Here is a 57,016-nt window from a genome sequence, read left to right as displayed (position 1 = left end):
AAGCCGACGAGCGTGGACATTCGGGCACTCGCCTTGTCGCGGACTTGCAGCAAACTTTGTCCGAGCATCCCCCGTCAGACCACGATGTTTGTGGACATTGCGGAGGAGTGGACGGACATCCACATTTTTGACGACGAGATCTTGCGCTTTACCCGCAACGTGCCGATCCAGTTGGAAAACTATCGAATCGACCGGGAGCGTCAGAAGCCGCTGCATGTATTGGATATCTTGGAATACTTCGAGACCAACACCGACTTCCGCTCGTACACAAACGACCTTGCGTATGAAGTGGAACGCTCGATGAACTTCTACCGATATACCTTGAACAACCGCGATGCCACGTTGACCAACATCATCGTCTCCGGCGTTCTGCCGAAGACGGGGGTGCTGCAAGCGTATTTGCAAGAGCGTTTCGTGGACATCCATACGACCACGATGCCGCTCGACGCCCTGCAATGGACGGAGCAAGTGGAGCATCTCAAGGAGATCGTACACGAATACGCGATTCCGATCGGATTGGCTCTCAAGGAGGTGAAGTGACGTGGAAATCAACCTCCTGCCCAAAGAGTCACCCACTCGCAAATACCGCTTACTCGCCATTATCGCCGCTGTTGTGTTGCTCTTCGGCGGGGCGGGAACGTCTCTCTTCTATTATATTCACCTCTTGAATACGACGGACGACCTCACCGCAGAACTGCGTCGCGTCAAACAGGACAACGTCACCCTCACCGCAGAGCGAACAGTGGACTCGCAAACGAAAAAGTACAACCAGGTCAAGGGCGCGGTGGACAATCTGATCTCCGAACAAAATGACTACGGACAGATGTTGGACGGGCTGGCTTCCAAACTTTCCGATCGCACGCAAATCGAACAAGTGTCGGTAGATACAGCCAATGGGACGGTCCATCTCAACCTGCATACAGACGACGCCACACGCATCGAAGAGTATGCGGCCCTGCTTCGCAGCGAAGTATGGGTGGAGGAGATCTTGGTTGAAAACATTCAACAAATCGTCACCGATACGACGGCGACCGGAGGCGTACAGACGCCCGACAGCGGCGGTTTTTCGGCTAAACTTACCATCACGTTAAAGCCGCGCCGAGCACAAGAATCGTAGAGAGGGGCCTCCCTGCATGAACTTTAAAAAATGGAAAACGCGGCAGTGGGTCATTCTCTGCGTATGTTTGTTGGTTCTTGTCGGTTCATTGGTTGCATATTTTCTTTTCATACCGAAAATCTACGCCATTGACAGTTTGCAAAAACAGGTACAAAGTGCCAAAGCACAACGACAGATTCTGACATCCACCCCGAAGCCGGAAACTCCGAACGACTTCCAAAAAAAAGCGCTGGCTCTCCTGGTGCCGGCGCAACTTGAGCAAGAACGCTTTTTGCAAGAACTGCATGTCGGGGCCAAAAGTTCAGGCGCCAATTTGATCTCCATCGCGTTTTACGACCCGGCGTCCGAGGAAGGGAAAAAAGCGCCCGCAACCCAAGGGACGCAGACGCAACCGCCCGCGAAGCCGACCGCGAAAACGGGTGCAACTCAACTGCCGATGAAGACGTTCAGCGGAAAGTTGTCCCTGCAAGGGGATTACAAGCAAGTGCGAGAGTTCCTTGAACAATTCTCCACGATGTCCCGTCTGATCACGTACAACAACTGGACGCTCAAAGCGGAGAAGCAAGACATCACACCCGGGTTGAAAACATCGAACGGGTTGACCAACAGCACCGTAACGGGCGTTGGCGGCACGATCACGGGAACGACCGGAACGACAACTGTTTCTGCCGCCAACTCGACGGCGCAACGCGTCCAGACGCAACTTTCTGTAGCATCGCTTACACCTGACGAGATTCGCAAGCAACTCACGCCGGAGTTTGCGAACGACAAATTGTTGAACGATCTCACGCCGATTTTCACACAGACCGACTTCAACCGCTACGAAGAGAGTATCCGCGCGACCGTTCCAAAGCTGATGACGCAACAGGAGAAGGACGTGGCGAACCTGCGCATCCAGCAAGGGTTTAACCGACTCACCGCCGGACTTACGGGCAAGAAACAAGCAGAGTCGGTGTTCGACCAAGAGTTTGCGCAAGTTTTCATCCCCGGCACCAACGCCAAGATCCGCGAAGTGCTTGGGCTGAAAGCTCCTCAAACGGAGGGTCAAACCGGCAACCCGCAAGGAAATCAAACCGGTTCGCAAACACCGTCGGGGCCCGTTCCGCCTCCGTTGATCTTCGTCAATCTCCCGGATTTATCGATCCAGAGCAACCACATTTTCAAGACGGTTGTCTCGCTCGACATCGACTTTACCCTCTACTTCGCACCGAACGCACTCGATGTTTTGCCGGCCCAACCGCCGATCAAAACCTACGATCCGACATTCAGAACGAACCCTGTCGAATCGTTATAATTTTCTGAAAATGACAAAATCCCCCATTGCCAAGAAGGAAAAGTCGGGTTATACTGATTCCAACATTTGTCCAACAGGTAATGGGGGTCTTTTTTCCTAGGTCATAGGAATCATGAAAAAGTGAAAAGAGGTGGTTGAGTGCGCAAGGTCAACCGAAAGTCGATCTATTGCCTGTCTGCCGCAGCAGTTGCTTTGCTACTCGGAGGTTCGGCCACGGCCGCAACGGCCTACAAGACGATCTCCGTAGAAGTCGATGGCAAAACGCAAACTCTCCAAGGGTTCGAATTTGGAACAGTTGCGGACCTGCTGAAGAAACAAGGCGTACAGGTAGGGAAAGATGATCTGGTGCAACCTACAGTGACGAAGGAACTTACTGACGGCACCCAAATTCATGTAAAACACGCCAAACCAATCGTCGTACAAGATGGCACCCACGAACCAGTATCCGTCAACACGTTGGCCGACACCGTCGCCGACGTGCTCAAGGAACTTCAGATCAGTGTAAATGACGCCGATAAACTTAGTGTAGAATCCACGTCCTCGATTCAAAGCGGACAGACGATTGCGATCACCCGTCGCACACAGGAAGTCCAAGTTGCAGAAGAGGCAATACCTTTTCAGACCGAACGCCAGCCAGATGCCAACGAGTATACTGGTACAGAGAAAGTGCTGACGCCCGGTGTGGAAGGGAAGGTCCAGATTACTACGACCGTTTATTTTGAAAACGGTAATGCCGTGGACCGCAAGGAAGACCGCAAGACCACCGCAGAGGCTGTCAACCAAGTCGTTGGGTATGGCACCAAGCAACGCCCGATCGTCGTGGCAAGCCGCAGCGGTGAGAATTTAGAAGCTTCGAAATCTATGACCATGGCTGCTTCGGCCTACTCGATGCCGGGTTCGCGCACCGCAAGCGGTGGTTCGGCCGGTCAAGGGACAGTCGCAGTGGATCCATCTGTAATTCCGTTGGGTACTAGACTCTACATAGAGGGGTACGGATACGGGGTTGCAAGCGATGTGGGCGGAGCGATCAAGGGGAACCGAATCGACCTGCACTTTGATACCGAAGCACAAGCGCTGCAATTCGGTCGTCGGACCGTTCAAGTCTACATTCTGAACTAATGGAACTCCTTATACCTGTTAGACGATCATGACCGCCGTTTGGTTACAGACCAGACGGCGGTTTTTTTTCTTTTGTTTCTGTCATAGACTTCTCGTTGATCTCATAGATTCTAGTATCAGAGATAAGAGAAACGAAGGAGTCGATGATGACATGGACCAGCCCACCTTGAACACCCCGTCGAACCGTCAGATGTCAGATCGTGAACATAGCCGCCATCTGCGCGACCTCAAGCCCCGACAGGCGTTTTCCTTCCGCAAAAAAAGCGAGGGCGACACGCAGAAGCGCGCGTATTTGCTTCCCGCGCTGCTGGCCGTCGTAACCGGCGTCGTGCTCGGCGTTCTTTTGCTCGTGTTGTTCAAAGACCAAGCCGCCGAACCGACAGTCACCACGATTCCTGCGAAACCGGGTCAAACTTCGACCACCCCCACCGTGAAGGGAACCGCAACTCTACCTGCCCTCACGATGTACGCGTGGCAACTCGGCTCCTTCCCGGAGAAGGACAAAGCGGTGAAAGCACAGCAGGATCTCACCGCCAAGGGCATCGTCACGAGCCTTCGCGGAGAAGGGCCATACCAACTTTTTTCGGCCGTGGCGTCTGACAAAAAGTCCAACACGGCGTTTGAAGCGGAACTCAACCAGCGCAAGATCACGTTCTACGCCAAGGAATACAAAATCCCGGAGCGAGAGGGCTACATCGCCAACCTCAAAGATTCCGAAGCGCGCGTCGTCGTGCAAGAGTTGCAAAACGAAGTCAAACTGGCGCAAAACGCGATGGCTTTGCTCAACACCGCAAAGCCTGACGCGGACAAACTCGCGGCACTCAAATCTTCCCTGACCCAAGCAAGCGGTGATCAAAAAGCGGCGCGCGCGCTCTTGCTGCAAGCCGGCTTGCAAGATGTAGCTGCGCAATGGGACAACCTGCACAAGCAACTTCAAGGAGTTGTCGGTGCGCAATCGTTGCTGGACGGTCAAGCGAAGCTGACAGAGTTTTTTGTGAGTTATGAATCTCTCAGCAATCATCTGATTTCCGTCCAATAGCGAAAAATATGGTATACTTACGGCATGTAGTGGAACGAGTTCCCAAAGGAGATGTCCCTCTCATGACCGATGTACGAATGGAAAAAGACCTGCTCGGGACCAAGGAAGTCCCGAAAGCAGCTTATTATGGGATTCAAACGTTGCGCGCCGTTGAAAACTTCCCGATCACCGGCATTCCGCCGCATGTGGAGATGATCAAAGCGCTGGCCGCTGTCAAAAAAGCGGCAGCATTGGCGAACATGGAAGTCGGCGTTTTGAAAAAGGAAATCGGAGAAGCGATCGCCACCGCGGCTGACGAGATTCTCGACGGCAAATGGCATGATCAGTTTATCGTCGACTCGATTCAGGGCGGTGCGGGCACTTCGATGAACATGAACGCCAACGAAGTCATCGCCAACCGCGCGATTGAGTTCCTCGGCGGTGCGCGCGGGGAATACCTGCTTTGCTCGCCGAACACGCACGTCAACATGGCGCAGTCCACCAACGACGTGTTCCCGACCGCGATTCACATCGCATCGCTGAACTTGGCGAAGGGTGTGATCGAGCAACTCGAACTGCTCCGTGAAGCGTTTGCGATCAAGTCGGTCGAGTTCGACCAAGTGATCAAGATGGGCCGCACGCACTTGCAAGACGCCGTGCCGATTCGCATGGGTCAGGAGTTTGAAGCCTACTCCCGCGTGATCGGGCGCGATGTGGAGCGTGTGAAACGATCGCTTGAAAACCTCCGCGAAATCAACATGGGCGCGACGGCGGTCGGAACCGGACTCAACGCCGACCCGCGCTACATCACCAAAGTCACGGAGCACCTGCGCCAAATTACCGGTCTCGACCTGCTCCGCGCTGAACATCTCGTCGACGCGACGCAGAACACGGATGCGTATACAGAAGTTTCCGGCGCGTTGAAAATCTGTGCGGTAAACCTCTCGAAGATCTGCAACGACCTGCGACTGATGGCATCCGGCCCGCGTACCGGCTTGAACGAACTTGCTCTGCCGCCGCGTCAACCGGGTTCCTCGATCATGCCGGGCAAAGTGAATCCGGTTATGGCGGAAGTGGTCAATCAGGTCGCGTTCCAGATCATCGGCAACGATCACACGATTTCGTTGGCTTCGGAAGCGGGCCAGTTGGAATTGAACGTCATGGAGCCGGTGCTGGTGTTCAACCTCTTGCAATCGCTTTCGATCTTGCAAAATGCACTGGGTGTGTTCCGCAAGTTCCTCGTCGAAGGACTGGAAGCGAACGTTGAGCGTTGCCGTGAGCTGGTGGAGAAGAGCGTGGGCATCGTGACCGCGATCAATCCGCACGTCGGCTACGAAACGGCGACTTCGATCGCCAAGGAAGCTATTCAGACCGGACGCTCGGTGCGAGATATTTGCACGGAGCGCGGCGTGCTGACTCCGGAGGAACTCGATGTCATCCTCAACCCGTTTGAGATGACGTCCCCCGGAATCTCCGGCGCGAAACTGTTGTTCGGTGAATAAATGGAGACGAATCCGCCCTCATCGGGCGGATTTTTGTATCGTCTGGACAGGTGTACCAATTCTCGGTAGAATGAATCAGTATGTGCAGATAGTTTTTCCAAATTGAGGACAGACTACATAGAGCCAGATTTCCCAAAAATCGGAGGGTATCCAACATGCAGGAGCACCTGTTGATCTTGGCATCCGGTTCCCCGCGGCGTAAGGAATTGCTCGGGAGCCTTGGACTGACGTTTGACATTTTGGTCAGCGATGCGGACGAGTCGTTTACGCCCGGACAGCCGCCGGTGGAAATCGTGCAGGAGTTGGCGTACAGAAAAGCAAGCGCCGTCGCGAATACTTTGTCTGTTGGCATTGTATTAGGAGCTGACACGATCGTCGTCTGTGACGAGGAGATCCTCGGCAAGCCGACGGACGTGGAAGACGCGAAACGCATGCTGAAACGTTTATCCGGACGCTCGCACACCGTCTACACCGGCATTGCGCTGGTGGAAGCGGGGGGCACGGGACGAACGTTACGCGATGTGCGCGGGACAGAAGTGGTGATGAAGCCGCTGACGGACGCGCAGATTGACGCCTATGTCGCAACGGGAGAACCGATGGACAAAGCCGGGGCTTACGGAATTCAAGGCAAAGCCTCGCAGTTCATCACCGGCATCGACGGCGACTATTTTACCGTAGTCGGCTTGCCGGTCTCGCTGGTTGCAGATCGTCTGACCGAATGGGGTTTTGACGTCCTGCCGAAATCGGATCGGGAAGGACGGTGAGCCTGATGAACGAAGCGCTGCTCGAGGCTTCGTCGTCGGTTCTCGTCCGTGAAATTCCCGTGGAAGACCGCCCGCGTGAACGGTTGCGTCAAGTGGGTCCGGAGCAGATGAGCAACGCCGAACTGTTGGCGATTCTCCTGCGTACGGGCTCACGCGGCCGTTCGGCGGTCAACCTCGCCGAACAGGTCTTGAAGCGGTTTGGTTCCATTCGAGAACTGCTTGATGCGGACCTGCAAGAGCTGACCGAGATCCCCGGTGTCGGCCTCGCCAAAGCTGCGCAACTCAAAGCGGCCATCGAGGTTGGACGACGGATTGCCCGAAACTCAAACACAACACGCCCGCAGTTTTTGACTGCACGTGATGCGGCGGAGTACATGATGGACAGGTTGCAATTCCAGCTCAAGGAACACTTCGTAGCGCTGCATCTCGATGCCAAGCGCCGCCTGATCGGAGAGGAAATCGTCTCCGTCGGGTCGCTCGACAGCACCGTCGCCCACCCGCGGGAGATCTTCAAGACCGCGATCAAGCGCAGCGCCTCTGCGATCATCTGCCTGCACAATCATCCAAGCGGGGACCCGACCCCGAGTTACGAAGACCTCGAAGTTACCCGCCGCCTCATCGAGTGCGGACGGATCCTCGGCGTCGACGTGCTGGATCACATCGTGATCGGGTCGCATTCCTTCTGCAGCATGCGGGAAAAAGGCTGGTTGGACTAGGCATGGCAAGCAGCTTCCTGTATAATAGTCAAATGTTAACATAACAAGCCCTGTCACACGTCAGGAAGGAGTTAGCTAGATGTTCAAAGGATTCTCACGAGATATGGGCATTGACCTAGGTACGGCCAATACCCTCGTATATGTAAAAGGCAAAGGCATCATCATCCGCGAACCTTCCGTAGTCGCAACTCGCATTGATACAGGCGAGATCAAAGCCGTAGGGGAAGAAGCGAAACAAATGATCGGTCGTACGCCGGGCAACATCGTAGCCATTCGTCCGATGAAGGACGGCGTCATCGCTGACTTCGACACCACCGCGACGATGCTTCGCCACTTCATCCGCCAAGCAATCAAGCAAAAAGGCTTCTGGTTGCCGGCTCCGCGCGTTGTCGTCTGTGTGCCGTCCGGCATCACCGCCGTCGAGAAGCGTGCCGTCGAAGACGCAGCCCGTGAAGCGGGTGCCCGCGATCCGATGACGATCGAAGAACCGATGGCTGCTGCAATCGGCGCAGGTCTGCCGGTTGGCGAACCGACCGGTTCGATGGTCGTTGACATCGGCGGCGGTACCACCGAAGTTGCGATCATTTCGCTGGGCGGGATCGTTACGTCTCGTTCGATCCGTGTCGCGGGTGACGAGATGGACGAAGCGATCATCCAGTACATTAAGAAGGCGTACAACCTCATGATCGGGGAGCGCACCTCTGAAGAACTGAAACTCACCATCGGCTCGGCGATTCCGTCCGACAAGGAAGAGACGATGGACATTCGCGGTCGCGACCTCGTCACAGGCCTGCCGAAGACCTTGACGATTACGGCGCAGGAAATCGCAGAAGCTTTGGCTGACACGGTCAACTCCATCGTCGAAGCAGTCAAGATCACGTTGGAGAAGTCTCCGCCGGAATTGGCGGCCGACATCATGGATCGCGGAATCGTGTTGACGGGTGGCGGCGCACTCTTGCGCAACCTCGACCGTCTGTTGTCCCGTGAAACGGGCATGCCGGTTCTCGTCGCAGAGAACCCGCTGGACTGCGTGGCCATCGGCACGGGTAAGTCGTTGGATTACAGCCACCTGTTCAAGTCCAGTGACACAGGCAAAAAGCGACGTGTCCGCTAACACGGCGTTTTGACAAGCGGAATTGCAAAGGAAGTGGGTAACGGGTGACCCGATTTTTCACAAGCAAACGGTTGATGGTGTTGCTGGCCAGCTTCATTTTGCTCGCCGCTTTGGTCGGGGTGACCTTGCGTGAACGTGAAAACCCGACATGGCCGGAGAAGATGCTGATCGATGCGTTTGGCTGGGTGCAAGGGGTTGTGTATGCCCCGGTTCAGCAGGTAGCCGGATTCTTCGAGGACATGCAACACATCAAACAACTGTACGAAGAGAACGCCAAACTGAAATCGAACCTCAACGACTACTCGTCGATGCGCGTACGCATTCAGGGACTGGAGCAGGAGAACAAACGACTCAAAGAGGACTTAGGATTGAAGGATCTGAACATCAAAGACCTTCAACTGATCTCCGCCAACGTGATCGGCCGTTCGCCGTCGACTTGGAACTCGGAAATCACTCTCGACGTCGGCACCAATGACGGGGTGCAGAAGAACATGGCTGTTGTGACAGCCAACCGGGGCTTGGTCGGTCGTGTCTATGAAGTCACGCCGTACCATGCGAAAGTGCTGTTGATCACCGACAAGGGCAAGATGGGCATCTCGGCGAAAGTCACCTCCGACGAATTGGGCTACGGGATTATCTCCGGGGCCTCCGTCGATGTTTCGCAAAGCAGCAAGCCGATGCTGGAGATGACTGGTATCAAGCTTGGCGCGGACAAAGTCAAAGTAGGCGACTCTGTTGTCACCTCGAACGTGTCCGATATCTTCCCGGCCGGTTTGATCATCGGCACGATCACCTCCATCGAAAACGACAAGCTCGGCCTCACCAAGATCGCCCAAGTAGAACCGGCGGCGAACTTGAACAACATGGACTTCCTCTATGTGGTGAACCAGGCCAAGACGGGTCAATAAGGAGGAGCGCCGATGCATCCTGCGTGGATCGTGTTGACGATGATGGGTATGCTCGTCATCCAATCGACTCTTTTTCAAGTGCAGCCGTTCTCGTATGCTGAGCCAAATATCGTCCTCGTGATGCTCCTTTACGTAAGCCTTATGCGCGGGCCGATGCTCGCGCTCTACACGGGCTTGACGATTGGGCTCATCCAGGACGTCTTGTTTGGCACGTACCTTGGACCGCATGCTTTCACCTACGCGTTGATCTGTTATTTTGCCGGATCAACGTTCCGCTCGTATTGGGCGCGCCAGTTGATCATGGTCATCTTGATCGTGATCGGCTATACGTTCCTCCAGGAGATGACGCTCTACGGCTTGGCTCGCTTGTTCGGGTTCCAGCACGTCGACTTCATGCCTGCGCTCACGCATACTGTGAGCATCATGATCTGGAACGGCATCATGGCGTTGATTCTCTACGTGCCGTCGGTGCGGCTGCTGGCTTCCGAGCGTCGCGGTTTGGCGGATGAATCGCTCTAAGTTCCCTCTGAGATCTCCACTTCAGAAGGGAGTTGCGGTCTTTGCTGTACAACCAGAACTCGTTTGACGAAGAATTGAAAAAGGCCACGGGGAAACGGCTGAACTATTTGTTCGTGCTGGTCTTCGTGGCCTTAGCTGTACTCATCGTCCGTCTGAGTTTTGTCCAACTCGCCCAAGGCAGCCTCTACTTACAACGAGCAGAGACCAATCGCTACATCCAACAATCCGTTCCCGCCCCGCGCGGTCAAATCTACGACCGAGACCACAATCTGCTGGTTACGAACAAACCTTCCTTTGCCGTCCTCTATACGATCTTGAGCAAGGATGTGCAGGATCCACAGAAGATCTCCTCCATGCTGGCTCCCGTCCTGCACAAAACGTCTGATGAAATTCTCAACACGATGGATCTCAAAGGTCAGCATTACATGCTCTCGATGGCACGGCGGCTTTTCACAAACGCCGGAGATGAGCAGGTTGCCTACATCAAGGAACACCAAGCCGATCTGCCGGGCGTCAATGTCGTGGTGGAGCCCATCCGTCACTATGAGCGCAATTCCTTTGCCTGCCATGTTCTCGGCTATCTCAACAACATCCCCGGTGATTTCTGGGAACAACACAAAGACGAGTACCAACAGACCGATCTGATCGGCATGGCCGGCGTAGAGCGTGAGTACGAGAAATACTTGCGCGGCAAGGCCGGCAAATTGCAGGTGGAAGTGAACATCTACAACCAGCCGCTCCAAGACCAGCGCCTCGTCGAGCCGATCAAGGGCCATGATTTGGTGCTTACGCTCAACTCCAACTTGCAGGCGGCCACCGAGCAAGCGTTGGCGGAGCGCGTGCAGAACTTGAAACGCACCGTCCGCACGGTGCAAAACGGCGCCGCCATCGCAATGGACCCCAAGACGGGCGAAATCCTCGCGATGGCAAGCTATCCGAGCTATGATCCGAATATCTGGATCAAGGGTGTCACGGAGAAGGAATACCAAGAGCAGTTCGCGCCCGCCGAGATGAACCGCTCCCTCCAACAACTCTACCAGCCGGGCTCCACGGTCAAGATGGCAACCGAGTTGATCGGGTTCAAAGAAGGCGTGATCAAACCGGGTTCCGTCATCTACGACCCGGGCCGCATCCAGGTCGGTTATCTCCCCAACGGCAAACCGAACTATATCAAATCATGGAAGACGATCGGCTACGCAGATTCCTACCGGGCTCTGGCCGAATCGTCGAACGTCTACATGATTCGCTCGTTCTTGAACCTCGCCGGGTATCGCGAAGACATGCCGACGGCGCAAGTGAACGACTTCCTCAAAAACCGCTTGCCAAACACCATGGACAAGATCGAAAACTACCACAAGGAATTTGGCATGGGTCCGACCACGACCGACGTTGACCTGCCTTATGAAGCAGAGGGGCAGATCACGCGAGAAGGGTACGTGTCAGACCTCGCGTTTTCGGCCATTGGGCAGACGGAGAACTACACGGTGATGCAACTGGCCCAGTATGTCTCCACGATCGCCAACGACGGCAAGCGGATGAAGCCGCATGTGGTCAAGGAAATCGTCCCGCCGGGCGGTACGTCGGAGTCGATTCCCGTGGTGCAACAAGGTCAATTGAGCTTCGCACCGGAACACTTGCGCGCTGTGCAACGGGGGATGTATGACGTCACCAACAAGACCTACGGCACTTTCTACTCCGTGTTTGGCAACTACCCGGTGAAGATCGCGGGCAAGACCGGCACGGCCGAGACGGGGCGCGGCACGGAGAACTCGCTGTTCGTCGGCTACGCACCGGCCGATAACCCGCAAATTGCTGTCGCGATCCTCATCCCGGACAATACGCCGGACGGCCATTCCTCCGACACGCTCGGACCTTTGGCGCGGGCGATGTTCGACGCGTACTTCCACGTGCAAAGCAAACCGACCGTGCAAGCCAAAAAGAAACCGACTCGTCACTGAGTCGGTTTTTCTTCATATTTTTCTAGTTCCAAGGAGGAGGAATCCCACCGTCAAAAAACGAAGTACAGTTTGATAACGAATACAGTGGAGTAGGGTAGAGAGAGGAGAACCGAAAGTGACCAACCTGGAGCGGGAGAAACACTCGGTCACGGGGAAGCGGATGAACCTGTTGTTTTTGGTCATCTTCATTTCCTTGGCCGTTTTAATTTTTCGCCTGAGCTTCCTTCAATTGTCGCAAGGTCAAGAGTTGTTGAAGACCGCAGAGAGCAACCGCTACATCACACAGTCTATCCCGGCCCCGCGCGGCCTGATCTACGACCGGAACAAGGAGGAATTGGTGCGCAACAAACCGGCGTTCACCATCACCTTCCAACGGCTGAGTGACGATGTGCAGAATCCTTTGATGTTGGATGCGACGCTTTATGATCTGTTTGGCATGCGTCCGGAGGAACTCTGGAACGCCATGGACCCCTACGGCGAGAAATATTCGCTGGGCATGGCGCGCAAAGTCGTCAAGAACGCCAACGACAAGCAAGTTGCGTACGTGCGTGAACACGCTGACGAACTGCCGGGCTTCAATGTCGTCGTCGAACCGATCCGCGACTACGTGGATCACAATACAGCTTCCCATGTCATCGGCTATTTGAACAACATTCCGATGGACTTCTGGAAGGATCACAAAGACGAGTACCAACAGACCGACATGATCGGGACAGCAGGTGTAGAGAAGCAATACGAGGACCTGCTGCACGGCAAAGACGGCACGCTGAAAGTCGAAGTCAACATCAACTACCAACCGCTCAAAGACAAGCGGACCGAAGACCCGATCAAAGGGCATGACTTGGTGCTGACGATTGACAAGCACATTCAAGAAGCAACCGACAAAGCGCTGGCTTCCACCGTACAAGATCTTCACAAAAAGATCTCGACGGTCAAGGAGGGGGCGGCCGTTGCGATGAATCCGAAAACGGGTGAAATCCTCGCGATGTCCTCCTACCCGAGTTTTGACCCGACGTGGTGGATTGACGGGATGACCGATAAGAAATACCTCGAAGATTTCGCACCTGCGGAAAAAAACCGCGCCCTCACGGAGCTGTACTACCCCGGTTCGACGGTCAAGATGGCAACGGAGTTGATCGGGATGAAGGAAGGCGTCATTCGTGACCCGAACACGTCCATTCTCGACCCGGGCTCCATCACGATCGGGGACCGAACCATTACGTCGTGGGCTCCGAACCTCGGCTATGTCAACGCCTACAGCGCGTTGGCGAAGTCGTCAAACGTCTACATGATCAAGACCTTCCAACAACTCTCCGGCTGGCGTCCGGGCATGACGTGGAGCCAACTCGATGACTACTACCAGAATGTCATGCCGGGCGTTGTCAACAAGATCATGGACTATCACAAGACGTTCGGACTTGGTGAGCAGACGACCGGTTTGGACCTGCCGTTTGAAAACGCGGGGGAACTGGACCGTGTCGGGGACATCAACGACTGGGCGGCGGCTTCCTTTGGTCAGAACGAAAAATACAACTTGATGCAGTTGGCGAACTATGTCTCAACGGTCGCCAACAACGGCACGCGGATGCAACCGTATCTCGTCAAGCAAATCATCGCGGCGGATAACTCCGTTCAGAATATCGAGCCCAAAGAAGTGAACAAAATTCCGTTCACGCAAGATCAAATCAAAGTCGTGCAACGCGGGATGTATGACGTGACCCACGCTTCCTACGGAACGTTTAACCTGCTCGCCGATTATAAGCCGGCAGTTGCCGGGAAGTCCGGTACGTCCGAGACCGGACGCGGTACGGAGAACTCGTTGTTTGTCGGTTATGCACCGTTTGACGACCCGACGTTCGCCATTGCGATCATCATTCCGGACAATGAGCACAACGGTCACTCCGGTTCGACGCTCGGTCCGATCGCAAAAGCGATGCTGGACGCGTACTTCGGCTACGACAAGAAGCCGGACGACAAAAAGCAGGAAAAATCCACAACTTCCGCGAATTAGGTACTGATGCAAGTGATGGAACAGGAGGACTGGTATGGGACATCAAACAGGATGCGAGCTCAACCGAACCAGAACGCCCGTAACGATCAAGGGCATCCGTGATGGACTGGTCTTCATCCTACATGATCAGTGCTCCTTCGAAGAGATTGTGGAAGATCTTGAGGATAAATTGAACGGATCTCATCGCCAACTGCTGACAGGCCCGCTCGTGCGGGTTACCCTGCAGAGCGGCATGCGGATGTTGACGGAGCAGGAGCAAGAGACAATTCGCGATGCGCTCGCGAGCCACGGCAATCTGATCATTCAGGAATTTCAATCGACAGCTGAACAGCTGTTGAAGTCATCGGCGGTGAAGCCTCCGCTTCTCTACCACGGCACGGTGCGCTCCGGTCAGATCATCGAGCATGAGGGCGACATCGTGATCATTGGGGATATCAATCCCGGCGGGCAAGTGCTCGCATCCGGGGACATCTATGTGATGGGGACGTTGCGCGGACTCGCTCATGCGGGGTGTCGCGGCAACGAGCGGGCGATCATCGCCGCCGTATTCTTCCAACCGACGCAACTGCGCATCTGTGACGTCATTTCGCGGTCTCCGGACCTGACCCGCGAACAACAGCGGGAGTTGACGGGCACGGAGATGGAATTTGCGTATCTGCGCGACGGTCAGATGGCGGTGGACAAGATGAACCATCTCTACAGCATCCGACCCCGCGAGAACGAACGCGCGTGAATTACGAGGAGGGAATGTACAAGTGGGAGAGGCTATCGTCATCACTTCCGGCAAGGGCGGCGTCGGCAAAACGACCACCAGCGCCAACATTGGCACTGCGCTGGCCCTGACCGGCAAGAAAGTCTGCCTGGTCGATACAGACATCGGGTTGCGCAACTTGGACGTGGTGATGGGACTGGAAAACCGCATCATCTATGATTTGGTCGATGTGGTGACCGAACAGTGCCGTCTGGAACAGGCGCTGATCAAGGACAAACGGTTCGATCATCTGTACCTGCTGCCCGCGTCGCAAACCAAGGACAAATCGGCGCTGACACCGGAAGCGTTCAAGCCGATCGTCGAGAAGCTCAAGCAACAGTTTGACTTCGTGCTTCTCGACTGTCCGGCGGGCATTGAACTTGGGTTCCGACTGGCGATCACCGGCGCTGACCGTGCGATCATCGTCACCAACCCGGAGGCGGCAGCGGTACGCGACGCCGACCGCGTCATCGGATTGCTGGAAGCCGCCAAGATTCACCAACCGAAGCTGATCGTCAACCGCATCCGTCAGCATATGGTCAACGACGGCACGATGCTCGACATCGACGAGATCGTTTCGATCTTGGCCATCGACCTGCTGGGCGTGGTACCGGATGATGAGGGTGTCATCGCCGGCAGCAACAGCGGCGAACCTGTCGCCCTGAACCCGAATGCCAAAGCCGGCATGGCGTATCGCAACATCGCCCGCCGCATTCTCGGCGATTCTGTGCCGCTGATGATCCTCAGCGAGCGCAGCGGGTTTTTCTCGAAAATGAAGAAAATGATCGGTCTCTAAGATTCAATTCCGGTTACGAAAAAGGCGAGCTGTCCGCATCTGCGGACAGCTCGCTTTTTTCATAAACTCGTCCAACCAAACATAGAAATGGAATCAGAAACAGGAGGGACGAGGAGGAACATGATCATGGCAAAGTTTGAATTCTGGAAAAGCAAACGCAAAGAGGAAGAGCCGCCGGAGTCGGAGTCGTGGAACTACGACCGCTTCCAAGCGGACACGACGCGCTCCTCGCTGTTCAGTTCGGAGGAGGAGTGGGATGTCACACGCTCCAATCCCGTATTTACTTCGGCACCTCCGGGCAGTCTCGCCCGCCCGCGCAGCTATGAAGATTTCCTGCGAGCACGCGGCGGCGGCTACGGCTCGAGTGGACAAGGTGGTCGCTACAGCGACTCCGCGTACGGCAGCGGGCGGCGTTTTTATGAAGAGGACGAGGGGTCGTCAGGTCTACCGGTACACCGTTTGATGCAAGTGCTGGGCGCGGTCGCGATGATCGGAATTTTCTATTTCACGTTCCGAAGCGAAGCACCGTCGGCTGTGAACGTACAAGCGTATGTGAAGCAACACCTCACCAACGACACCAACCTCTCCGGACTCACCGCTTGGTGGCAATCAAACGTCAGTGACAAAGCAGCCCTGCCCGCGATGAGCACGCCGTCCGACACCTCGACGACGACCGGTACGGGCACCCCGGCGGCGCAAGAAGCGAAGTTTTCGTTCACCCAACCGGTCCAAGGCGCGAAAGTGAAGACGCCGTACGACGGCAAAGATCAACAGGGCATCTCCTTCACCGCCGCATTGGGAGCGGACGTGCATGCCGCAGCCAAAGGCACTGTGGAGAAAATCGAAAAAGGCGAAGGCGAAGACTATTCCGTGACGATCAACCACGGGGGGACAAACGGCCGCACCATCTACAGCCACTTGGCTTCCGTCAACGTCGCGGCGAACGACACGGTAACGTCCGACCAGAAGATCGGGACGCTTACCAAAAAGGGCACGACGGCCTCGTTCTTTTTTGCCTATCAAAAAGACGGTGCCTACGTCAATCCGTCCGACCTGCTGAACGCGTCGACCGATACCGAGGCACCTAAGCAAACGAAAGCTCCGGGGGCGTGATCGGACCGATGTCCAAGCGCTCGTTTTGGCCGACCGGCATGAAAGTCCGCGTGCATCCCCTGTTCCTGCTCTTGCTCTTGGCGAGCCTCGGGGCGGGGATGATCGTGGAGACCTTGGTGCTGTTCACCATCGTCATCGTTCACGAACTCGGTCACATCTTCGTCGCCACTTCCTACGGGTACAAAATCCGCGAGATGCAGATCTTGCCCTACGGCGGTGTCGCCAAGCTCGAACACGGTGCGATGGGCTGGAATCCGCGGCATGAAGTCGCGATTGCCATCGCCGGACCGCTGAACAACTTGCTGATGATTCTCGTCGCCGTGTTGTTGCATATGGCGGGCTGGTGGTCGGACGGGTTGACGCAGTTTTTTATCAAGGGCAATCTCATGATCGGGTTTTTCAACTTGCTGCCGGCCCTGCCGCTGGACGGAGGCCGCATCTTGCGCGCGGCGACGTCCGGTACGCGGGGCTTTCGGGCGGCGACGGAGGTGTCGATACGCATGTCGTTTGGGATCGCGGTACTCTTGATCCTGTTTGGGCTGCTCTCGCTGTGGGCGGGGTATCTCAACCTCGCGTTCCTCATGCTCGGGTCGTTCCTGCTGTTCTCGGCCTGGGAGTTGCGCAAGACCATGCGAGTCGATGTCATCCGCTTCCTCGATGCCAAGCGACGGGGGAAAAACCGCAAGGCGCAGGAGGTGCGAACGCTTGCGGTACCGGAAGGAATGCAGGTGCGCGAAGTGATCGAGCAGTTCTCCCCGGACGCTTATCACATGATCTATGTTTTGGATGAAGGAAAAAAAGTGCAAACTGTGCTAGAGGAAGAAGATCTGGTGCACTGTGTCTTCGAAGAGAACGGGATGCGCTTGACGCTCCGGCAAGTGCTGGAGAGGTCGAGAAAAGGAAATAACAACCGCTTGTCGAAGATGTGATAGATTCGATAGTGCAGAAAGGGGAAGGTGACAAGTGCGCAAACAGATCTTGGTAAGTCAGGACCGACGGGAATTGCGCGCGGCCATCCTCGAGGACGGTCGCACGGTGGAATACTACACGGAACGACAAGCGACGGCGACCCTGCCGCACGTCGGCAACGTTTACAAAGGGCGCGTCGCGAACATTTTGCCGGGCATGCAGGCGGCGTTTGTGGACATCGGGTCGGAGAAAAACGCATTTCTCTACCTCGACGACGCGCTTCCGCTCTACACCGGCACGCTGAACCCGGACCGCAAACCGCAGATCAGCGAAGTGCTCAAGGAAGGTCAAGAAGTTTTGGTGCAGGTGACCAAGGAACCGGTCGGCACCAAGGGAGCCCGGGTGACGGCGAACATCTCGCTGCCGGGGCGGCACATCGTGCTGATGCCAAACTCTCCCTACGTGGGGGTCTCCCGCCGCATCGAGCAAGAGGCGGAGCGTGAGCGCATCCGTCAAGCGGCCGAGCGCGTGCGCGACCCGGAAGTCGGCGTGATCGTGCGCACGGCGGCGGTCGGCGTGGCAGACAATCTGCTGGAACAAGACTATCACTTCTTGCACGGAACATGGCAGCGGATCAAGCGGCAGGCCAAGGGAGCCAAAGTTCCCGAGCTCGTCTACCGCGATCTCGATCTGTTTTCGCGTTCGGTGCGGGACTTTTTTACCGAAGATGTCGAGGAGCTTTGGATTGACGATCTGGAAGCGTTCGAAGCGGCGCGAGACCTGTTGCGCCACTCTTCTCCGGGATTGTTCGACCGCGTCAAACTCTATAGAGGACGCGAGAATTTGTTCGCTGCCCATCGCATCGATCAAGACTTGGAAAAAGCGCTGAAGCGCAAAGTCTGGTTGAAGTCAGGCGGGTACCTCGTGATCGACCAGACGGAAGCTTTGACGGTGATCGACGTCAACACGGGCAAGTTCGTCGGCACGTCGTCGCTTGAAGAGACGGTGTTCAAGACCAACGTCGAAGCGACCCGTGAGATCACGCGCCAACTGCGCCTGCGCGACATCGGCGGCATCATCATCATCGACTTCATCGACATGCGCGATGCCGGCCACAAAGAACAGATCGTCCAAGAGTTGGAAAAAGCGTTGCGCCGAGACCGCACGCGCTCCCACGTGCTTGGGATGACCCAGTTGGGCCTCATCGAAATGACGCGCAAAAAAGTCAGGCAGTCGCTTGACGAAGTGTTGCACCGTCCTTGCCCGACTTGTGACGGCAAAGGCAAAGTGCTCTCGGAAGAGACGACGGCGGCACGCATCGAGCGCGAATTAGCCGATTATCTGCGCGGCAATGACCATGAAGCTGTGCTAGTTGAGTGTCACCCGGCTGTAGCCGCTCTGCTCATCGGACAAGGCGGGCAGAACTTGCGCGCGATGGAAGAGGAATGGCGCTTAAAAGTTTACATAAAAGGAAAAGACTCGTTGCACCTGGCGGAACACCGCATCTCGTGGGCCGGGACCGTGGAGGAAGTGGAGCTGCGGGCTCTGCCCGTCCAAGTCGGGCAAGTGCTCGCCATCAAGATCGACGAGCCGCACGCGCACAACCCGCGCGACGGCATCGCCCGTCTGGAAGGGTATGTGCTGGACGTCCAGAACGGCGGAAGCTATGTCGGGCGCGAGGTCTTGGTCAAAATCTCGCATGTCAACCGCACGTATGGCAAGGGTGTTGTTCTAGAGGAAAATGTTTGACATCATCCTCCTAGACATGATAAAGTAGCTTAGTAAGCGTCCTGTGTTCACGCACATGTCGTTACCACGTAGCCCGGGTTGGAAACTCTTCGGAGTACCTAGGGATAGTGAGTCTTTTACTGAGGAGGTGCACACATGTACGCAATCGTTCAAACCGGTGGTAAGCAGTACAAAGTGGCAGAAGGTGATGTTCTGTTCATCGAAAAGCTCGAAGCTGAAGATGGCGCAGTAGTTACCCTTGACCACGTCTTGCTCGTTTCGAAGGAAAACGGCGTCGTAGTCGGTTCCCCGACTGTTGCAGGCGCAACCGTTTCCGCGAAAGTCCTGAAGCACGGCAAAGCCAAGAAGATCTTGGTCTTCAAGTACAAGTCCAAGAAGAACTACCGTCGCAAGCAAGGTCATCGCCAACCGTACACCCAAGTACAAATCGAAAAAATCAACGCGTAGTTTCTGCGCATGATTCGATCGATCATCTGGCGGGACAAGCAAGGACGGGTGGGTCGATTCTCACTCCAAGGGCATGCCGATGCGGCTGAGTACGGACAAGACATTGTCTGTGCCGCTGTCTCGATGCTGGTCATCAACACCGTCAACTCCGCAGAGCAACTGCTCGGCGTCGTGTTGGCTACCGATGATACCACAGCACCCGGCGATGTGAAGTGTTCGATTCCAGTCTTGGCTGATCAGACGGCTGACGACAAACTTCAATTGCTTCTCGAAGCAATGGTCTTAGGCCTGCACTCAGTTCGGGATGAATATCCCGACTTCGTGAAGGTCAATATGAAAAATCTGTAGGAGGTGAAACTCCAATGATGAAACTTAACCTTCAACTGTTCGCGTCCAAGAAGGGGGTAGGTTCCTCCAAGAACGGTCGTGACTCCATCTCGAAGCGTCTGGGCGTTAAGCGTGCAGACGGTCAAGTGGTATCCGCAGGTTCGATCCTGGTTCGCCAACGCGGCACCAAGATCTACCCGGGCCTGAACGTAGGCAAGGGCGGCGATGACACCCTGTTTGCAAAAGTTGAGGGCCGTGTTGCTTTCGAGCGCATGGGCCGCGACAAAAAACGTGTCAGCGTATATCCGGTTGTACAAGCTGAAGCTCTCGAAGCGTAAGCTGAGACGACAAGACGGCTCTCTGCGGAGGGCCGTCTTTTTTACATAAGGAGGAGAACGGGCATGAACGGACACCTACGAACTCGCGCGACGGACATTCGCTCGATGATGGAGGATAGCTTAGAAGTTCTGCGCATCTATCGCCATGATCTCATGAATCAGGTGCAATTGCTGCAGGCATACTCTCAGTTAAAAAAATACGACCGGCTGCATGAACCGATCCAATCGTTGGTGCAGGAAGCCGGGCGCCATACGGAATGGTCGTCCATGCCGAGTTCGATGGTGTCCTATGTGGTGCTCTCCCGCGACATCAAGTACCAGATGCTGCAACTGCACGTCTCCTATGATCAACAGGAGGAACCGACGGAAGCGGCAGAATTTTTAGCCGCCCGCTTGTTGTCCAGCCTGCTCGACACCTTGGGCGAACAGTCCAAAACGTTGCTCGAACCATTGGCTTTGGATGTATGGATTGTCTCATTCCGTCAAGGCTATGAGATAAGTTGGTTCGCCGATCTGCCGCATGACTGGGCAGCATGGGCGACTGCGTATGCGGTTGAGGGTGTGGAATTCGTCCAAGAGACGGGCGAAGACGGCACCGAATACCGCGTGCGTTTCCAGTTGCAAGAATAGAGGTGAAGGCACAATGTTTGTAGATACAGCGAGAGTTTACGTCAAAGGTGGCGACGGTGGCAACGGGATCGTGTCGTTCCGCCGTGAGAAGTACATTCCGGAGGGCGGTCCGGCCGGCGGTGACGGCGGCAAGGGCGGCGATATCATCCTCGTCGTCGATGAAGGTCTGCGCACCCTGCTTGACTTCAAGTACAAGCGCCACTTCAAAGCAGAGCGCGGTGAGTACGGCAAGACCTCCAACAAGCACGGAGCGAACGCGGACAGCATGTACATCAAAGTTCCGCCGGGCACCGTCATCACCGATGCAGACTCCTTGGAGTTCCTCGGTGACCTGACCGAGCACGGTCAGAAATTGGTCGTCGCTCGCGGCGGTCGCGGCGGTCGCGGCAACTCGCGTTTCGCTTCGATGAGCAACAAAGCTCCGGAGATCGCGGAAAAAGGCGAACCCGGCCAAGAGCGCAACATCCAGTTGGAGTTGAAAGTGCTGGCAGACGTCGGTCTCGTCGGCTTCCCGTCTGTTGGGAAATCCACGTTGCTCGCTACCGTTTCGGCAGCGAAACCGAAGATTGCAGCGTATCATTTTACGACGATCACCCCGAACTTGGGCGTCGTCGGCGTGCCGGACGGACGCAGTTTTGTCATGGCAGACTTGCCGGGTCTGATCGAGGGCGCATCGGAAGGTCAAGGCTTGGGTCATCAGTTCCTGCGCCACATCGAGCGTACTCGCGTCATCGTTCATGTTCTTGACATGGCGGGGACGGAGGGACGCGATCCGTACGAAGACTTCCTCAAAATCAACGAAGAAGTGCGCCTCTACAACTACCGTCTCGAGGAGCGCCCGATGGTTGTCGTCGCGAACAAAATGGACCTCCCGGAAGCGGAAGAGAACTTGAAGAAGTTTATCGAGCAGACCGAAGGCAAGTACGCGGTCTATCCGGTGTCCGGCGTTACGCATCAAGGTGTCGACGAATTGCTCTATGCGATCGCCGATGCGTTGGAAACGGCGCCTGACTTCACGACCATCGACCTCGAAGAAGTGGAAGAGACCGAAGAGCGCAAAGTCTACCGCCTTGAGGAAGATGAAGACCGTTTCTGGATCACCCGCAACAACGAAGCGTACGTGGTCAACGGCGCTTGGATCGAGAAGCTCTGCAAGATGACCAACTTCGAGCAGTACGATTCGGTCAAGCGCTTCCAACGGATCATGAAGCAAAAAGGGGTCGACTCCGCTCTGCGCAAACAGGGTGCCCAAGAGGGCGACACCATCGAGATCGGGGAATACAGCTTCGACTTCGTGGAGTAAGTTTTCATGTTGCATGTTGTGGATTCTGTCCTGCACCAAACCTTCTCCGACTTGAGTCGGGTGCTCCCGGAAGAGGGAGTCGGGTTGTGGAGCGGACACGGACAGGACGTCAGGACATGGACGTTTTTGCCGAATGCGGCAGAGGCGAGAGAGCGGAGGGTGCGGTTTGCTGTGCATCCACAGGATTGGATCGACGCCTTGCGAGGAGTTTCCGAGCGGGGCGAAGTACCACTCGCTTTGGTACACAGCCATCCGACAGCCCCGGCGGTTCCGTCTGCGTATGACCGCAAGAATTGGTTTACCCCGGAACTTTGGTGTGTGATCGTCTCGTTTGCAGACAGCACACCAAAGTGGAACCTCTACCGTCTCTAATTGAATACACACAGGCATACAAAAGAAAAACAGGACGATCACAATCGTCCTGTTTTTTTCTGTTCTGAATCGAGGTATGCTCAGCGTATCTATTTTGTAATCAGGCGCAGAGCCACCACGATCAGCAACGCAGACAAGATGCGCAAGATCAACTGTGCCGGAAGCTTTGCCGCCACTCGCGCGCCGAGCTGTCCGCCGATGAACGCACCCGGTGCGAGGAACAGCACCAACCACCACTCGATGTCTCCGCGAATCCAATAGGTGGACGTCGAAACGATCGCCGTGAGGAAGATCGTGAACATCGACGTGGCCGTCGCGATGTGCGGGGGGAACAAGAGCAGAAGCGTCATCGTCGGGACCAGCAGGGAACCGCCGCCGATTCCGAGCAGCGAAGCCAAAAATCCTACGAGGAAGGAGATGACGACCCCCAGCCACAAGTTGTACTCATACTCGAATTTCGTGCCGACCGCGTCGACAAACGAGCGACGGACGGTGATGGGCAGTCCCAGTTTCAACGGGTTCTTGGGTTTGAAGACCAGGAAAAGGGCGATGAAGATCAAGAAACAACCGAACCCGACGAAAAATCCTTTGCCGCTCATGTGCTCCGCCGCCAACGCTCCGATGATCGAACCGGGGACGGACGCCGTTGCAAATGAGACGCCCGCTTTGAAGTCGATCCGCTTCTGTCGGCTGTACGCGAGCGTACTGGAAATCGAGTTGAACAGCAACACCGCCATCGAAGTCGCCGTGATGTGCGCCGGTACCAACTCAGGGCGCAAAAAAGCCAGCGCCGGCACAACGATGAAGCCGCCGCCAAGACCGACGATGGAACCGGAAAACCCGGCCACGATGCCGATCAACAACAGAAGGAGTGAATTCATCATGAGTGTAAGAAAGCACCTCCCAGTCTTTGCAGTCGTACCTATGTCGAATCTTCTGAAGTCTGAAAGTATGTACGTTTCCTTCTATTGTACCGCACGCGGTGCGTTTTTCCCATTGCGCGTGTAGACCTTTGTGAGAAATTGAGAGGAGGCTTTTTTCCCATGCGTCCCACAATGCGTCCCAACTGGTTCAGTTCGGCGCTGGAAAGACGGAATTTTGCCGGTTTGACGACCGACGGTGCCTTGTACTTTGTTGCTTTAACCTTCCTCGACGCCACGATCTTAATCCCCTTGTTCCTCCAACACGTCAGCGGTTCCCCTCTGCTCATCGGACTCGCCACCGCGATCCGCCAACTCTGTTTCGTCCTGCCCCAAGTCTTTATCGCCAAGTGGATGCACCGCATTCCACGACTCAGCCGTTTTGTGTTCCGCACCTATTTGATCTGCCGCTTTGGATTCTTGCTCGTCATCGGGATGTTGCTCTACAACTCGCAATCCCCGTGGGTGTTGCTTTGCTTTTTCATCGGGCATACGATGTTCTGCCTCGGAGAAGGACTGATCCAAGTCCCGTGGATGGAACTGACGGGGCGCAGCATACGTCCTCAGAACCACGGCAAACTGTTCGGGATGATGCAGACGTTGGGAGCGGCCGGTTCCTTTGCAGCCGGACTTCTGATCCAACGCGTCGTCTCTCAACCGGACCAATTTCCCTATCCGTTGAACTTCCTGATCGTGTTCTCCACGGCGTTTCTGTTGTTGTTCTGCTCTTCACTGTCCTTTCTATATGTCAAGGAAGTCCCGCGTAGAATGGAGATTCCCTCTGACGGGGAAAAAAAGCGTCCCGAACCTGCGCGTTCGCTTGCGGGGACACTTCGCAAAAACTTGCCGTTCCGACGCTTGATGTCGATTCAGATGTTGTGTGGCTTGCATCAGTTGGCGATGCCGTTTTACATCTTATATGTACAGACGATGCCGGGGATCGGGATGGATGTGATCGGAGAGCTCGTGATCGCGCAGATTGTCGGAGGTCTCGCCGGCGGAGTGCTGTTCGGGACCCTCAGTGAGAAGATCGGCAACCGTGCGACCGTTCGATGGGCGGTGCTGTGCAATGTGCTGGTGCCGGTGTTGATCTTGTTTGCCGGGCAGCAAGAGACGGGGAGCGGGCGGCAAACGTTGGTGCTGACGGCGTTTGGGCTCTTGGGTGTCGTGAGCAGCGGATGGATCGGTTTCACCAATTACCTCCTGGAAATTTCGAACGACCAGACGCGTGGACGGCTGGTGGCGTACCTCAATCTCTGCATGGCTCCGTTATCTGTGTTGCCGATCTTCAGCGGCACGCTGCTGGAAGCGGTGTCGTACGAGACCGTTTTTGTGATCGTGCTGATCCTCTTGCTCGTTGCTTTGTATCTGTCATGGCATCTGCCGCTTACCACCATTCGTCATCGTCGGGGTGAGCGGGCGGTTCGGTCGGATCGGCAAACCAACGCCGCTCCACGGTGACACAAGCGAACAGGACGATCAACACGATCCACCCGAATTGAAGATGAGAAAGCACGTCCCACATGGGTGGCGACACCCCCTTTGTTGTCCTAGTGTTCGTCGAAACAGCGCTTTTTTTGCAAGAATTTGATTGTCATGTGATAAAGTATCCAGCCGTACACTTCACCATGAATCAACCATTCATGGGGAGGGTTTCGATTGGCATCTTACCTGAGAAAAATGGCTTTGATCTTGGCTTCCGGTGCAGTCACCACGACGTTCGTCGGGTTCGCGTCTGCAGGGAATGTGGTGCACGCAGCAGACAATCGTTTGAGCGTACAGATGGTGGAGGACTGTCAGACGGTTGGCGCCGGCGGCGAGATCGGCTATCACATTCTCTATCACAACGTGGAAAACAAAAACAACTCCCAAGTTCAACTGAAAGTCAAAGTGCCGGAAGGACTGGATGTGGACGAAAGCGACGACGGGGGCGCGACGTGGGATGCCTCGACCCGCTTCTTGACGTGGAACTTGAAGGACGTCGAGAACAACGGGGCGCGCGTGACGCACTTTAACTTGAAAGTCAAAGGTGATGTGGCGATCGACACCAACTACGAACTCTCTTGTGTGGTGGAAGAGGACGGCAAGTGGAAAATGGAGACGCCCAAGATCAAATTCAAAACAGGTACGTCCATCGATCAGCCTTTCTTTGTCGGGTACCCGGACGGCAAGTTCCATCCTGACGCTTCGATCACCCGAGCGGAAGCGGCGGCCGTGGTGGCACGGGTCGCAGGTCTTGCAGACGGCACAGCCCTTGCAAAACCGTATGGCGACGTTCCGAGCAACCACTGGGCGGCCAGCTACATCAACAAAGTCAGCCATGCAGGATACATGAGCGGATATGGCGACGGCACGTTCCATCCGGACGCTCCGATCACGCGCGCCGAACTGGTTCGTTTGATGCTGACGATGCGCGGGGTGCAAGAAGCACCGTTTGTGGCGTTTGATGATTCGTCCGATTCTTGGGCGAAGGAGTACATCGGGACAGCCAAAGCTTTGAATTGGTTGGACGGCGATGGCAACGGCAAGTTCCGCCCGAACGACGCAACCGACCGTGAATCGGCGGCGAAACTGTTCGACATCGCCCTGTTCCGCGGCCCGTTGAAAGACGGTACGATTCCCGTCAAACAGCACTTCCCGGATGTCTCACCGAAGAGCTGGTCGTTTGGCTGGGTCGAAGAGGCTTCGACAGTTGCACATGAATCGGTACACCGTGGGCGCGGGATAGAGCAATTGATCCGCTACCTGCCGGAGCAGACGAAACCGATGTAAGGCAAGAGGAGCAGCACCCGGAGTTTGTGCCGGGTGCTTTTTCTATTTACATCCACATAAGGTGGGGAGGGGAATTGAATTCATACATATCGGGGTGAGGGTTGATGGGAGATCAAGAAATCGTAAAGTGTGTGATCTATCCCGGCATTGGGATCGCGCGTGTCGGGAATTCTCCGGACGAATTTTTTATCGGTCCGGAAGTACCGGGAGTGTTTCCCTTTCCAAATGGCGGGTACAAGGACGGACAGGGGCGGATCAAGCGGCAAGTTGCGAAGTTTCGACTTTACGGGCTGAACTGCGCCGGAGAGATCTTGCGCGAAGTGTCGGCGAAGGATGCGGACGTGGATGAGATCGCGTGGACGGTGCATCTCGCGAACAAAAAAGCGGCATGGTATGACTTCGATATCGCGTTGGACATTCCGGAAGCCGCCGATCAGGAGAGCACGAGACGCAATGCCAAGTATGAAGCCCGCGACCAACTGGTGATCGACGGAGGGCCGAGCACGATCAGCGGAACTCAACAAAGACTGCACCTGCCTGCCGGAAACTTCATGGGTGTCGCGGTTGAACTTGGCGAGATTCGCACCGATGACGAGGGGAACTTGCTGGTATTTGGGGGCATGGGGCACTCTGCATCGCCGTTGCAACTACCCTGTACGACGTTTGCCAACAACGAGTATTGGTATGACGATACGTCGGACGGTTCTGTCAGCGCACAGGTTGTGATCAACGGGCAACCAGTAGACGTGGAACCCGCTTGGGTCGTCGTGGCACCGCCCGACTTTGCGCCGGGAGTTCTGGGCGTGGTCACGCTGTACGATGTGATGTTTCAGACGGCACTGGAACTCGACCCGAGCCTTGCGCCGACGAACGTGTCGTTTACGGAGCAAATCTACCCGATCTTCGAGCGATTCGTACAAACGCAATGGGTGAATGAAGGGTTTTACTTGGAATGGGGCTTTGCGTCGCCAAACGATTTACTTGCACCGGAGAACTTATGCCGCTTGGCGGATAACAGCGTAGATGAGCGACCGTTCCGGGAGCAGATCTTCAAGCAATTCCGCAACCCTCACGCGCAGACGATGCGCTATGACGCACTGCCGCCGATGTACGGAGATTCGATGTCGATTCCGGCAAACACCGTGAATGCATGGTTGTCTGTGACAGCGGTGCAATACGAATGGTTGGAGCGCTGGATGAAAGGCGAATTCGAGTCCGACTGGGATCCGGATCGACCACTGGGTCCTCAGACGTTGGAGGAATTGCCGGTGGAGTTTCGTCCGCAAGCGCTGGATCGGGCGGCACTGGAATCATGTTTGGGTGGGGCGTTCCATCCGGGTTGTGAGATGACGTGGCCGATGCGTCATGCGTCGATGTACAGCGCGCCGTTCCGGATCATGCACCGTCCGTCGGATCTGCCGGAGCCTGATTATGGGGATGTGCTGACACAGCAGATCGTGTTGAGTCCGACGGGGCCGTTGAACGGGGGCAGTCGTCCGGGAGATCTCAACCGTTGGATGGCAGTGCCGTGGCAAGCGGACACGTCGAGCTGTCGTTCCGGGTATGAGCCGGCGATCAACCCGTATTTGCCGACATTCTGGCCGGCACGGGTGCCCAATCATGTGTTGGCGAAGAGTTCCTATGAGCAGGTGATGAATCCAACGTTGAACGTGGGGCAGCGTCTGAAATATTTCAACCTGCGCCATGATTGGTTGCAAGACTTCCCGAACGGTCAGAAAGGGATCAATTCCTTTGTTCAGAATTGGAGCAAGATCGGCATCATCGTCGCCCAACCGGGGCCTGATGAGGCCGGCGTGTTCCCGCCGGTCGTGCATGTGGAACTCGGAAACTCGCTGGATGAGGAGTGAGATTCACACGCAAGTCTGCGTGCTGGGGGGAGGTCCCGCCGGGGCGTCAGTGGCATGTTTGCTTTCCAAGGCAGGGGTAAGGAACGTGCTGGTGGATGACGGTGCAGGCCGTGCAGTTTTGTGGAAAGTGGGAGAAGGTCTGCCTCCCTCCTCTCGTCGGGTGTTGCAGATGCTTGGTGTCTGGGAGGAGTTCCTGTCAGATGGACATCTCGCGAGTTTTGGCAATCGCTCGATTTGGGGCAGTTCTGTGGCGGTGGAGCATGACTTTTTGCTCGATCCGCACGGCAATGGCTGGCACTTGGATCGGGTGAAGTTTGATCACATGATGCGCACGGCGGCTTGCGAGGCAGGAAGTCTGTGCTTGTCAGGAAGTCGTGTGAAGACTTTTCAAAAAAACGAATCCACGTGGCAGTTGGAAACAGACACGGACTCAATCCGTGCAGATGTGGTCGTGGATGCGACTGGACGAACAGCATGGTGGGCACGGCAGATGGGTGTAGAACGGGCGGCACAAGATCAGTTGGTGGGGATTGCAACGGTGGTGGAATCGGAGGAAGCGAACGCGGATCGAGATTCTTTTACCGAGATTGAAGCGGTGGAAAACGGCTGGTGGTACACGGCGCAAGTTCCGGGTGGGAAGCGAGTGGTGGCATTTCTAAGCGACGGGGATTTGCCGCAGACCAAGGCGGCGCGTGAGGCGGATGTGTGGAGGTCGGGGCTGGCGCGGACGACGCGAATCGGCAAACTCATTCAGAGGTACAGCTATCAACTCACCGAAGCTCCGCGTATCTTCATCGCGAACTCCTCCCATTTGCAACAGGTGCAGGGGGCGGGGTGGCTTGCGGTCGGCGATGCAGCGGCGGCCTACGACCCGCTGTCCTCGCAAGGCATCCTCATGGCGATTGGCACCGCCATTGAAGCATCTCACGCGATTCAAGAGGGAACTCCGGCATCGTTTGCGGCCTACGAAGAGTTTGTACACCGCACCTACCGCCACTACTTGGACGCACGCAGCCATTTTTACGCGATGGAACAACGTTGGCGTACACATTCGTTTTGGGCGCGGCGGATTCCTGCTGAGGGTAAGGGGTAAAAAATAATTTTTTCTCGGAAGTCCTGCGCATCGTGCGTGGGATTTCCTTTTTTCTGGATTAAATGACGCGGCCGGTGGGGGCGAAAACAGCGTATTTTGCAACGACCGATACTTTTTTCTGAGCATGATTTTTTTAATTGATTTAATTTCTCGAATGAAGAATTTGTCTGCACTATAATGATAAAAATAGGCGACCGCGTCACGTGAGGTGTTCTCTCCGCTACCGAAAATCCACTTGTTAAACGGAATAAGAGAAAGGGTTGAATGAAATTTGTCACTTTACTTACTCTCGAAAAGCTGTTACATTCCGTATCAAGATGTAAAACTCAAAATTGATACAGGGAAAAAGGAGCACAAACAACATGAAAGTAGCAGACAACGGAATGATCGACCCCATCGAGGGTTTGATTCGCCATGCGTATCAAAGCGGAGTGAGCGACATCCATATCGAACCGGGGGACGAGCGTCAGTACGCCATTCGAGTGCGGGTGAACGGAGGATTGCAGAGCTGGGAATCGGGTGAAGGAACGTTGGAACAGACGGTGTCGCGCGTCAAACTGATGGCACGTATGGACATTGCAGAACGACGTTTGCCGCAGGATGGGAGTTTCCGTTTGGGTTTGGGCGGAGAGGAATCTGTGGATGTACGCGTCTCGTCGTTGCCGACCGTTCATGGAGAAAAATTAGCCTTGCGCTTGTTGCCGAACCACGCCCGACACGAGTTGGGCGAATTGGGCTTCGACTTGAAACAATTGCGCTTGTTCCGGTCCTGGGTTGAGGCCAAGCACGGGTTGGTGCTGGTCACGGGGCCGACCGGTTCCGGAAAAACGACAACGCTCTACGCGACGCTTCTGCATCTGCAACATGCAGGTGTGAATATCTCGACGTTGGAGAATCCGGTGGAAGTGAAGTTGCCGGGGATCAACCAAGTGGAGATTCAGCCGCGTATGGGGTTGACGTTCGGCACGGCGTTGCGTTCGATTTTGCGGCAAGACCCAGATGTGCTCATGGTCGGAGAAGTCCGCGATGGGGAGACAGCGGAAGCGGCGTCTAGAGCGGCATTGACGGGGCATATGGTCATGACGTCCTTGCATAGCGAGAGTGCCGTGGGAGCCCTCTTGCGATTGATCGACCTCGGGGTCCCGTCGCAAGTAGTGGCTACTTCGGTGCGCGGGGTCGTTGGGCAACGGTTGGTCGAGACGGAGCAGGGAAGACGGGCGGTGTTTGAGTGCTTGCCGATGAGTGAGTCAATCCGTCAAGGGCTGTACCACCGAGCGGACGTGCATGAATTAACGTTGCGAGCAAGACGAGACGGGTGCCGACTCTTGCCCGATATCCTCAGCGAATGGCTGGACCACGGCTTGATCGACGATCAAACGTACGACCGCCATCTCGATCAGCGGGGACTCCGATGACGCGCAAACCACATGATGCTTCCGCCTGGCTGAAACAGGCGGAGCGTCTCCTCCGCAAAAAAATAGACCTCTTGCGCATTCGAGCACCCGCAGAAAGTAAGCGGACCCACGCCAGAAATCCAGTGAAAAACTTCTTCGTGCGATTAATTCCCCTGTTGCAAAAAACGATGCGTGCTTGCCTGCAAATGTTGCAACGCAACCGCAGGCTTGTCTCTTTAGCAAAACGGGTGCAAGGGAAGGTCAAGTCTCTGCGGCAGATGATCAAGGAACGCCATGATCGACTCCCGGAAGCGGCTTGGGGCAGATTTTCTGAGGAGTTGGCAAGGCTGTTGGAGGGAGGCGTGCCTTTGTTGGAGGCGCTTGCTTTTTTATCCAATCGGGGAAGGCAACGTCAACGCGACCTCTCGATGAAGCTGAGTCGGGATTTGCGGGAAGGGCAAACCCTGTCGGAGTCTATGCGTTTGGCTCAAGCTCCGTTGCTCGTCCTTGCTTTGGTACAAGCAGGCGAACACAATGGTGATTTGCCCGGCAATCTCACACGTGCGGCTGCATCTTGCGCTCAGCGAGAGGCATGGCGACGCGAACGACAACAAGCGATGGCGTACCCTGCAGTTCTCGGCGTGTTGCTTTTCTGTCTCATCGCTTTTTTGTTCGAAGTCGTCGTCCCCAGATTCGCGGATTTGTACGTGGGCATGGGGATTCCACTCGGTGGCGCCACACAGTTGATGTTCGCGCTGGCGAGACACGATTTCCTCGTTCTCTGCGCGGTGTTCCTCATCGCCTGCCTGACTTTCTTGACCCTTCGGCATGTTCAGGAACGCTTGCCGTTTTTGCGTCAGTACCACCTTCTCGACCGAACGCACCAATGGACCGTCACCCTCGGTGTGCTCATCGAGGGCGGACTGCCACTCCTTCAAGCACTTGAGATTCAATCCAACCTCGCGCTTCCTCCACTTTCCCTTTCCATCTCCCAACGAACACGCACCGCCATTCTCCAAGGACTCCCCCTCAGCACCGCACTTCTTCACGAACCCTTAGACGACACCTTGATTCTCTCCGTTCAAGTCGCAGAAGCAACCGGTGATCTCGGACGAGCTCTGCTGAATACAGGAGTAGCCCTTGCGACCCGCCGCAAGCAGCACATGGACCTGATGCTCAAACTGTTCGAACCGGTACTGTTGCTGATCGTAGGGGGAGTAGTGGGGCTCGTCGCTCTGTTCTTGTTCTGGCCCATGCTGGACTTGTTGCAATCCATCTGATTCAAGAGAGGAAGGAAACTCATGAAAAAAACGCTTCGCTTCCTACGGCGCGACCAACGCGGCTTCACGCTGATCGAACTGGCCGTCACGATCTTCGTCATCTCCATCTTGATTGCGATCACCTTGCCCAACTTGCGCGGCACAGGGGATCGGGCACAAAAAGTGACGTGTGAAGGCAACCAGCGCCTCATTCGCGCCCAATTGGAAACGTACTACCTCACAGAACACGGCTATCCCAACGGCCTGACCGATACGGATCGCCTCCAACAGTTGGTGACACAAGGCTACTTGCAAACATTGCCTTCTTGCCCCTTAGGCGGCACCTATCACATCACTCTCTCGCCAGACAAAAGCTCTGCGACTGTAGATTGCAGCAAACACGGAGCCCTCGGTCTATGACCTCCTCAAAGCCTGCCACGAACGACCTCTCCCAACAAGGCTTTACGATCCTCGAACTGCTCACCACGCTCGCCATCCTCTCGATTTTTTTCGCCATGACACTTCCAAGCCTCAAGCGATTGTTTCAGCATCATGAACTGGACAGTTCTGCCCGTCAATTTGTAAGCGAAGTTCGAAGCAACCAAATGGCGTCCTGGTCGCACGGAGATGTCCAAGAGATCTGGCTGTACCGTTTCAAACCGCAGTACCAATTGTCGATCAACGGCCAAGGAGCGGGGATCGTCAAACTGCCCGACAATATCAATTATCTCAACGGGTATCTCGAACCGTCCGTTTCGACTCTTCGTTTCGATCCAACCGGCACTTTGACCGGCGGAGGAGGGCAAGTGCGCCTCGTGAACAAACAGCGCGAGGGAGCGGACATCAACGTCATGCTCATGTCGGGGACGGTTGTCTACGAAGGTGTTCACCCATGATCTTGAAAAAGCAAAACGAGCAAGGCTTCGTCCTCCTCGAAACCTTGCTCGCCCTTTTTCTGCTCTCCTTGGCTCTCCTGCTCGCCGTCGAACTCTGGCAGGCTTCCGCTGCTCAGGAACGACGGGCGCAACTACACCTCGTCATCTCACGTCTTGCCCTTTCAACACTTGAACAAGCCCGTATTCAGAACCCTCTGCCAATCGGCACGTCGCTCCGCGATGTAACGAGTCAGCTTTCAACGGCCGTTCCAGTCACAGAGACGACCGTTGTCAGTTTTGACCCGACCAGCGGGTTGACGAAGATCAACTTGACGTACACCTGGCAAGAAGGAGGCCATCCCTTTGTCCAAAACTGGGCCGCTCTCTATCGGTAAAAAAATCTGGCAGGACAACCAAGGTCTCACGTTGCTCGAACTCCTTCTCGCGCTGACAATCTGGGGATTGTTGCTGCCGGTCATCGCGGGCGGATTGCTTTTCACGGTCCAAACCTACACGCGGGAAGTTGAACGTTTGGAGGCACGTGAACAGGCGCTGGCCGTTCTGCGCAAAGTGGAAGGAGAGGTGAGGGCGGGGCACAATTTTAGTGCCCTGAGTGACGGCTTGTCTTTTCAAGACGCACACGACCATTTGATCCAATACCAACTCAACCTGCGAACCAACCTCCTCCAACGCGTCGAGCAGGGCGTCGGCAGCACGATCATCGGAGCAAGGGTCACCAGATTTACGTGTACGCTCAGCCCCAACGCATCGTATCCGACCCTCGCACTCCAGCTTCGAACGCAAGCAGGTCGAACCTCGCTCGATATCAGTGAAGTTCTGATCGGGAGGGGGAGCTTGCCGTGAAAATTGCCCTCCCATTCGCCGTCCTCACCCTTGCACTCCTCTTGCTCGGTTCCTTGCTGACCTTGACCACCAAGGACCTGCGCATGACAGAAGACCTCATCACCTCGGAACAAGCAGACGCTCTCGCAGAAGCCGGGTTGCTACACGCCGAAATGCAACTGGCAAGCGACCCTTCGTGGCGCGGCTCTTTGCAAAACTTGCCGTGCGGTCCCGGTACATACTCCGTCACCCTCATCGACTTTGGCGGCGGCAACCTGTCCTTGGAAAGCATAGGGCGGGTGGGTCGATCGAAAAGAATATGGAAAAAGACCGTTAGTTTTCCTTCCAAACATTGACGAGCCATCATAAATATTGGATAGTTGAACTAACACTTTTATCTGTTTGAGGGGGCTTTAGGGAATGAGCGAAAATCTCAACAACGGAAAAGTCCTGAAAACGCGTATGGTACCGTTCCGATCTCTGGCCTTGTACATGATCATCTGGGGAGCAGGCGTGGTTCTGTTCCATGAAGTGACGCTGTGGATCTTGATTGGAGAAGAGACTTTCCTGTCAGGGTTGCATCTGATCCCGGAGATCATTTTTGGCTTGGGTTCCGGGCTGGTTGCATATGGCCTGCTTGCGCGGCAGACAGTGAAAATCGAACAACTGAAAGCCGCCCTGCAAGAAAGCGAGGAGAAGTTCAGCGAGTATATAGAAGACACGCAAGATGCGAGGGTGCGGGAACGCAATCTGACCAAGCGGATCTTCGATGAGAGTGAGCAACGCTATAGTTCTCTCTTTAACACGCACCCGGATCTCGTGTTCTCTTGCGACCTCAACGGCAATTTTATTGAAGCAAATGCGACCTGTGTCAGAGTTTCCGGATACTCGCTGGACGAAGCCCTGCACCAATCCTTCAACCAGTTTATCGCCCCCCAAGATCAACAACGCGTGCAAGACCATTTCAAACTTGCCGTTCAAGGTGAAGCTCAGAACTACCGTTGCTGGATTGTACATCGCGACGGACATCACATTCTGCTCGAAGTCACGAACATCCCGATTCTGGTCGATGACATGATTGTCGGCATCTATGGCATTGCAAAGGACATTACCGAGGAAGTGCATGTCCAAGAAGAGTTCGCCGAAACCAAAGAGCTGTTGCAATCGTTTTTCTCCAGCACCACCGATGCGATCTACCTAATCGACAACCAAGGGATCGTCCGCAAGGTGAACGGCGCCTTCGAGGAGATCTATGGGTGGTCGGCCGAAGAAATCGTCGGACAACCTTTCCAAAACCTCGTGCCGTCGGAGCGCAAGGACGAACTTGGCATGTTGAACCACCAACTCGATAAAGTCGGGCACCTCACCGACTATGAAACGGTGCGTATGCGCAAGGACGGCAGCGTGTTTGATGTTTCCATCACCGTCTCGGTGATCCGCGATGCACACGGCAATCGTGTGGCGTTGGCAGGTATTGGGCGCGACATCACCGAGCGCAAGCAAGCGGAAGCCACTCTCCGCGAGATCGAAGTTCGCTATCGACTGATCATGGACAACACGTCGGACATCATCGCACTCTATGACAGCGAGTTTATCATTCAGTACGTTTCGCCTCGCGTGAAGGGAATTTTCGGATTGACCGCGGAGGATTATGTAGGAATCAACAACTTCGATCACATCCACCCGGATGATTACGATACGATGATGGACAGTCTCGAAGAGCTCTACGCAACTCGAGAGCCGGTGCGCCGTGAATTCCGTCAACGTCATGCTTTGGGACATTACGTGTGGCTTGACGTGCAGATCATGCCGGTCATCGATGTCAAAAACGACGTCATCGGCCTCGTCGTCATCGCGCGCGACAACACCGAGCGTCGCCGCACGGAGGAACTTTTGCGCAAATCGGACAAGTTGGCAGTCGTTGGTCAACTCGCAGCCGGAGTTGCACACGAAATTCGCAACCCGCTGACGTCGATCAAAGGGTTTGCCCAACTTATGAAAAACCGTCTCCATGACTACAACCATTACATTGAAATTATGCTCTCTGAGCTCGACCGAATCGAATTCATCATGAACGAGTTCCTCGTGCTCGCCAAACCCCAAGCGGTCAAGTTCGTCAAGACAGACGTACACGAATTGCTCAGCGATATTTTAGCTCTCTTGGAAACGCAGGCAATCATCAACAATGTGCAGATCGTCACAGAGTTTGCCGAGAATCTGCCGACGATCACGTGCGAAACCAACCGTCTCAAGCAAGTCTTCATCAACGTCATGAAAAACGCCATCGAGGCAATGCCCGACGGCGGTACGTTGCGAATCACGACGGAGCAGGGCGGGAACGAGTTGGTGAGGATACGGGTGATGGACGATGGGTGTGGGATTCATCCGGATCGGATTCCAAAATTGGGGGAGCCGTTCTATACGACCAAGGAGCGGGGAACGGGGCTTGGTTTGATGGTTTCGTACAAGATCATCAAGGACCATCAAGGCGACATTCGCTTCAAAAGTCTCTTGGGAGAAGGAACTTCCGTGGAAGTGGAATTGCCTGTCACTCAGGACAGCAAGAACGTTCTGACTGTGGGGGACGTTGGCTGAGGAGTTGCATGCGTAGGATCAATTGATCCAGCTGTTGGCTGATCGCGACAACTTGCGGATCGTGCAGGTTCTCGGCACGTTCTGCCACGCGTATCATTTCCGCGCGCAACCCTTCTATTTTCCCAACCAGCTTTTGCGTGTGGCTCATGGCGTTCCCCCACTTCTGCACGGATAAGTCAAAACAAGTGATAACATATTGGATTATATGCAAATACGTCGCTGTATTCTACTGATTTCTTTCGACAGTCGATACGAGATTCTGTCGGTTGTTGAGGAACAACCGACTATAGAGTCGAAAACTCTCCTGTCAGTAAAAAGACGGAATTTTCCGTGTGAAAATTTGATTAAATCGGCACCTCTTCAAACGAAGGCGTGCCTTTTTATTTGGTCTCGTTTCGTACATTTCCGTTGACCTGTTTGCCCAAGGGGGATACGATGAGACCAAAAGACAAGAACGGGAGCGAATACCTATGGCGGAGCGAATTTTTCTCATCGGGTTCATGGGGACAGGCAAGACCACCGTGGGCGAATCTTTGGCGCGGGAGTTGCAACTGCCGCTTTTTGACATCGACCATGAGATTGTGAAGCGGGAGGGCAGGACCATCCCGGAAATCTTCGCTACAAACGGGGAAGCGTACTTCCGTCGGGTCGAGAGTGAAGTGCTGCTTGAGTTGTCCGAGAGTGCCCATGCTGTGATCACAACGGGCGGCGGCGCGGTACTGGCGCCTGGTAACCGGGAGTTGATGGGAAAAAGCGGCTTCGTCGTCTGCCTCGCCGCCACCGTCGAGGAGATCGTCTCCAGAGTGAGTGGCGATCCGAACCGGCCGCTTTTGCAGTCGGACGATCTGAGACAGCGAGTGATTCAACTGCAAGAAGCTCGTGCGGGACTCTATGATTTTGCTCATGTGACGCTCGACACCACGGGTAGGAGTGTGGACGGGATTGTCGGCGAAATCATCATGAAACTGTCTGCCTCTTAACATTGACGGGCACAATGAGTGGGGGTACACTAGCAAAGTAGTTTTTTGTTCGACACACCTTTGGATGGACGAAAGTGAGGTTTTACATAGAGATGTGTGGCATCGTAGGTTTGTTCAACAAGACCGGGCATCCGGTAGATCAGAATGTGCTGGAGGCGATGAGCGATCAGATCGTTCACCGCGGTCCGGATGACATGGGCGTTCACCTGCAGGACAACATCGGCCTCGGCTTCCGTCGTCTCTCGATTATCGACTTGGAAGGCGGCCACCAGCCGCTCTGCAACGAGGACGGCACCGTCTGGATCTCGTTCAACGGGGAGATCTACAACTACCAAGAAATTCGTCGCGGCCTCGTCTCGCGCGGACATCAATTTAAGACCGACTCCGACACCGAAGTGATCGTTCATCTCTACGAAGAGAAGGGCGTTGATTGCGTCAAGGATTTGCGCGGCATGTTCTGCTTTGCCATTTATGATTCCAAGAACCGTCAAGTGATGATTGCGCGCGACCACTTCGGGATCAAGCCTTGCTATTACACCGAAACCCAAGACGCGCTGATCTGGGGCTCGGAAATCAAGTCGTTGCTTGAGCATCCGGGGGTTCGTCGCGACGTCAACCCGGAATCGTTCTGGAACTACCTGACCTTCCAATACGCGCCCGACCCGCTGACGATGTTCAAGGGCATTCACAAATTGCCGGCGGCTCACTTCATGGTGATCAAAGACGGCAAATACAAGATCGAACGCTATTGGGACCTCAAGTTCGAAGAAGAACAGCGTCCGATCTCCTACTACATCGAAGGCACCCGCGAGATCATTCGCAACTCCGTCCGAGCGCACATGAACTCCGACGTGCCGCGCGGGGCGTTCCTCTCGTCCGGCGTTGACTCTTCGACCATCGTCGCACTGCTCAAAGAAATGGAGCAGGTCAAGACCTTCACCGTCGGTTTCGAAGGCGCAGGCGGTCAATCGGAATTGAACTATGCCCGCGAGACGGCGAAGATTCTCGGCACGGAGCATCGTGACGTGCTGATCTCCGCGTCGCAATACTTGGATGCGCTGCCGAAACTGATGTTCCACCAAGACGAGCCGATTGCAGACCCGTCGGCGATCGGGCTGTACTTTGTGGGTGAATTGGCGAGCCAGTTCATCACCGTCGTTCTCTCCGGCGAAGGGGCGGACGAAGTGTTTGGCGGCTACACGATCTACCGCGAACCGCTTTCGCTCAAAATGTTCGACTACCTGCCGCTCTCTCTGCGCCGCTCGCTTGGCAGCATGGCCTCGGCACTCCCGGAAGGCATGAAGGGCCGTTCGTTCCTCATGCGCGGTTCCAAGACGCTGCCGGAGCGTTTCGTCGGCAACGCGTTCATTTTCGGTGAACAAATGAAGGAAGAATTCGTCCGCCTCAACCCGGAAGAGATGAACCTGCGCCGTTACCTCGACATCACGCAGCCGTACTACGACCGTGCGTCGAACTACGACCCGGTGACGCAGATGCAATACATCGACTTCCATACGTGGTTGCCGGGCGACATCCTCATGAAAGCGGACAAGATGACGATGGCGAACTCGCTCGAACTGCGTGTCCCGTTCCTCGACAAAGAGGTGTTCGAGTTCGCATCCAAGATCCCGATGCAATACCGTCTCATGAACGGCACCACCAAATACGTCCTGCGTGAAGCTGTCAAAGACATCCTGCCGCGCGAAGTGGCAGAACGTCCGAAGCTCGGCTTCCCGATCCCGACCCGTCAATGGCTTCGCAACGAGCATTACAACTGGGCTCGTGAGTTGATCGCTTCGTCGAACGTCGACCACCTGATCAACAAGCAATATGTCTTGAACTTGCTTGAGGAGCACAAAAAAGGCATCCGCGACAACGCGCGCAAAGTCTGGACCGTGCTGATGTTCTTGCTCTGGCACCAGATCTACGTCGAACGTTCCGTACAGATCAAACCGGCTGTCACCCCGAACGTGCAACGCCGTCGCGAATACCAAGCACAGACCGTTTAATCTCTGAAAAAGAGACCCTCCGCACAAGCTGTTCGGAGGGTCTTTTCTTTTTAGGGGGTATACTGTCCACCACAGATGGAGTATATTCGAGATACAGAGAACTATAGGAAAGGGGTGGGTCGTCCCGATGAACACGAAACGACGTAAATTCTTCCTCGTCGCGGAAGACATCATGCCGGAAGCGATGGTCAAGACCGTTCAAGTCAAGGACATGCTAGCACGCGGCGAAGCAAATACCGTTCATGAAGCGGTCAATGAAGTCGGGCTCTCCCGCTCCGCTTTTTATAAATACCGCGATCTGGTCTTTTTGTACGAAGAGGAAGGACAAGGTCGCCTGATCACCCTGTCGCTGATTCTCGAACACCGCCAAGGAATTCTCTCCTCGGTGCTCAACGCCATCGCCCAGACGGGCGGCAACATCATCACGATCAACCAAGGCATTCCGATGAGCCAAGCAGCCCACCTGACGATGACGGTGGATGTCAAGAACTTGAGCGGCTCGCTCGATGACTTGACCGATAACCTTCAGAAGATGCACGGTGTCCGCAAAGCGGAGATCGTCGGCTACTCATAGGAGGACCGAACTGCATGAGCGTGAGAATTCGGGTGCCGGCGACGACGGCGAACCTGGGACCGGGCTTTGACGTGTTCGGGATGTCGCTCTCGCTCTACAACATTTTGGAGTTTGAAGAGCGTCCGAACCGCTCTGTACGCATCGAAGTTTCGGGAGAGGGCGTTGAAGACGTGCCTCGCGTGCCCGACTACAACCTCGCGTATCGCGGGTTTGCCCGTTATTTTTCTGCGCGCGGACGACAGGCACCGGGCGTGCGACTGCACATCTACAATGAAATTCCCGTCACGCGGGGCCTTGGTTCCAGCGCGACTGCGATCGTCAGCGGTCTCTGTGCCGCCTCGTTGCTCGACGGACGCGAATTTGATCGTGACGAGCTGTTGCGACTCGCCGTTGAGATCGAAGGGCATCCGGACAACGTCGCTCCTGCGATTTACGGAGGCTTCGTCGCCAGCGGTCTGTTTGATTCGCAAAAAGGCACCTTGCCGCGCCTGCATACGTTGCGCCTGACTCCGCCTGCAGGGCTGACTTGTGTCGTGGCTGTGCCGGGCTATATGCTTTCGACCGGGACGGCCAGACGCGCATTGCCTGCACACGTTCCCTTTCGCGATGCCACCCAGAATGTGCGCAACGCAAGCCTTCTGACGGCCGCGATGGCAAGCGGAGACCTCGCGCTGATTCAGCGGGTGTTCGCCGATGCCATGCAGGACTCCCTTCATGAACCGTATCGCTTCCCGTTAATCAAGGGGGGAGTGGAAGCAGCACGAGCGGCGAAGGACGCCGGCGCGTTTGCCGTTGCCATCTCCGGGTCGGGTCCGTCTCTGCTTGCGTTGACGACAGATCGGGGGATGGCGGTTGGCGACGCGATGCGGAGAACGTTTGCGCAGATGGGCGTGGCAACGCGAATTCTCCAGCTCAAGCCCGAGACGAACGGGGTACATGTTTTGTAAGCCGTCGCGGATTCGTGCTATTATGTAAACATAACAGTGTATCGTAGAGAGGAGGAGGAGCGGAATGGACCATATCGGATCGACGCTTCCTTTTACCCGACAATTTCAGAGCCGAAGTCAATACACCCCGGACTTTTTCCGTGAACGCATCCCGCAATTGCGAGCGATGGACGTAAGCGACAAAGCGATTCAGCGCGGTGCCATCCTCCTGCTCGACCAGATCAAGCAAGACAGCATCTGCGGCGCCTGCCAAGGCTATGAGAGTTGCGGCAAAGACGGCGACGGGCAAGGGTTGTACGATTATCTTGAAATGTACAACGAACAATTGACCATCCGCACCACGCATTGCCCGCAATATCAAAACTGGGTGGAACGCAAACAGATCGATAGCTTGAACGAGTACGCGCAGAAGAGTTCGGCCGACAAGCGATTCCGTTTTGACACGTTCCCGGCCGAACAAGCGCGAAAGTTCCCGGAACTGTACGCCGCAGCGCTTGAATTTGCGGATTGCTATACACCGGCTCGCCAAGAGTTGCAACGCGGGTTCGCCATGCAACAAAACCACCAGCAAACGGCCGATGCACCGTTCAAAGGTCTCTACATCTTCGGTCCGCCGGGCGTGGGCAAGACGCATCTCATGCTTGCGATCTGCAACCGCCTCGACGAGCGCAAGATTCCGAATATCTTCGTCCATGCAGACAACATCTTCGACAAGTTGCGCATGAGCGTCGGAGCGGGCAAGGACATGGAGACGGTCATTGAAAAGTATTGCACCGTGCCGGTTCTCGCCATCGACGAATTCGCCCAAGAGCGGGCGAACGAATTCACGCTCGACAAAATGTTCCGCATCATCAACTACAGATTCTCCAATCATTTGCCCACCCTCTTCACCTCGAACTATGAACCGCCGGTCGTCTACCAGACGTTCCGTGATCAGACGCGCACCGTTGATGCGTTGATCTCGCGAATCATCCAGATGACCCGCATCGGACGCTTGGCCGGACGCGATTATCGCTTGACGCAGATGGACATCCTCGATGCATCCGGCAGGTAGTTCGTGGGTAGACTACCTCGCAAGAGGTGAGGACGATGAAGAAGAGCATGCGCTTTGTCGCCGCCAGTCTCACTGCGGCGGCTTTTTTTGTATCAGCAGCTGTCCCGCCGGCTTTTGCGGCTCCCACGACCCAGCAACTGTCAGCGGAGCAACAGAAAATCACCAAGCTGGACGGTGACCTGCACAAGATCATGAGAGCGTTGAAAAACTCCACGAGCGAGCTTCGACATCGTGCCCGGTCGATGAACAACGCAGAGCGTTCCCAATCGCAGAAGAACCTCCTGAAATTCCATGACGAGTTAAAAAAAGCCCAAGTCCTGCACGTTGAGATTGAAGACTTGCACAAGCTCTACTCCGCAGCACAGGTCAAAAAGGACTACAGCAAGATGCACTCCGTGCTGGAATTGCTCGTTGAGAAAAAAACGGAACAGCTCAATGCGTTGCAAAGCGCTCATGCGGAACTGGAAGTCGAGATGCAGCGCGTGCGCAAACTCAAGCCCGCTCCATCGTCTCCACATAGTACCAAGCATTTGTAGGTTTTTTTAGACATAGTTCGACGTCTAATTACAAAAACTACAAAAAAAGAATATATACTTCGTCGTTGAATGTGCTATACTTACTCTTGGAATTAGTCAAAATCTTCATTTCATCGGGGGAAAAACAATGTTTAAGAAATCCGTAGTAATGGGTCTCACCTTTGCACTGGCTGCTACTGCATTCGTAGGTTGTGGTTCTAAGGACGACACGAACAAATCTACCGGCGACAACACTGCTAAACCGGCTGAAAAAGCTCCGGAGAAACTCGTTGTTGGTTTCATTCCGTCCCAAAACGCAGAAACCCTGCAAGCAAAAGCAAAGCCGATGGGCGAACTGCTCTCCAAAGAACTGGGAATTCCGGTCGAAGTAACCGTAACCACGAACTTCAACGCACTCGTTGAAGGTATGGCTGCGAAGAAAGTCGACGTCGGCTTCCTGAACCCGATCAACTACGTATTTGCTCACGATAAGAAGAAAGCTGCTGATCTCTTGTTGCAAACTTCCCGTCAAGGCTCTGCGTCCTACAAGTCCGTCTTCGTCAAGAAAAAAGGCGACGCGACCATCAAGGACGTCAAAGACATCAAAGGCAAGAAAGTTGCCTTCGTTGACGGTGCATCTGCTGCAGGTTACCTCTACCCGGTTGTTATGATCAAAAACGCAGGCCTCAACCCGGACACCGATATCTCCGGCGTTATGTCCGGCGGCCATGACAAAGCGCTGATGGCGCTGTACCGTGGCGACGTCGATGTTGCAACCGTCTTTGACGCTGCAATCGACCAAACCATCGCGAAAACCACTCCGGATGCGAAAGACAAGCTCGAAATCTTCGCAACTTCCGAGCCGATCCCGAACGACACCGTTTCGATCCGCCCGGACCTTCCGGCTGACTTCAAAACCAAAGTCGCGGACGCGTTCAAGAAAATCATGTCCACCGACGAAGGTAAGAAAATCGGTATGGATATCTACAACTTCGACGGCCTCGTAGCGGGCGACGACAAGAACTTCGATCCGGTTCGTAAAATGATCGAAGCAACCGGCGCTGCACCGAAATAGGTCTTATTGTTGGACAAAAAGCGACGCTCCTGCGGGAGGGTCGCTTTTTTTGTCGGAAAAAACTTCAATCTCGTTGACAGGTTCTAACAAACATTGCAGAGAGTTTCGGCTACCATTAGAGACACCAAGTAACGGACAAGCCGGTCTCAGCGAGAGGATGTGTCAGCGAATGAGGAAGTTGGTTTGGAGTGCGTGTATGATCACCGTGTGTATGGTAGGGTCGTCTGTGGTGACGGGAACGTTCGCAACGCCCAACGTGCAACCTGCGTTGTCCGTGTTGGATGAGCAACGGGCGATGGATGAAATGACCGTGTCGATTGTTCCGGTTGATTCCAAGTTGGACGTGCGGCCGTTGGTGTTGTCTTTGGCCGGCGTGCCCGGGTTTGCAGATTGGCGTGAGGCCGGGGTGGAAGCGGTACGCAATTTGAACAACCGCGACGGAGAACGCAACGCCGTGCTCTGGAACGTGCAGGCAGGCGGGACGTCGCTCGGATATCTCGTGACCACTCCGGACGGACAAGCCGTGTACGAATTCAGCCATCGTCCGGTGCCGGAACTGCCCGCAAATGTACACGCGATCCCCAACGGCTATCTCTACGGCGGACCGTCGTTGCAACTGGCCTACGTGCAAGGGGAGCAGGGACCGCAATTGTTCAATCTCCTGACCGGCGAAGAACTTCCGAACGGTGAACTGCTCAACCGCGTGCCGGACACCATCCCCGCTTTGGAAAAAGGGGAAGTGTCCGCACAGGTGCATCCACTTCCCGCAACGGTCTCAGGCGATGACGATGCGGTGTATGCGACGGGTCTGTACGGCAAGATGAAGCTCGGCGACCAGAGGACGGGAGTGATTCCGTTGCAAGAGTTCGCCAAGAAACAGGCTGTCGCGAATCCGACCCAACTGGTCTATGACGCGATCCCGGACAAGCTCTACGTCACGCTCAATCTCCAACAAATACTTGATCTCACCCCCACCACAACCTTCCTCGCGGTTACCGATCCCTTCGCTCTAAGCGACGAGCAACGCCAACCGATCTACATCCACAGCGACTTCCCGGTCGCCGCTGTTCCCGTACAAAAAACTCCCACGGCGATGCCGTAGGGAGTTTTCCTTTTCCTATCGATTTGCGAGGTAGAGCAGGGCGAATTGGTAGGGTTCGATCTTGATGCGGGGGGCACAGCGCTTTTGCAGTTCATCGAGGCGCATCTCAAGTTCGCCTTCGTAGAGCTTGGCTTTGGTCAATTTCTCTTCGTCGGGGGCGGTCGAGTCTGCGTTCACCAGTCCGAGGGATTGGTAGTAGGTTTGAAGTTGTTCCCGTTCGCGGGCGAGGTGTTCCTCCGCTTCCTCGGCCCAGGTGTGGTCCATCGCCAGAATTTCTTTTTGCACGAGATCGCGAATTTTCTTGTAGCCTTGCTTCACCGTAAGTTTCGGTGACTCGACATGCACCAATTGCGAGGGCGGCGGAGGTTCTGGAGAGAAGTCCAGCCCGACGACCTGTTCGTAAAAGTCTGTGTACACGTCCCCTGTGCCGAGATGCACGCCATAGGTCACGATTTCATCTCGGCATCGGTCCGCCACATAGGAAATTTTGCAGGTCATCATCAAAACGGGCGTCAACCTCGCGCCGGTTTGCAAGCCAGTGCGCTGATAGCCAAGCGTACAACTGCCGCGCTTTTTCGTGGAATCGATCATTTTGCTGAGGAACAAGCTTCCGAATGTCAGGTATTCGGGGCGTTGCACGTCCTCTTTTTCCACGGTGGGTTCGAAAATCAGGTGTTTGATCGTGTTCGGGTAGTCTTGGTAGATCGTCTCGACCATCATCCAGTGGTAGGGGCGGTCGATCAGTTCTTTGTCCACATCGCGGGGCAGTTCCACTTCCAAAAAGTTCGGCTCATCCCGCAGGATCGGCGCTTGAACCGCCTCGAAGTACCGTCTGCAAAAGTCCTGAATCTCCTCTTGATTTTGCACTCTCCTTCACCTCCTCCTCTTGAAGTTAGCGCATGACTTCGGACGCTCGGACCATTTCTTCGCCGAGTTCGTCCAGTTTGGTTTTCATCTCATCGCGGCTTGCGTTGCGCATGAACAGATCCATCATCTCGTTGTCGAGCTTGCGTCCGACTTTTAAGTTGCCGAGGATGAGGTCGAGTTCGCCGATGACCATCTCGAACATGTTTATTTTCTCTTCCAGCAGTGAGACGATGTGCTCCTCGATCGTGTCGCGGGTCGAGAGGTTGTAGATTTGGACGTCGCGCTGTTGACCCAAGCGATGGACACGCCCGATTCGCTGTTCGAGTCGCATCGGGTTCCACGGCAAATCGAAGTTGACGAGTTGGTTGCAGAACTGCAAATTGATTCCTTCGCCGCCAGCTTCGGTTGCGACCAAGACTTGGAAGCGGCTCTTGAACAGTTCGGTCATCCAGTCTTTTTTGTTCCGCTTGAAACCGCCGCGGAAGATGACCGCTCGAATTCCGTGTTGTTGGAGCATGTACAGGATGAAGTCTTGGGTGGCGCGGTACTCGGTGAAGATGATCACTTTGTCGTCCATCGTTTTGATCAACTCGATGAGTTTGTCGATTTTCTTGTAGGCGGGGATTTTTTCCGCCATCTGGTACAGTTCTTCGACACGGCCTCGGATGTCGGAGGGTGTTTTTTCGCTTTCTTTCATGTTTTTGAGCGAAACGAGCGCGGCGTAGGGGGAGGAGCAGATTTGCCGTTGCAAGGTGATCAGTTGCAGGAAGTTGCCTTTGCCTTCCTCGCGCATCTTGGTGTATTGCTCCTTGATAAAATCGGTGACACTCTCGTAGAGTTCGCGTTCTTCGGGGTAGAGGTCCAACAGCAGGGATTGCACGTTGCGTTTGGTGAACTGGACGCCGCCTTCGGAGCGTTTGTTGCGGATCATGACGTCGGAGAGGGCGTTTTTTAATTCTTGGCGGTTTTTCGGTGTGCGTTTGCTCTCCATGAACATCGAGGAGTAGTCGTTTTGTGAACCGAGTTGACCCGGTTTGAGCAGGGTGATCAGGTTGTAGAGCTCCTTCATGTCGTTTTGCACAGGGGTGGCGGTGAGCAGGAGCAGGTATTTTTTTCGCAGGTTGTTGACCATCTCGTAGTTCTTGGATTTCTTGTTCTTGAGTTTGTGTGCTTCGTCGACGATGACGAGGTCGTACTCTTGCCGCAAGACGATTTCGCGGTGCGGTTCGCGCTTGACGGTGTCGATGGAGGAGACGACGATGTCGCAGTCCTCCCACGAGTAGCCGTTTTTTTGACGGATGGCGGGGATTTTGAATTTCTCGTTGAGTTCTCGCACCCATTGGATGACCAGGGAGGAGGGGACGAGGATGAGAATTTTTTTGACGAGACCGCGGATCAGGTATTCCTTGAGGATGAGGCCGGCTTCGATCGTTTTGCCGAGACCGACTTCGTCGGCGAGGATGGCGCGGCCGTGCAACTCGTTGAGGACTTTCTTGGCCGTTTCGATTTGGTGCGGGTAGGGCGTGACTTCCGGGAGTTGTTGCAGGCAGATCAACTGGTCGAAGTTCGGTACGACCCGAGAGCGTTCCGCTTCATACGCGAGACGAAACAGGTCCCAGGTCGCCCATTCGTTCGATTTCATACGCGCTTGAAACTGGTCGAACAACGCGTCCTCCCACTCCATGTTCGGCATAAAGTCCGTCTTCTCCAATTGGGTCCACCTCCGCAGCATAGGATTGTAAGGGATAGTATGACCCTAGCGAGGGAAAATTTTTCGAAGCGGGCTCCAAAGAAAGAAATCCTATGGTAAAATAGGGGCAAGGAACAGAATAATGCGAATGATCGCTGACGGGAGAGTTTACAACGTTCGGTTTTTACCAGATGTTGTAACGCCGAAGGAGCAAGCGCGGGTCCTATCCCAGGACGCCATGCGAATCTCTCAGGCTTCAGGACCGTCGTGGGACGCATCTCTGGAGAGTGCCGCCTGTTTGCGGCCACCCAAGGGGTAACTTTGCTTGCATTTTTTTGAAGCGGAGGTAACTCTCAGGTTAAAGGGACAGAGGAGACCGGGGCCTAACAGGCCGTCGTGTCTCCTTTTTTTGTTGCTCATTACAGCTTAGGAGGAATAGGTGTGGATCATCTGAAGAAAACACCGCTGTTCGAGGTCTATCCGAACTACGGCGGCAAGATCATCGATTTCGGCGGTTGGGCGTTGCCGGTTCAGTATGCGGGCATTCTCGACGAGCACGAAGCGGTGCGCGAGCGTGCAGGTTTGTTCGACGTTTCGCACATGGGCGAGATCACGATCCAAGGCCCGGATGCGCTTGCGAACATCCAGAATCTGATCACCAACGATGCGTCCAAATTGGCGAACGGCCAAGCGCTTTACTCGCCGATGTGCTTTGAAAACGGCGGTTGCGTCGATGACCTTCTGGTCTACAAAAAAGGGGACGGCAACTACTTGCTCGTCGTCAACGCAGCGAACATCGAGAAGGATTTCGACTGGATGAAGTCGCACCAATTCGGCGACGTTTCGATTGAAAACCGTTCCGCCGACATCGCGCAACTGGCGCTGCAAGGCCCAATCGCAGAACAAGTTCTGCAGAACATGACCACCACCGACCTCTCTGAGATCAAATACTACTGGTTTGCCGAAAACGTGGACGTTGCGGGCGTTTCTTGCCTCGTTTCCCGCACTGGGTACACCGGCGAAGACGGTTTCGAACTCTACTGTGACGCGAAGGACGTAGCGAAACTGTGGGATTCCATCCTCGCGGCAGGCAAAGAACAAGGCGTGCTCCCGATCGGACTCGGCGCGCGCGACACCCTGCGTTTTGAAGCGCGTCTGCCGCTGTACGGCCAAGAAATCTCCGCAGACATCTCGCCGCTTGAAGCGGGACTTGGCTTTTTCGTCAAGCTTGACAAGGGCGACTTCATCGGTCGTGAAGCCCTTGCGAAACAAAAAGAAGAGGGCGTCGCGCGCAAACTGGTCGGCTTTGAAATGACCGAACGCGGCATCCCGCGCACCCATTACGAAATCCAAGTCGACGGTCAAAAAATCGGCGAAACCACCACGGGCACGATGGGCCCGACCGTCAAGAAAAACATCGGCCTCGGCCTGATAGACGTCCAATTCGCGACGATCGGTCAAGAGATCGACGTGATCATCCGCAACAAGCCGGTCAAAGCCGTGATCGTCAAAACTCCGTTCTACAAGCGTCAGAAGTAAGCAGAGGAGGCACAACCTTGAACAAGTACAGCTACCTTCCGAACACGGAAGCAGACCGCAAAGCCATGCTCGACGTCCTCGGCGTCGATTCTGTGGAAGCCCTGTTCGCCGATATCCCGGACACAGCGCGCTTCAAGCGCGAATTGAACCTGCCGAAGCGTTTGTCGGAGATGGAACTCAACCGATACTTCAACCAACTGGCAGGCAAGAACGACAACCTCGAAGACAACTTGAACTTCCTCGGCGCAGGTGCGTACCAGCACTACGTCCCGTCGGTCGTCGACGCGATCATTTCGCGCTCGGAGTTCTTCACCGCTTATACTCCGTACCAACCGGAAATTTCCCAGGGCGTTCTGCAAGCGATCTTCGAATACCAGACGATCGTCTGCGAACTGACCGGCATGGACGTTTCCAACGCATCCTTGTACGACGGCCCGACTGCATTTGGGGAAGCGGCGTTCATGGCGTGCGCTGCGACCCGCCGCAACAAAGTTCTCGTTGCGCGTTCCGTCAACCCGGAATACCGTGAAGTTCTGAAAACCTACGGCTACGGCCAAAACATCGAAGTCGAAGAAGTGGGCGTCGAAAACGGGCTCGTGGACCTGAACGACCTCGCAGCCAAACTCGATGACACCATCGCGGGTGTTTTCGTCCAATACCCGAACTTCTTTGGCGGGATCGAAGACCTGCGCAAGTTGGCAGACATCGCCCACAACCAAAAAGCGCTGTTCGTCGTTTCGGTCAACCCGGTTGCCATGGGTCTCCTCGAATCGCCGGGCGCTTGCGGCGCGGATATCGTCGTGGGTGAAGGTCAAGCATTGGGGAACGCGATCTCCTTTGGCGGTCCGTACCTCGGCATGTTGGCGACGACCAAGGAACAGATGCGCCGAATCCCGGGTCGTGTCGTCGGTCAAACCACCGACATCGACGGCCGTCGTGCGTTCGTCCTGACCTTGCAAGCTCGTGAGCAGCACATCCGTCGTGAAAAAGCGACTTCGAACATCTGCTCCAACCAAGCATTGAATGCATTGGCGGCGACCGTTTACGTTTCGTACATGGGCAAGCAAGGCATGCAAGACGTAGCCAAACTGAACTTGCAAAAAGCGCACTACGCGTACAAGCGTCTGACGGCGCTCCCGAACGTGCAAGGTCTGTTCACGTCTCCGTTCTTCAACGAATTTGCAATCAAGCTTGATGCAGACATCTCCTACGTGAACCGCCAATTGCTGGAATCCGGCATCGTCGGCGGCTACGACCTCGGCTCCACCTATCCGGAGTTCGAAAACTGCATGCTGCTCGCGGTCACCGAACTACGCACCAAGGAAGACATTGACCTGCTTGTGGAACGACTGGAGGCGATCCTGTAATGCGTCAAGAAAACGATAAAGCCCTCATCTTCGAACTCTCCGTCCCCGGCCGCGTCTCCTATTCCCTCCCGGAACTGGACGTCGAAGAAATTCCGGTCGAAGACCTGATTCCCGCGGACTACATCCGCAAGACCCCGGCGAACCTGCCGGAACTCGCGGAGTTGGACCTCGTGCGTCACTTCACCGAGCTGTCCAAGCGCAACCACGGTGTAGACGACGGTTTCTACCCGCTCGGCTCTTGCACCATGAAATACAACCCGAAGCGCAACGAAAAAATGGCGCGCATCCCGGGCTTTGCTTCCATCCATCCGCTCCAACCGGCCTCCTCGGTCCAAGGCGCACTGGAACTCATGTTCAACTTGCAAACGGAGCTCGCAGAAATCACCGGCATGGACGAAGTCTCGCTCCAACCGGCAGCGGGCGCACACGGCGAGTGGACGGGTCTCATGATGATTCGTGCCTACCACGAAGCGCGCAACGAAAAACGCACCACCGTCATCGTTCCGGACACTGCGCATGGTACCAACCCGGCGTCTGCAACCGTTGCAGGCTACCGTACGGTTACGGTCAAGTCCAATGAACGCGGCGGCGTTGACCTCGAAGCGCTCCGTCAAGCGGTCAACTCCGACACGGCAGCGTTGATGCTGACCAACCCGTCGACCCTCGGTCTGTTCGAAGACCAAATCATCGAAATCGCCGAAATCGTCCACGAAGCGGGCGGTTTGCTCTACTACGATGGAGCGAATGCGAATGCGATCCTCGGCTATGCACGTCCGGGCGACATGGGCTTTGACGTGGTTCACTTGAACCTGCACAAGACCTTCACGACCCCGCACGGCGGCGGTGGCCCGGGTTCCGGTCCGGTCGGTGTCAAGTCCGACCTGATCCCGTTCCTCCCGAAACCGCGTGTTGAGTACAACGACAAGACCGAAGAATACTTCCTCAACTGGAACCGCCCGCAATCCATCGGCAAAGTCAAAGGCTTCTGGGGCAACTTCGGCATCAACGTCCGTGCGTACTCCTACATCCGCACCATGGGTCCGGACGGTCTCAAGCGCGTCACGGAGGATGCAGTCCTCAACGCCAACTACATGATGAAGCGACTCTCTGAGCACTACGATGTCGCGTACGACCAAATTTGCAAGCACGAATTCGTCCTCAGCGGCCGTCGCTTCAAAAAAGAACACGGCGTGAAGACCCTCGACATCGCGAAGCGATTGCTCGACTTCGGCGTCCATCCGCCGACCATCTACTTCCCGTTGAACGTCGAAGAATCGATCATGATCGAACCGACCGAAACCGAGAACAAAGGGACCCTCGACGACTTCTGCGACACCATGATCAAGATCGCAATCGAAGCCGTAGAGACCCCGGACCTCGTCAAAAACGCACCGTACAACACCAAAGTTAACCGTTTGGATGAGACGACGGCTGCGCGTAGCCCGATCCTGCGCTATACCTTTGAGGGGTAGGCTGATGAAATGAGAAAGAGAGTGCCGATGTGGCACTCTCTTTTTTCGTGGGCGGGGTTGGGTGGTGGCCGATGGCCAAACCCGTTTTTTAAGATGTAGATCATTAAGGCGGTGGAAGGTGGAGATGAGGTGAAAGGGGGGAGGGGGCATGTGTAGCTGCGACTTTAGAAGCTTTTTTCTACCCTTTGAACGACTTTACTAATTCAAAAGAAGAAAAGTTCTACCGGAGCGGCGTAACATGCCCCCGACCCCCGGCCCACCACTATTCCTCGGGCAAGTGATCTGTTCTCCCCACCTCCACAACACTCCAACTCCCATCTTCATTCCAAACCACGCGAGTCACACTGGTATTCCCCAACTTATTGACCCCCGCCCCAAACTCACCACCCGAAATCGAATGAAGGAAAGCGTTGATCGTCCCCCCGTGGCTCACAATCAGCACATTCCGCCCTTCATGCTCAGCCACAATCTCATGGATCGTCTTCGAAGCCCGCTCAGCCAGTTCTTCGAACGTCTCCAACCCCGGAACAGGGTATTTTTTCCCCGGACCCCAAAAGTCAGGGTACTTCGCGAGGATTTCATCACGAGTCCACCCCTCAAGCTCGCCATAAGAGCGCTCCATCAAGCTCTCGCGTACATGATGCTCCACACCTACAGCTTTCGCCAAAGCCTCCGCCGTGGTATGAGCACGGGACAGGTGAGACGAGTACACCACATCAAACGGCTCCTCCTTTAAATGAAGAGCTACAGCTTCTGCCTGCGCCAACCCTACTTCGGACAACGGGATATCTTGTGACCCCTGCAACCGAAATTCCTTGTTCCAAACCGTCTCTCCATGTCGCACCAACGTAACGTGCGTTTTCTGACTCCTAGACATCCCACTCTCACACTCCTCTAGAAAACCTTTCCTGTATTGTACTCTGGAATCTTGTATAATGGAATCGCACCCCGTTTTCAATACCATCATTTTCTGATACAATGAGACTTGGACTTTTTGGGAGGTTATCCCTATGGCAAAACTACTTGTCTTACACGGTCCCAACCTCAATCTGCTCGGCACCCGAGAGCCGGAAGTGTACGGCCGGACCACGCTCGAGCAGATCAACCGCGATCTCACCGCGTTGGCTCAGGAATTCGGCGTTGAGATCGACTGCTACCAGTCGAACCACGAAGGAGCCCTGATCGACCGACTCCAAGCGGCGATGGGCAATACCCACGGTATTCTCTTCAATCCAGGCGGGTACACCCACACCAGCGTCGCCCTGCGCGATTGCGTTTCCGGCATTCGTATACCGACCATTGAAGTTCACCTCTCGAACATCCATGCGCGCGAAGAGTTTCGCCATCGTTCGATGCTTGCCCCGGTCTGCATGGGTCAGATCTCCGGCTTGGGTGCGATCGGATACACGCTGGGGTTCCATGCACTGCTTGAAGATTTCGCCAAACGAGGTCTGTTGACCGAAGACACAGGGAGGAAGTAAGCGTGGAACAACGACTGACTCGTACGCGTGCGTTGATGGACAAGCAAGGCCTTGATGCGATGATCGTGCTCCGTCCGGAAAACCGTCGCTACCTCAGCGGCTTTACCGGCTCGGCTGGTGTGCTGCTGGTAACCCAAGATCAAGCGGTGTTTCTCACCGACTTCCGCTACACCCAACAAGCAGAGGCGCAATGCCCGCATTGCACCATCGTGGAATACCCGAACGGTGCCAACCCGAATACCACCGTATTTGAGTTGATGAAGTCGAAAGGTATCAAGCGACTCGGCTTCGAAAGCGACTTTGTGACCTACGCGCAACACCGCGCCTTTGACCAAACGTTCGAAGGGGTTGAACTCGTCCCGGCAGCAGGTCTGGTCGAGGAGTTGCGTCTCTACAAGGACGAAAGCGAATTGGAGATCCTCCGCGCCGCTGCAAAAGTGGCGGACGATGCCTTCGCCCACATCCTTACGTACCTGAAACCCGGCCTGACCGAACGTCAGGTTGCGCTGGAGTTGGAAACCTTCATGCGCAAAGCCGGGGCTGATTCTTCCTCGTTTGACATCATCGTGGCTTCCGGTCATCGCTCGGCACTCCCGCATGGACGTGCGAGCGACAAGGTGATCGAGAAGGGCGATTTTGTAAAAATGGATTTTGGTGCATACTATCAAGGGTATTGCTCCGACCTGACCCGTACCGTGGTACTGGGTCAACCTTCGGACAAGCAGCGTGAGATATACGACACTGTGTTGCAAGCCCAACTCCACGCCGTCGCAAACATCAAAGCCGGGATGACCGGCAAGGAAGCGGATTCACTGGCGCGCGACATCATCGCAGCCAAGGGATACGGCGACAACTTCGGTCATTCGCTTGGACACGGTCTGGGCATGCTCGTTCACGAGATGCCGTCGCTGTCGCAATTGCGTGGCGATATGGTGTTGGAACCGGGCATGGTCGTAACGGTCGAGCCGGGCATCTACCTGCCGGAGTGGGGCGGTGTACGTATCGAGGATGACATCGTCATCACCGACAACGGCAACGAAGTACTCACCAAATCCACCAAAGAACTGTTGATCCTCGAGCAGTAATCATTTTGTGACTATATAGGAGGCATTTTTCGAAATGAGTATTTCTTCCAATGATCTTCGTCCTGGCGTAACCATTGAATGGGATGGCGGCCTGTGGCGCGTCCTCGAGTTCTTGCACGTAAAACCGGGCAAGGGCGCAGCGTTCGTCCGTGCGAAGCTGAAAAACATCCGTTCCGGTGCAGTTCGTGAAACCACCTTCCGCGCAGGCGAGAAAATGGAACGCGCACGCGTCGAAACCCGCAAGATGCAATACCTCTACACCGACGGTGAATACTTCACCTTCATGGACAACGAGTCGTTCGAACAACTCCAAGTTCCGGCTGCGATGCTCGAAGATGAAACCAAGTACCTGCTTGAGAACATGGAATGCTCCGTCATGATCTACGAAGAGCAAGCCATCGGCGTTGAACTTCCGAACACCGTTGTTCTCACCGTAGCAGAGACCGAACCGGGCATCAAAGGCGACACCGCACAGGGCGGCTCCAAGAACGCTGTCATGGAAACCGGTGCTGTCGTCTCCGTTCCGCTTTTCATCGAACAAGGCGAAAAGCTCATCATCGACACCCGCAACAACGCATACGTATCCCGCGCGTAATTCAATACGTCGAAAAAACCCCGCGAGCAACCAGCGGGGTTTTTTTCTTGCAAGGACATGCACAATGGGGGCGGTGGCATAGGTATAAGTAGGACAACTAGGGAGAGGATGGATCGCGATGTTGAAAGACTCGATTGTCAATGGGATGGCGGGGTTGCGGCTCTTATCCGGGTTGATTGAAGTGTCCGCCGCGTTGTTGATGCTGTACTTTGGAACGGTTCAAAAAGCGGTGATGATCAACGCTGGTCTCGCACTGGTGGGGCCGACCGTCTTGATCTTGGTGACGACACTTGGCTTGATTGGCATGGCGGACAAACTGGAGTTTTGGCGGATGATCATTGTTATGGGCGGCGTCGGATTAATTCTGTGGGGTGTGCGGGGATAATTTTCCTCCGGCTAGGTCACACTGTCTTTTGTGGAATGCGGCCTAGACAGGAGGAGTGTACGATGAAAGGTGTAAAAGAACGTTTGGCATATTTGCGAGGTTTGGCTGAAGGGCTGAACGTCGGGCAGAACTCGCCGGAAGGGCGCGTACTCGTCGAAATGATGGAAGTCCTGCAGGTGATGTCCCGTTCGCTGGACAACTTGGAGATGACGCAATCGCACCTGACAGAGTACATAGAGGCGGTCGACGATGACCTCACCGATCTCGAGAACGAATTCTACGACGAGTACGATGAGGATCTCGACGCATTGCTTCTCGATGATGGCGATGAGTACGACGAAGACCTCGATCTCGATGACTACGACGAATCTGAGGACAGTGCGATCGAATACATCGAGATGAACTGTCCGAATTGCGGCGAGAACGTGTTCGTTGACGAAGACGTCTTGGACAGTGACGAGGTTGTCGAAGTGCTGTGCCCGGAATGCAATGAAACCGTGTTGATCAACGAAAACTTCGATAGTGAACTGGTCAGTGACTAATACCGCTCGCCACAAAAAAAAATCCCCGCCTCTTCCACAGAGCGCGGGGATATTTTGTGGCCTACCGGTAGGCGATGCGGGGAGTTGTAGGGGATGGGGTGTCGCTTTTTTTCTTGTAGAGGAACGTGAAGGCGAGGAGCATCAGCAGAAGGAAGATGATGAGGAAGGCCACGATCCATTTCGTTATCGTAGTGATGTAAGTTTGCAAGTCCGTCCCTCCTTGTGGCATCACTCCTTAGTAGTACATGCGTGCGGGACGGATTTTGTGCACCTAGTAGACTTTTGACTCAGAAGGTGGAGTGTCTTGGTCTTTGGGAGACTTGGGGAAGTTGAGAATATCCTTCATATCGCTATACTTGCTCAAACGCTCTTCCAGTTCGAGTTGCTCAAGTGCGGCAAACAATTCGGGGGTCATCCCGGACTGGCGTTGGGCATCGAGTTCAATTAACTTGCGGCAGTCTTCACACGAGTGGCGGCCGTCCATGTTGCGTTTGACGAGTTTGTATTGAGGAGTTCCTTCGACGACACTGAACATTTGACGGCAGATAAAACAACGAACATCGTAGGAGATCATTTCATTTCGCCTCCAATTGGGAAACTTGATCTACTACTACCGTATCATGAGGGGGGTTGTTTTGCGACGGGGTTGGGCGTGAACTCCTGCCAAAATTTTGAACATCTTGAGAGGTGATGAGGTAGGATAACGGAGGATGCGCGACAGTCGGCTGGCTGGTGGGTTGTAAGGGGGCGTTTTTGTCGAATTTTGTTTGGTGAGGTTTGTTGAGTGATGGCGGGAGGCGTGGTAAGATAACTCTTGTTGCCGCGAGAGACACACGGTGGACGGAACGAAACACACGAACATTTGATTCTTGGAGAGGTACCAAAGTGGCCAAATGGGGCGGACTGTAAATCCGTTGCGTAAGCTTCGAAGGTTCGAATCCTTCTCTCTCCACCATGTACGAGCCATTAGCTCAGTTGGTAGAGCACCTGACTTTTAATCAGGGTGTCGAAGGTTCAAGTCCTTCATGGCTCACCAGTTTTTTTCTTGCTACCAAGTAAATAACGTCGCGGGGTGGAGCAGTTGGCAGCTCGTCGGGCTCATAACCCGAAGGTCGCAGGTTCAAGTCCTGTCCCCGCAACCAATATGCGGTCATAGCTCAGTTGGTAGAGCACCACCTTGACATGGTGGGGGTCACAGGTTCGAGTCCTGTTGATCGCACCATTGATCCTTGAAAACTAAACGAGTGATAGATGAAGATCGATTCGAGTCAGAACCAAACTTTTATTGAGAGTTTGATCCTGGCTCAGGACGAACGCTGGCGGCGTGCCTAATACATGCAAGT

At 55.1% G+C, this 57,016-nt stretch carries 59 protein-coding genes, 4 tRNA genes, 1 rRNA gene and 2 riboswitches (1 of these 66 cut by a window edge); of the genes, 57 read left to right on the top strand and 7 right to left on the bottom strand.

Annotated features, from left to right (window positions below; all coding sequences use genetic code 11):
• From pilM to JJB07_RS10305, 24 genes are all read left to right on the top strand, one after another.
• Positions 1 to 540, top strand: the 3' portion of a protein-coding gene (gene pilM, locus JJB07_RS10420) for a type IV pilus biogenesis protein PilM (protein WP_201634709.1). It extends 519 nt beyond the left edge of the window; only the last 540 of its 1,059 coding nucleotides appear in the window; its start codon lies off the left edge, out of view; its stop codon occupies positions 538 to 540.
• 1 nt (position 541) lies between these two features.
• The gene (locus JJB07_RS10415; RefSeq protein WP_201634706.1) at positions 542 to 1,117 is read left to right on the top strand and encodes a hypothetical protein; all 576 of its coding nucleotides are present in this window, start codon (positions 542 to 544) and stop codon (positions 1,115 to 1,117) included.
• Between the two features lie 16 nt (positions 1,118 to 1,133).
• Positions 1,134 to 2,411, top strand: a complete 1,278-nt coding sequence (locus tag JJB07_RS10410; RefSeq protein ID WP_201634703.1) for a hypothetical protein — start codon at positions 1,134 to 1,136, stop codon at positions 2,409 to 2,411.
• 138 nt (positions 2,412 to 2,549) lie between these two features.
• Positions 2,550 to 3,530, top strand: a complete 981-nt coding sequence (locus JJB07_RS10405; RefSeq protein ID WP_201634700.1) for a 3D domain-containing protein — start codon at positions 2,550 to 2,552, stop codon at positions 3,528 to 3,530.
• Positions 3,531 to 3,681: 151 nt separating this feature from the next.
• Positions 3,682 to 4,569 (top strand): hypothetical protein, encoded by an 888-nt coding sequence (locus JJB07_RS10400; RefSeq protein WP_201634697.1) that lies wholly within the window; start codon positions 3,682 to 3,684, stop codon positions 4,567 to 4,569.
• 62 nt (positions 4,570 to 4,631) lie between these two features.
• Positions 4,632 to 6,050, top strand: a complete 1,419-nt coding sequence (gene aspA / locus JJB07_RS10395) for an aspartate ammonia-lyase (RefSeq protein ID WP_201634694.1) — start codon at positions 4,632 to 4,634, stop codon at positions 6,048 to 6,050.
• Positions 6,051 to 6,205: 155 nt separating this feature from the next.
• Positions 6,206 to 6,814 carry a Maf family protein gene (locus JJB07_RS10390; RefSeq protein ID WP_201634691.1) on the top strand — a complete coding sequence of 203 codons (609 nt, stop codon included), beginning with the start codon at positions 6,206 to 6,208 and terminating at the stop codon, positions 6,812 to 6,814.
• Positions 6,815 to 6,819: 5 nt separating this feature from the next.
• Complete coding sequence (gene radC, locus JJB07_RS10385) at positions 6,820 to 7,530, top strand: RadC family protein (protein ID WP_201634688.1); 711 nt, start codon at positions 6,820 to 6,822, stop codon at positions 7,528 to 7,530.
• Positions 7,531 to 7,609: 79 nt separating this feature from the next.
• Positions 7,610 to 8,644, top strand: coding sequence for a rod shape-determining protein (locus JJB07_RS10380; protein ID WP_201634685.1), 1,035 nt, complete (start codon positions 7,610 to 7,612; stop codon positions 8,642 to 8,644).
• A 44-nt stretch (positions 8,645 to 8,688) separates the two neighbouring features.
• A complete protein-coding gene (gene mreC / locus JJB07_RS10375) occupies positions 8,689 to 9,552 on the top strand; it encodes a rod shape-determining protein MreC (protein ID WP_201634682.1) in 864 nt (287 codons plus the stop codon).
• Between the two features lie 12 nt (positions 9,553 to 9,564).
• On the top strand, positions 9,565 to 10,071 hold the full coding sequence (gene mreD / locus JJB07_RS10370; RefSeq protein WP_201634679.1) for a rod shape-determining protein MreD: 507 nt from the start codon (positions 9,565 to 9,567) through the stop codon (positions 10,069 to 10,071).
• A gap of 41 nt (positions 10,072 to 10,112) precedes the next feature.
• Entirely contained in the window at positions 10,113 to 12,029 is a 1,917-nt protein-coding gene (locus JJB07_RS10365) for a peptidoglycan D,D-transpeptidase FtsI family protein (RefSeq protein ID WP_201634676.1), read from the top strand.
• Between the two features lie 115 nt (positions 12,030 to 12,144).
• Positions 12,145 to 14,040 (top strand): penicillin-binding transpeptidase domain-containing protein, encoded by a 1,896-nt coding sequence (locus tag JJB07_RS10360; protein ID WP_201634673.1) that lies wholly within the window; start codon positions 12,145 to 12,147, stop codon positions 14,038 to 14,040.
• A gap of 34 nt (positions 14,041 to 14,074) precedes the next feature.
• Positions 14,075 to 14,773 carry a septum site-determining protein MinC gene (minC, locus tag JJB07_RS10355; protein WP_201634670.1) on the top strand — a complete coding sequence of 233 codons (699 nt, stop codon included), beginning with the start codon at positions 14,075 to 14,077 and terminating at the stop codon, positions 14,771 to 14,773.
• A 22-nt stretch (positions 14,774 to 14,795) separates the two neighbouring features.
• Positions 14,796 to 15,587: a septum site-determining protein MinD gene (gene minD / locus JJB07_RS10350; protein WP_201634667.1), complete on the top strand. Its 792-nt coding sequence runs from the start codon at positions 14,796 to 14,798 to the stop codon at positions 15,585 to 15,587.
• Between the two features lie 126 nt (positions 15,588 to 15,713).
• Positions 15,714 to 16,700, top strand: a complete 987-nt coding sequence (locus JJB07_RS10345) for a M23 family metallopeptidase (RefSeq protein WP_201634664.1) — start codon at positions 15,714 to 15,716, stop codon at positions 16,698 to 16,700.
• A complete protein-coding gene (locus tag JJB07_RS10340; RefSeq protein ID WP_201634661.1) occupies positions 16,697 to 17,629 on the top strand; it encodes a site-2 protease family protein in 933 nt (310 codons plus the stop codon). The genes JJB07_RS10345 and JJB07_RS10340 overlap by 4 nt, the downstream gene beginning before the upstream one ends.
• A 34-nt stretch (positions 17,630 to 17,663) precedes the next feature.
• A complete protein-coding gene (locus JJB07_RS10335) occupies positions 17,664 to 19,358 on the top strand; it encodes an Rne/Rng family ribonuclease (protein WP_201634658.1) in 1,695 nt (564 codons plus the stop codon).
• Between the two features lie 135 nt (positions 19,359 to 19,493).
• Positions 19,494 to 19,805, top strand: coding sequence for a 50S ribosomal protein L21 (gene rplU, locus JJB07_RS10330; protein ID WP_201634655.1), 312 nt, complete (start codon positions 19,494 to 19,496; stop codon positions 19,803 to 19,805).
• Between the two features lie 9 nt (positions 19,806 to 19,814).
• Entirely contained in the window at positions 19,815 to 20,153 is a 339-nt protein-coding gene (locus JJB07_RS10325; protein ID WP_201634652.1) for a ribosomal-processing cysteine protease Prp, read from the top strand.
• 14 nt (positions 20,154 to 20,167) lie between these two features.
• Positions 20,168 to 20,470, top strand: a complete 303-nt coding sequence (rpmA, locus tag JJB07_RS10320; protein ID WP_201634649.1) for a 50S ribosomal protein L27 — start codon at positions 20,168 to 20,170, stop codon at positions 20,468 to 20,470.
• Positions 20,471 to 20,533: 63 nt separating this feature from the next.
• Positions 20,534 to 21,100 carry a Spo0B domain-containing protein gene (locus tag JJB07_RS10315; protein ID WP_201634645.1) on the top strand — a complete coding sequence of 189 codons (567 nt, stop codon included), beginning with the start codon at positions 20,534 to 20,536 and terminating at the stop codon, positions 21,098 to 21,100.
• A 13-nt stretch (positions 21,101 to 21,113) separates the two neighbouring features.
• On the top strand, positions 21,114 to 22,403 hold the full coding sequence (obgE, locus tag JJB07_RS10310; RefSeq protein WP_201634642.1) for a GTPase ObgE: 1,290 nt from the start codon (positions 21,114 to 21,116) through the stop codon (positions 22,401 to 22,403).
• Between the two features lie 6 nt (positions 22,404 to 22,409).
• Positions 22,410 to 22,775, top strand: coding sequence for a M67 family metallopeptidase (locus tag JJB07_RS10305; RefSeq protein ID WP_201634639.1), 366 nt, complete (start codon positions 22,410 to 22,412; stop codon positions 22,773 to 22,775).
• Between the two features lie 89 nt (positions 22,776 to 22,864).
• On the opposite strand, the gene JJB07_RS10300 is transcribed toward JJB07_RS10305, so the two are convergent.
• On the bottom strand, positions 22,865 to 23,659 hold the full coding sequence (locus tag JJB07_RS10300) for a sulfite exporter TauE/SafE family protein (RefSeq protein ID WP_201634635.1): 795 nt from the start codon (positions 23,657 to 23,659) through the stop codon (positions 22,865 to 22,867).
• Between the two features lie 159 nt (positions 23,660 to 23,818).
• On the opposite strand from JJB07_RS10300, the gene JJB07_RS10295 reads away from it, so the two are divergent.
• From JJB07_RS10295 to JJB07_RS10240, 12 genes are all read left to right on the top strand, one after another.
• Complete coding sequence (locus JJB07_RS10295; RefSeq protein WP_201634632.1) at positions 23,819 to 25,156, top strand: MFS transporter; 1,338 nt, start codon at positions 23,819 to 23,821, stop codon at positions 25,154 to 25,156.
• Between the two features lie 198 nt (positions 25,157 to 25,354).
• On the top strand, positions 25,355 to 26,467 hold the full coding sequence (locus tag JJB07_RS10290; RefSeq protein ID WP_201634629.1) for an S-layer homology domain-containing protein: 1,113 nt from the start codon (positions 25,355 to 25,357) through the stop codon (positions 26,465 to 26,467).
• A gap of 104 nt (positions 26,468 to 26,571) precedes the next feature.
• Complete coding sequence (locus tag JJB07_RS10285; RefSeq protein WP_201634626.1) at positions 26,572 to 28,335, top strand: LodA/GoxA family CTQ-dependent oxidase; 1,764 nt, start codon at positions 26,572 to 26,574, stop codon at positions 28,333 to 28,335.
• Complete coding sequence (locus JJB07_RS10280) at positions 28,271 to 29,428, top strand: NAD(P)/FAD-dependent oxidoreductase (protein WP_347338338.1); 1,158 nt, start codon at positions 28,271 to 28,273, stop codon at positions 29,426 to 29,428. Before JJB07_RS10285 ends, JJB07_RS10280 begins: the two co-directional genes overlap by 65 nt.
• A gap of 362 nt (positions 29,429 to 29,790) precedes the next feature.
• The gene (locus JJB07_RS10275; RefSeq protein ID WP_201634620.1) at positions 29,791 to 30,843 is read left to right on the top strand and encodes a GspE/PulE family protein; all 1,053 of its coding nucleotides are present in this window, start codon (positions 29,791 to 29,793) and stop codon (positions 30,841 to 30,843) included.
• Positions 30,840 to 32,102 carry a type II secretion system F family protein gene (locus JJB07_RS10270; protein WP_201634618.1) on the top strand — a complete coding sequence of 421 codons (1,263 nt, stop codon included), beginning with the start codon at positions 30,840 to 30,842 and terminating at the stop codon, positions 32,100 to 32,102. Before JJB07_RS10275 ends, JJB07_RS10270 begins: the two co-directional genes overlap by 4 nt.
• Positions 32,103 to 32,123: 21 nt before the next feature.
• Positions 32,124 to 32,501: a competence type IV pilus major pilin ComGC gene (locus tag JJB07_RS10265; RefSeq protein ID WP_201634616.1), complete on the top strand. Its 378-nt coding sequence runs from the start codon at positions 32,124 to 32,126 to the stop codon at positions 32,499 to 32,501.
• Positions 32,498 to 32,977 (top strand): pilus assembly FimT family protein, encoded by a 480-nt coding sequence (locus JJB07_RS10260; RefSeq protein ID WP_201634614.1) that lies wholly within the window; start codon positions 32,498 to 32,500, stop codon positions 32,975 to 32,977. Before JJB07_RS10265 ends, JJB07_RS10260 begins: the two co-directional genes overlap by 4 nt.
• Positions 32,974 to 33,351, top strand: coding sequence for a hypothetical protein (locus JJB07_RS10255; protein ID WP_201634613.1), 378 nt, complete (start codon positions 32,974 to 32,976; stop codon positions 33,349 to 33,351). The genes JJB07_RS10260 and JJB07_RS10255 overlap by 4 nt, the downstream gene beginning before the upstream one ends.
• The gene (locus tag JJB07_RS10250; RefSeq protein WP_201634610.1) at positions 33,320 to 33,820 is read left to right on the top strand and encodes a prepilin-type N-terminal cleavage/methylation domain-containing protein; all 501 of its coding nucleotides are present in this window, start codon (positions 33,320 to 33,322) and stop codon (positions 33,818 to 33,820) included. The genes JJB07_RS10255 and JJB07_RS10250 overlap by 32 nt, the downstream gene beginning before the upstream one ends.
• A complete protein-coding gene (locus JJB07_RS10245) occupies positions 33,817 to 34,155 on the top strand; it encodes a hypothetical protein (protein WP_201634608.1) in 339 nt (112 codons plus the stop codon). The genes JJB07_RS10250 and JJB07_RS10245 overlap by 4 nt, the downstream gene beginning before the upstream one ends.
• Positions 34,156 to 34,219: 64 nt before the next feature.
• A complete protein-coding gene (locus tag JJB07_RS10240) occupies positions 34,220 to 36,394 on the top strand; it encodes a PAS domain S-box protein (RefSeq protein WP_201634605.1) in 2,175 nt (724 codons plus the stop codon).
• Here the strand turns inward: JJB07_RS10240 and JJB07_RS24510 are convergent.
• Complete coding sequence (locus JJB07_RS24510; RefSeq protein ID WP_201634603.1) at positions 36,348 to 36,542, bottom strand: Spo0E family sporulation regulatory protein-aspartic acid phosphatase; 195 nt, start codon at positions 36,540 to 36,542, stop codon at positions 36,348 to 36,350. The two genes, JJB07_RS10240 and JJB07_RS24510, sit on opposite strands and share 47 nt — an antisense overlap.
• Before the next feature lie 322 nt (positions 36,543 to 36,864).
• Between JJB07_RS24510 and JJB07_RS10230 the strand changes: the two genes are divergently transcribed.
• From JJB07_RS10230 to JJB07_RS10195, 8 genes are all read left to right on the top strand, one after another.
• Entirely contained in the window at positions 36,865 to 37,374 is a 510-nt protein-coding gene (locus tag JJB07_RS10230) for a shikimate kinase (protein ID WP_201634600.1), read from the top strand.
• A 92-nt stretch (positions 37,375 to 37,466) separates the two neighbouring features.
• A complete protein-coding gene (asnB, locus tag JJB07_RS10225; protein ID WP_201634597.1) occupies positions 37,467 to 39,383 on the top strand; it encodes an asparagine synthase (glutamine-hydrolyzing) in 1,917 nt (638 codons plus the stop codon).
• A gap of 127 nt (positions 39,384 to 39,510) precedes the next feature.
• The gene (locus JJB07_RS10220) at positions 39,511 to 39,957 is read left to right on the top strand and encodes an ACT domain-containing protein (protein ID WP_201634594.1); all 447 of its coding nucleotides are present in this window, start codon (positions 39,511 to 39,513) and stop codon (positions 39,955 to 39,957) included.
• A 14-nt stretch (positions 39,958 to 39,971) separates the two neighbouring features.
• Positions 39,972 to 40,904, top strand: coding sequence for a homoserine kinase (thrB, locus tag JJB07_RS10215; RefSeq protein ID WP_201634591.1), 933 nt, complete (start codon positions 39,972 to 39,974; stop codon positions 40,902 to 40,904).
• Between the two features lie 64 nt (positions 40,905 to 40,968).
• Entirely contained in the window at positions 40,969 to 41,958 is a 990-nt protein-coding gene (gene zapE / locus JJB07_RS10210) for an AFG1/ZapE family ATPase (protein ID WP_201634588.1), read from the top strand.
• Between the two features lie 35 nt (positions 41,959 to 41,993).
• Complete coding sequence (locus tag JJB07_RS10205; protein ID WP_201634585.1) at positions 41,994 to 42,494, top strand: hypothetical protein; 501 nt, start codon at positions 41,994 to 41,996, stop codon at positions 42,492 to 42,494.
• A 127-nt stretch (positions 42,495 to 42,621) separates the two neighbouring features.
• Positions 42,622 to 43,548, top strand: coding sequence for a phosphate/phosphite/phosphonate ABC transporter substrate-binding protein (locus JJB07_RS10200; RefSeq protein ID WP_201634582.1), 927 nt, complete (start codon positions 42,622 to 42,624; stop codon positions 43,546 to 43,548).
• Between the two features lie 169 nt (positions 43,549 to 43,717).
• Entirely contained in the window at positions 43,718 to 44,650 is a 933-nt protein-coding gene (locus JJB07_RS10195) for a hypothetical protein (RefSeq protein ID WP_201634579.1), read from the top strand.
• A 15-nt stretch (positions 44,651 to 44,665) separates the two neighbouring features.
• On the opposite strand, the gene JJB07_RS10190 is transcribed toward JJB07_RS10195, so the two are convergent.
• Entirely contained in the window at positions 44,666 to 45,517 is an 852-nt protein-coding gene (locus tag JJB07_RS10190; RefSeq protein ID WP_201634576.1) for a YqhG family protein, read from the bottom strand.
• A gap of 25 nt (positions 45,518 to 45,542) precedes the next feature.
• Entirely contained in the window at positions 45,543 to 47,210 is a 1,668-nt protein-coding gene (locus tag JJB07_RS10185) for a DEAD/DEAH box helicase (protein WP_201635551.1), read from the bottom strand.
• Between the two features lie 146 nt (positions 47,211 to 47,356).
• A riboswitch (glycine riboswitch) is annotated at positions 47,357 to 47,482 on the top strand.
• 3 nt (positions 47,483 to 47,485) lie between these two features.
• A riboswitch (glycine riboswitch) is annotated at positions 47,486 to 47,579 on the top strand.
• A 69-nt stretch (positions 47,580 to 47,648) separates the two neighbouring features.
• Between JJB07_RS10185 and gcvT the strand changes: the two genes are divergently transcribed.
• The 3 genes from gcvT (at position 47,649) to gcvPB (ending at position 51,585) form a co-directional block, all read left to right on the top strand.
• Positions 47,649 to 48,746 carry a glycine cleavage system aminomethyltransferase GcvT gene (gcvT, locus tag JJB07_RS10180; protein WP_201634573.1) on the top strand — a complete coding sequence of 366 codons (1,098 nt, stop codon included), beginning with the start codon at positions 47,649 to 47,651 and terminating at the stop codon, positions 48,744 to 48,746.
• 65 nt (positions 48,747 to 48,811) lie between these two features.
• Positions 48,812 to 50,113 carry an aminomethyl-transferring glycine dehydrogenase subunit GcvPA gene (gene gcvPA / locus JJB07_RS10175; protein ID WP_236588027.1) on the top strand — a complete coding sequence of 434 codons (1,302 nt, stop codon included), beginning with the start codon at positions 48,812 to 48,814 and terminating at the stop codon, positions 50,111 to 50,113.
• Positions 50,113 to 51,585, top strand: a complete 1,473-nt coding sequence (gene gcvPB, locus JJB07_RS10170; RefSeq protein WP_201634567.1) for an aminomethyl-transferring glycine dehydrogenase subunit GcvPB — start codon at positions 50,113 to 50,115, stop codon at positions 51,583 to 51,585. Before gcvPA ends, gcvPB begins: the two co-directional genes overlap by 1 nt.
• A gap of 262 nt (positions 51,586 to 51,847) precedes the next feature.
• On the opposite strand, the gene JJB07_RS10165 is transcribed toward gcvPB, so the two are convergent.
• Positions 51,848 to 52,462, bottom strand: a complete 615-nt coding sequence (locus JJB07_RS10165) for a histidine phosphatase family protein (protein WP_201634564.1) — start codon at positions 52,460 to 52,462, stop codon at positions 51,848 to 51,850.
• Between the two features lie 133 nt (positions 52,463 to 52,595).
• Between JJB07_RS10165 and aroQ the strand changes: the two genes are divergently transcribed.
• The 5 genes from aroQ to JJB07_RS10140 all read left to right on the top strand — a co-directional run bounded on the left by aroQ (position 52,596) and on the right by JJB07_RS10140 (position 55,673).
• On the top strand, positions 52,596 to 53,066 hold the full coding sequence (gene aroQ / locus JJB07_RS10160; protein WP_201634561.1) for a type II 3-dehydroquinate dehydratase: 471 nt from the start codon (positions 52,596 to 52,598) through the stop codon (positions 53,064 to 53,066).
• A 2-nt stretch (positions 53,067 to 53,068) separates the two neighbouring features.
• The gene (locus tag JJB07_RS10155; RefSeq protein WP_201634558.1) at positions 53,069 to 54,151 is read left to right on the top strand and encodes a M24 family metallopeptidase; all 1,083 of its coding nucleotides are present in this window, start codon (positions 53,069 to 53,071) and stop codon (positions 54,149 to 54,151) included.
• Positions 54,152 to 54,185: 34 nt separating this feature from the next.
• Positions 54,186 to 54,746 (top strand): elongation factor P, encoded by a 561-nt coding sequence (efp, locus tag JJB07_RS10150; RefSeq protein WP_201634555.1) that lies wholly within the window; start codon positions 54,186 to 54,188, stop codon positions 54,744 to 54,746.
• 118 nt (positions 54,747 to 54,864) lie between these two features.
• Positions 54,865 to 55,131: a YqhV family protein gene (locus tag JJB07_RS10145; RefSeq protein WP_201634552.1), complete on the top strand. Its 267-nt coding sequence runs from the start codon at positions 54,865 to 54,867 to the stop codon at positions 55,129 to 55,131.
• Between the two features lie 62 nt (positions 55,132 to 55,193).
• Positions 55,194 to 55,673: a CD1247 N-terminal domain-containing protein gene (locus tag JJB07_RS10140; RefSeq protein ID WP_201634550.1), complete on the top strand. Its 480-nt coding sequence runs from the start codon at positions 55,194 to 55,196 to the stop codon at positions 55,671 to 55,673.
• Positions 55,674 to 55,734: 61 nt separating this feature from the next.
• Here JJB07_RS10140 and JJB07_RS10135 read toward each other — a convergent pair whose 3' ends face one another.
• On the bottom strand, positions 55,735 to 55,881 hold the full coding sequence (locus tag JJB07_RS10135; RefSeq protein WP_201634547.1) for a hypothetical protein: 147 nt from the start codon (positions 55,879 to 55,881) through the stop codon (positions 55,735 to 55,737).
• Positions 55,882 to 55,944: 63 nt separating this feature from the next.
• Positions 55,945 to 56,247 carry a hypothetical protein gene (locus JJB07_RS10130; RefSeq protein WP_201634544.1) on the bottom strand — a complete coding sequence of 101 codons (303 nt, stop codon included), beginning with the start codon at positions 56,245 to 56,247 and terminating at the stop codon, positions 55,945 to 55,947.
• 297 nt (positions 56,248 to 56,544) lie between these two features.
• Here JJB07_RS10130 and JJB07_RS10125 point away from each other — a divergent pair.
• The 5 genes from JJB07_RS10125 to JJB07_RS10105 form a co-directional block, all read left to right on the top strand.
• Positions 56,545 to 56,628, top strand: a tRNA-Tyr gene (locus tag JJB07_RS10125).
• A 5-nt stretch (positions 56,629 to 56,633) separates the two neighbouring features.
• Positions 56,634 to 56,709, top strand: a tRNA-Lys gene (locus JJB07_RS10120).
• Positions 56,710 to 56,739: 30 nt separating this feature from the next.
• Positions 56,740 to 56,815 (top strand) — tRNA-Met (locus JJB07_RS10115).
• A gap of 4 nt (positions 56,816 to 56,819) precedes the next feature.
• Positions 56,820 to 56,895, top strand: a tRNA-Val gene (locus JJB07_RS10110).
• Positions 56,896 to 56,954: 59 nt separating this feature from the next.
• A 16S ribosomal RNA gene (locus JJB07_RS10105) occupies positions 56,955 to 57,016 on the top strand; the annotation flags it as partial.

Origin of the sequence: Tumebacillus amylolyticus (assembly GCF_016722965.1) — a bacterium.
In the GTDB taxonomy this organism is placed as follows: Bacteria; Bacillota; Bacilli; order Tumebacillales; family Tumebacillaceae; genus Tumebacillus; species Tumebacillus amylolyticus.
The sequence above is the reverse complement of the archived record's forward strand: the minus strand, read 5'-3'. Positions and strand labels throughout refer to the sequence as shown.

Bases quoted from the DNA above. Each gene is read 5' to 3' on its own strand.
- JJB07_RS10140 (WP_201634550.1), top strand. From the start codon at position 55,194: ATGAAAGGTGTAAAAGAACGTTTGGCATATTTGCGAGGTTTGGCTGAA.
- JJB07_RS10195 (WP_201634579.1), top strand. From the start codon at position 43,718: ATGAGGAAGTTGGTTTGGAGTGCGTGTATGATCACCGTGTGTATGGTA.
- JJB07_RS10255 (WP_201634613.1), top strand. From the start codon at position 32,974: ATGATCTTGAAAAAGCAAAACGAGCAAGGCTTCGTCCTCCTCGAAACC.
- JJB07_RS10220 (WP_201634594.1), top strand. From the start codon at position 39,511: ATGAACACGAAACGACGTAAATTCTTCCTCGTCGCGGAAGACATCATG.
- JJB07_RS10130 (WP_201634544.1), bottom strand. From the start codon at position 56,247: ATGATCTCCTACGATGTTCGTTGTTTTATCTGCCGTCAAATGTTCAGT.
- JJB07_RS10410 (WP_201634703.1), top strand. From the start codon at position 1,134: ATGAACTTTAAAAAATGGAAAACGCGGCAGTGGGTCATTCTCTGCGTA.
- JJB07_RS10185 (WP_201635551.1), bottom strand. From the start codon at position 47,210: ATGCCGAACATGGAGTGGGAGGACGCGTTGTTCGACCAGTTTCAAGCG.
- aspA (WP_201634694.1), top strand. From the start codon at position 4,632: ATGACCGATGTACGAATGGAAAAAGACCTGCTCGGGACCAAGGAAGTC.
- JJB07_RS10390 (WP_201634691.1), top strand. From the start codon at position 6,206: ATGCAGGAGCACCTGTTGATCTTGGCATCCGGTTCCCCGCGGCGTAAG.
- JJB07_RS10265 (WP_201634616.1), top strand. From the start codon at position 32,124: ATGAAAAAAACGCTTCGCTTCCTACGGCGCGACCAACGCGGCTTCACG.
- minC (WP_201634670.1), top strand. From the start codon at position 14,075: ATGGGACATCAAACAGGATGCGAGCTCAACCGAACCAGAACGCCCGTA.
- zapE (WP_201634588.1), top strand. From the start codon at position 40,969: ATGGACCATATCGGATCGACGCTTCCTTTTACCCGACAATTTCAGAGC.
- aroQ (WP_201634561.1), top strand. From the start codon at position 52,596: ATGGCAAAACTACTTGTCTTACACGGTCCCAACCTCAATCTGCTCGGC.
- JJB07_RS10240 (WP_201634605.1), top strand. From the start codon at position 34,220: ATGAGCGAAAATCTCAACAACGGAAAAGTCCTGAAAACGCGTATGGTA.
- efp (WP_201634555.1), top strand. From the start codon at position 54,186: ATGAGTATTTCTTCCAATGATCTTCGTCCTGGCGTAACCATTGAATGG.
- JJB07_RS10400 (WP_201634697.1), top strand. From the start codon at position 3,682: ATGGACCAGCCCACCTTGAACACCCCGTCGAACCGTCAGATGTCAGAT.
- JJB07_RS10165 (WP_201634564.1), bottom strand. From the start codon at position 52,462: ATGTCTAGGAGTCAGAAAACGCACGTTACGTTGGTGCGACATGGAGAG.
- JJB07_RS10315 (WP_201634645.1), top strand. From the start codon at position 20,534: ATGAACGGACACCTACGAACTCGCGCGACGGACATTCGCTCGATGATG.
- JJB07_RS10200 (WP_201634582.1), top strand. From the start codon at position 42,622: ATGTTTAAGAAATCCGTAGTAATGGGTCTCACCTTTGCACTGGCTGCT.
- rpmA (WP_201634649.1), top strand. From the start codon at position 20,168: ATGATGAAACTTAACCTTCAACTGTTCGCGTCCAAGAAGGGGGTAGGT.
- JJB07_RS10230 (WP_201634600.1), top strand. From the start codon at position 36,865: ATGGCGGAGCGAATTTTTCTCATCGGGTTCATGGGGACAGGCAAGACC.
- JJB07_RS10275 (WP_201634620.1), top strand. From the start codon at position 29,791: ATGAAAGTAGCAGACAACGGAATGATCGACCCCATCGAGGGTTTGATT.
- JJB07_RS10305 (WP_201634639.1), top strand. From the start codon at position 22,410: ATGTTGCATGTTGTGGATTCTGTCCTGCACCAAACCTTCTCCGACTTG.
- JJB07_RS10345 (WP_201634664.1), top strand. From the start codon at position 15,714: ATGGCAAAGTTTGAATTCTGGAAAAGCAAACGCAAAGAGGAAGAGCCG.
- JJB07_RS10260 (WP_201634614.1), top strand. From the start codon at position 32,498: ATGACCTCCTCAAAGCCTGCCACGAACGACCTCTCCCAACAAGGCTTT.
- JJB07_RS24510 (WP_201634603.1), bottom strand. From the start codon at position 36,542: ATGAGCCACACGCAAAAGCTGGTTGGGAAAATAGAAGGGTTGCGCGCG.
- obgE (WP_201634642.1), top strand. From the start codon at position 21,114: ATGTTTGTAGATACAGCGAGAGTTTACGTCAAAGGTGGCGACGGTGGC.
- rplU (WP_201634655.1), top strand. From the start codon at position 19,494: ATGTACGCAATCGTTCAAACCGGTGGTAAGCAGTACAAAGTGGCAGAA.
- JJB07_RS10285 (WP_201634626.1), top strand. From the start codon at position 26,572: ATGGGAGATCAAGAAATCGTAAAGTGTGTGATCTATCCCGGCATTGGG.
- JJB07_RS10270 (WP_201634618.1), top strand. From the start codon at position 30,840: ATGACGCGCAAACCACATGATGCTTCCGCCTGGCTGAAACAGGCGGAG.
- gcvPA (WP_236588027.1), top strand. From the start codon at position 48,812: ATGCTCGACGTCCTCGGCGTCGATTCTGTGGAAGCCCTGTTCGCCGAT.
- JJB07_RS10280 (WP_347338338.1), top strand. From the start codon at position 28,271: ATGAGGCCGGCGTGTTCCCGCCGGTCGTGCATGTGGAACTCGGAAACT.
- JJB07_RS10205 (WP_201634585.1), top strand. From the start codon at position 41,994: ATGAAGAAGAGCATGCGCTTTGTCGCCGCCAGTCTCACTGCGGCGGCT.
- JJB07_RS10295 (WP_201634632.1), top strand. From the start codon at position 23,819: ATGCGTCCCACAATGCGTCCCAACTGGTTCAGTTCGGCGCTGGAAAGA.
- JJB07_RS10145 (WP_201634552.1), top strand. From the start codon at position 54,865: ATGTTGAAAGACTCGATTGTCAATGGGATGGCGGGGTTGCGGCTCTTA.
- thrB (WP_201634591.1), top strand. From the start codon at position 39,972: ATGAGCGTGAGAATTCGGGTGCCGGCGACGACGGCGAACCTGGGACCG.
- asnB (WP_201634597.1), top strand. From the start codon at position 37,467: ATGTGTGGCATCGTAGGTTTGTTCAACAAGACCGGGCATCCGGTAGAT.
- mreD (WP_201634679.1), top strand. From the start codon at position 9,565: ATGCATCCTGCGTGGATCGTGTTGACGATGATGGGTATGCTCGTCATC.
- JJB07_RS10380 (WP_201634685.1), top strand. From the start codon at position 7,610: ATGTTCAAAGGATTCTCACGAGATATGGGCATTGACCTAGGTACGGCC.
- JJB07_RS10300 (WP_201634635.1), bottom strand. From the start codon at position 23,659: ATGATGAATTCACTCCTTCTGTTGTTGATCGGCATCGTGGCCGGGTTT.
- gcvPB (WP_201634567.1), top strand. From the start codon at position 50,113: ATGCGTCAAGAAAACGATAAAGCCCTCATCTTCGAACTCTCCGTCCCC.
- radC (WP_201634688.1), top strand. From the start codon at position 6,820: ATGAACGAAGCGCTGCTCGAGGCTTCGTCGTCGGTTCTCGTCCGTGAA.
- JJB07_RS10325 (WP_201634652.1), top strand. From the start codon at position 19,815: ATGATTCGATCGATCATCTGGCGGGACAAGCAAGGACGGGTGGGTCGA.